The following is a 54223-nucleotide window of genomic DNA, read 5'->3' as shown; positions in this document are numbered from 1 at the left end:
GGGAGGACCCCGAGCGCCGCGGAGGCGGCCGCGAGCCAGATCGCAGCGGTCCGACCGGGGACCCGACGGAGACCGACCGCGACGGCCACCGCGACGAGGGCGAGCGGGAAGGTGCACAGCGTCGCCCGCGCCGGCCACGCCCACGGTGCCCAGGCTCGTTCGCTCTCGTACGGCGCATCGATCGACGCCACGAGCCCGACGATGACGACGACGGTCTCGATGCCGGGCGGCACCGCGATGAGGACGTCGCGCAGCACACGCCACCGGTCCGGCCGATGGACTCGTGGTTCCTCCCCCATGTCGCGAGGCTACCGGGCGCGGGTGCCCGTGCGTCCCCGGGCGTCCGCACGGGCTGTCCGCTGCGGACGGGTCGACTCCTGACCAGTCGCGGTGGTTCCCGTCCCTAGGGTGGGGGGATGCCCACGCTGAACCGCATGCCCGTCCTGCTCGCCACCGGCTCGATCGCCATCCCGGTCGCGGAGGCCCTGGTCGCCCTGCCGTTCGAGGTGCTGCAACGCATCGAGGCCGCGCCGATCGACCCCGAGCTCGCCGACACCGCGGCGTTCTCCGAGGCGTACGGCTTCCCGGTCGCGGGCGGCGCGAACTGCATCGTCGTCGCGGGCAAGCGGGGTGACACCGTGACGTACGCGGCCTGCGTCGTGCTCGCCTCCACGAAGCTCGACGTGAACCGCACCGTGAAGGGGTTGCTCGGCGCCCGGAAGGTCAGCTTCGCGCCGATGGAGGACGCCGTGGAGCGCACCGGCATGGAGTACGGCGGGATCACCCCGATCGGGCTGCCCGCCGACTGGTCCGTGTACGTCGACGCACGGGTGCTCGAGGCGCCCGAGGTCGTCATCGGTGCGGGCGTGCGCGGGGCGAAGCTGTTCCTGCCCGGTGCGGTGCTCGCCGCGTTGCCCCGGGTCGAGGTCGTCGAGGGGCTCGCGGTCGAACCCGCCGCCGACGCCGACGCGGCCGATGCCGATGCCGATGCCGATGCCGATGCAGGCACCGGTACGGGCTCCGAGCAGGTCGGCTGACGGCTCGCGGTCAGTCCTGCGGTCGGACCAGGCAGAACGGGTGCCCGGCCGGGTCGAGGTAGACGCGGAACGTGTCCGTCCCCTCGCCGGTCGCGGCCGCTCCGATTGCCAGCACGGCTCGCTCGCCCGCGTCGAGGTCGTCGACCTTGACGTCGAGGTGGGCCTGCTGCGGCACGTCCTGCCCGGGCCACACCGGCGCTCGGTAGTCGTCGACCCGTTGGAAGGCGAGCAGGGGGCGGTGCCCGGCGAACGGCAGGGTGACCTCCACCCACTCGTCGTCCGGAGTGAGCGTCTCGGTCTCCTCGACGACGCCCCCGAGGAGCTCGGCGTAGAAGCGGGCGAGGGCCGCGGGGTCCGGGCAGTCGAGGACGACGACGTCGAGTGAGCCGATCATGGCGGTCACCGTAGTCCTCGTGGGCAGGAGCCGTCCTCCGGTCAGCGTGAGGCCGCGGTGAGGGCCTTCGTGATCCGCTGCAGGGAGACGGTCTCGGCGGTGCCGAGCTCCTGCGCGAAGAGGCTGAGGCGGAACTCCTCGAGCATCCACCGGGCGTGCACGAGCTCCGGGTGCGACCCCACGACCGGTGGGAACGCGCCCCCGGCCTCGACGTAGCGATCGGTCGCGCCGGTGACCTCGCGCATCCACCCGGCGTCCCGGCCGGGGTTCTGCAGGAGCTTGGTCACCCGGGCCTCGATGCCCTGCAGGTACACGCGGATGCGCCGCAGCCGGTCGAGTCCGGCGACCGAGACGAACCCGGCGGACACCAAGCGTTCCATCTGCTGGCGCATGTCCGACAGGGCCGGCAGCAGCGCCATGTTCGTCGCCTGCTTCAGCGCCCGCTCGGCGTTCCGCTGCGCCGTCAGGACGGCCGCGACCTCGGACACGGCGGTGAACATCGTGTCGACGACCGTCGCGGAGACCGCATCCCGGACCTGCTCGAACGCTGCCCGGGTGAAGACGAGACCGTCCGGGTGGGTCCGGCGGATCCCGGCGTCGACCACGGCGGCCAGGACGTCGTCGAACAGCGCCGACGTGGACGGGTAGGGACTCGCGGCGAGGGCGAGCTTCTCCTGCGCGGTGAGGTGCTGCTGGATGTAGGAGACGGGGGACGGCACAGCGAGCATGACGAGTCGCCGCACCCCCGCGGGCATCTGGACGGCGCGGTCTCCCGGCGTCGCGAGGAGCTGCACGCCGACGGTTGCCTTCGGCCCGCTGCCCTCCTCGACGAGTGCCGGGTAGGCGCGGATGACCCCACCGGCCTGCTTCGTGTCGAGCACCTCGGGCAGGTCCTCGTCCGGCCAAGCGGTCAGGCCGGACCGTTCGATGCGGCGGCCCGAGCCGGCGTCCGCGACCCGGGACGAGCCTCCCGGCCGGCCCTGCCGCTGCGTGGCGGCGGCGACGCTCTGCTGCGTGCGGTCCTTGAGCTTGGTCTGCAGGGCGGCGAGGTCCTTGCCGGCCTCGACCCGGCGTCCGCGTTCGTCGACGACCGCGTACGTCGGCAACAGGTGCGCGGGCACCCGCGACATGTCGAAGTCGGACTCGGAGACGGGCACGTGCACGAGCCGCTGGATCGTCTTCGCCAGGGTCGCGCGGAAGCTCTCGGTCGGCGTCGTCGGGGCGTCGTCCGGCAGCTCGGCGACGATCTTCTCCGCCCAGTCCGCGGCCGGGACGACGTTCTTGCGGATCTGCTTCGGCAGCGCCTTGATGAGCGCGGTGACGAGTTCCTTCCGGAGCCCGCGGACCTGCCAGTCGAAGCCCTCTTCCCGCATGCGCGGCAGGACGGCGAGCGGCACCTGGACGCTCACGCCGTCGTCTTCGGCGCCGGGCTCGAAGCGGTAGCGGACGGCGAGGCGCTGGTCGCCGCTCCGCCACTGGGTCGGGTACTCGGCGTCGTCTTCAGCGGCGGATGCGGCGGACTCGTCGAGGAGGTCCTCGCGGCGCATCGTGAGGAGGTCGGGCTGGTCGCGGCGCGTCCTGCGCCACCAGCCTTCGAAGTCGCGGGTCGTGGCGACCTCGGCGGGGATGCGGGCGTCGTAGAACTCGACGACCGTCTCGTCGTCGAGCAGGATGTCCCGCCGTCGGGTCCGCTCCTCGAGCTGTTCGAGTTCACGCCGGAGCTTCCGGTTCGCGCGGTCGAACGCCTGCTGCGAATCCCATTCACCCTCGACCAGGGCGTGCCGGATGAACAGCTCCCGCGAGTGCACCGGGTCGATCCGGTTGTACTGCACCCGGCGTCGCTGGACGATCGGCACACCGAACAGCGTGACGCGCTCGAACGCCACGACCGCGCCCTGCTTCTTCTCCCAGTGCGGTTCGCCGTAGGTGCGCTTGAGCAGGTCACCCGCCAGGGGCTCCACCCACGCTGGGTCGATGCGTGCGACGGTCCGGGCGAACAGACGGCTGGTCTCGACGAGTTCGGCGGCCATCACCGCGTCCGGCTGCTTCTTCGCGAGCACGCTGCCCGGGAACACCACGAAGCGGGTGTTCCGCGAACCGAGGTAGTCGCGCTTCTCACGGTCGCGCAGGCCGATCTGGCTGAGGAGCCCGGCGAGCAACGCGCGGTGGACCGAGTCGGGGTCGTCCTTGCGCTCCTTGCCGACGTGGATCCCGACCTGCTTCGCCGCCCGCGAGAGCTGGCGGTACAGGTCCTGCCACTCGCGGATGCGGAGGTGGTTGAGGAACTCCGCCTTGCACATCCGGCGGAACGCGCTCGAGGACAGTTCCTCCTGCTTCTCCTCCAGGTGGTTCCAGAGGCCGAGCAGGGTCAGGAAGTCGCTGGTGGGGTCGGCGAAGCGCGCGTGCAGCTGGTCGGCCTGCGCGCGCTTCTCGAGTGGACGCTCACGCGGGTCCTGGATGCTCAGGGCCGAGACGATGGCGATGACCTCCCGGCCGACGCCCTGCCGGCTCGCCTCGAGCACCATCCGACCCAGGCGGGGGTCGATCGGCAGCCGCGTCAGCTGCTTGCCCGTCTTCGTGATGGCGCCGGCCGTGTCGACGGCGCGGAATTCGCGCAGCAGGTCGAGGCCGTCCTTCACGCCGCGCGAGTCCGGCGGCTGCAGGAACGGGAACGACTCGATGTCACCGAAGCCGAGGGAGATCATCTGCAGGATGACGGCGGCCAGGTTCGTCCTGAGGATCTCCGGGTCGGTGTACTCGGGACGACGGTCGAAGTCGTCCTCCGAGTACAGGCGGATCGCGATGCCCGCGCTCGTGCGGCCGGCTCGACCGGAGCGCTGGTTCGCGGACGCCTGCGAGATCGCCTCGATCGGCAGTCGCTGCACCTTGGCGCGGGGGGAGTACCGCGAGATGCGGGCCGTCCCGGTGTCGATGACGTACTTGATGCCGGGGACCGTCAGGGACGTCTCGGCGACGTTCGTCGCGAGCACCACCCGACGGCGGACGCCCGGCGTCGTCGAGCGCTGGAACACCCGGTGCTGGTCGGCTGCGGACAACCGCCCGTACAGCGGCAGGACCTCGGTTCCCGGGTAGTGCTTGCCCTCGATGGCGTCCTGGGCGTCGCGGATCTCGTTCTCGCCGGACAGGAACACGAGGACGTCGCCCGGGTCCTCGCGGGCGAGTTCGTCCAGCGCGTCCGTGATGCCCTGCAGCGGGTCCCGGTCATCGCCAGCCGTCGGGCTCCCGGTGCGGCCCGCGGCGCCGCCCTTCGACGTCGCCGGTCGGGTGCCGGCAGGACGCTCGTCGAACTCGTCCTCGTCCTCGTCGTCGCCAGCGGCGTCCTCGTCGGCGACGAGCGGCCGGTAGCGGATCTCCACCGGGTAGGTGCGCCCGGACACCTCGACGATCGGGGCGCCGCCGAAGTGCTGTGAGAACGACTCCGGGTCGATCGTGGCACTCGTGATGATGAGCTTGAGGTCGGGCCGGCGGGGGAGGAGTCGCTTGAGGTACCCGAGCAGGAAGTCGATGGTGAGGGACCGCTCGTGCGCCTCGTCGATGATGATCGTGTCGTACCGCTCGAGGTCCCGGTCGAAGTGGATCTCGTTCAGCAGGATGCCGTCGGTCATCAGCTTGATGCGGGTGTTCGCGCTCACCTTGTCGGTGAAGCGCACCTGGTACCCGACCAGGCCGCCCAGCTCACCGCCGAGCTCGTCGGCCACTCGCTCGGCGATCGTGCGCGCGGCGATGCGGCGGGGCTGCGTGTGGCCGATGTTCTCGCGTCCGAGTTCCAGGCAGATCTTCGGCAGCTGCGTCGTCTTGCCCGAACCCGTCGCCCCGGCCACGATGACGACCTGGTTGTCGCGGATCGCAGCGGCGATGTCGTCGCGCCGCTGCGAGACGGGCAGTTCCGGCGGGTACGTGATGACGGGGGGATTCGACATGAGCATTCCAGGATACCGCCCGGGCGGGTACACCATCAGACGAGTTGCGCCGCGAGCTCGTCGGCGGTGCGTGCCGGCAGGGCGCAGACGCGGTCGTGGCAGACGTAGGTCACGCCGTCCGCGGTGTCCCGTCCCTCCATGAGCGTGAACCCGGCTTCCGCCCACTCGGCCGCCTGCGCGCGCGTCAGCACCGCGGTGATCGTCCCGGGCCGACGTGTGGACCGGAGGGCGCGCAGCATCGCTGTCACCTCGGGCACCGACCGGTCGTCGGCGACGAGGACGACCTCGCGCGAGGGACGCTGCAGGGCGAGCGCGAGTCCGAGGGCGTCGGCGTGCCCGAGCGGGCGATCCACTCCGGTCCGCGCGCGGTCGGCGATGAGCCGTGCCGCAGCGGTCCGCCGATCGTCGTCCCCGGTCAGGGCGGCGAGGACCGCAGCCGCGCTCGCGAGCGCGACGGTCCCCGACCGGAGCGCGGTCTGCGGCTGCTCGCCGGTCGCCGTCCCGGCCGCGGCGAGGACCGGGTCGACCTCGAGTGCACCGGACAGGCCGTCGTCGACGAGCGTCCGGGCGATCGTCGCGTAGCGCAGCTCGCCCGTCGCGAGCGCGAGTTCGAGGAGCCCCTCGGCGAACAGCCCGAGGTCCTCCAGGGTCGGCGCCGCCGCCGACGTACCGGCACCCGAGCTCGAGCGGACGGTGACGTGCCCGTCCCGGAGGTGTGCGGCGATGACCGCGTCCGCCGCGGCACGAGCGAGGTCGATCATCTCGTCGTCCCCGCTTCGCGCTCCGGCTGACACCAATCCTCGGACCGCCAGGCCGTTCCACCCGGTCAGGACCTGGTCGTCGAGCGGTGGTGGCTCGAGCCGGGTGCGTTCGTCGAGGGGCAGGCGGTACCACTCGCCCTCCACCCGTCGACCGTCGATCGTCGACTCGCTGTCCTGGGCGGCGACGAACGCGCCGTCCGGCCGCCGGAGCGTGTCGCGCAGGAAGTCGGCGATGCCGCGGGCACGAGCGGGGTCGGCGACGGCGAGCAGCCCGGCGTTGTCGTAGAGCATCCGCTCGTAGTGCGGGACGGACCAGTCGCGGCGCGTGGCGTACCGGAAGACACCGCCGTCCGCGTCGGTCAGCTCCGACCCGGCGATGGCGCCCAGCGCGCGGCGGAGGAGACCGCCGGCCGGCTCGACCCCGTCGGCGGCGGCATCGCGGAGGAACTCCAACAGCGGCGCGTTCGGGAACTTCGGTGCACCCCCGAAGCCGCCGTACTCGGCGTCCTCCGCCCGCTCGAGGTCGGTCACGACCCCGCGGATCGCGTCGACGGACGGGAGGCCCGAGCCGGCTCCGTCGGTGTGCCCCGCCTGCGCGGAGGCCGCGTCCGCTTCCGCACCCTGCCGGATCGCCCGCGCGATGGCCGACGCGTTCGCGTCCACCTCCTGCCGACGGTCCCGCCATGCGTCGAGCACCGCGGCCGTGACCTGACGGAACGACGGGTGCTGCCCGACCGGCTGCGGCGGGTAGTAGGTGCCGGCGTAGAAGACCTGCGCATCCGGCGTCATGAAGACCGTCAGCGGCCAGCCCAGCTGCTCGGTGAAGGCGCTCGCGGCGGCCATCGCGCTCGCGTCGACGTCCGGGCGTTCCTCACGGTCGACCTTGACCGCGACGAAGTCCCGCCGCAGCAGCTCGCCGACCTCCGGGTCGGAGAAGCTCTCCCGGGCCATGACGTGGCACCAGTGGCAGGTGGCGTACCCGATCGAGACCAGGACGGGGACGCCCCGCTCGCGCGCCTCGGCGAACGCCTCGGCTCCCCACTCCCGCCAGTCCACCGGGTTGGTGGCGTGCTGGCGGAGGTACGGGCTGACCGCGGATCCGAGCCGGTTGTCGTTCATGCACCCAGCGTGCCCCGCCCGGCCTGTGTGGGCGGGCCTCCAGGCCGTCCCGTGGAGGGCGAGCCGCTCAGCCGAGCCCCAACGACAGCAGCGCGAGCGCCGCGTCCTCCGGCCCGTAGTCGAACATCCGGTCCCAGAACGGGTCGTCGGCCCACGGGACGTCGCCGTCCGCGGGGGTCCGGTGAGCGGTCTCGACGAGCCAGTCGACCTCCGACCGGACCGCCTCCGCGAACCGCGGCGGGACCCATCCGAGCGCCCGGGCCGCGGTCGTGTCGAGCACGGACGGGGACGGGGTGGACCACGGCGTGAGTCCGACGAACGCCGGTGCGTCCTCGCCGAGCAGGACCTCGTCGAACGTGTGCCCGAGGTGTCCGGCGACCGTGCGGACGATCTCGAGCGCGGTCGGGGCGGTCTCGTCCGCGACGTTGAGGATCCGGCGGTCCGGGGCCTCCGCGACCAGCCGGACGAGCGAGCCGATGCCGGACGCGGCCGTCGTGTGGTCGACGCTGCGCCCCTGGTCGGCGAGCAGGATCCGCTCCCGTCCGTCGAGGACCCGCCGCACCACGAACCACTCGCGGGGTCGTCCGATCCCGATGCCGTACACCCTGGACGGGCGGAGGACGGTGACCGGTGCGCCGTGGTCGAGCAGCACCTGCTCGGCCGCGACCTTCGCCGCGGCGTACCCGTCGCGGGAGGTCGGGTCGCCGTCGCCCGGCGCGATCGTCGGCTGGAGTTCCGTGACCGCGCCGCCGAACACGGGCTTGTCGACCGAGTTGGCGTGCCGCCCCTGTTCGTCGACGTAGACGGCCTTCGACGACACGAACACGGTCGAGCCGACGTCGTCCAGGAACGGCGCGAGCTGCAGGGCGTCGTCCCGGGTCACGCCGACGGTGTCGACGAGCAGGTCCGCCCCCGGCCGCAGCAGGTCCCGCAGCAGCGCGGTGTCCCGTCGGTCGCCGGGGCGGGCCAGCGCACCGGCGGCGACGAGGTCGTCGGCGACGGGACCGCCGTGCCGCGAGACGATCTCGACGGCCCAGTCGTCCCCACCCCGACCCGAGAGGTCGAGGAGTTCGCGGGCGACCTGGGACCCGATGCCGCCGGTCCCGCCGAGGACCACCGCGCGTCTGCTGCTCATGGCGCCAACGCTAGCCCCCGGGCCACGTCGGCTCGGCGGTGTCGACCGCTCCGGTCAGGAGGCGATCGGCTCCCGCCACCACTCGGCCAGCGACCCGTCGTACACGCGGACCTTCTCGTGCCCGAGCATCGTCAGGGCCAGGGCGTCCACGCACGACGCGCTCCCGACCCCGCAGTACGTCACGACCTCGTCCGCCGTCAGGACCGGTGCGAGCGCCTGTTCGAGTTCCGACCGACGGAGGAACGCGTTCGACTCGCCGAGGAGGTCCCGCACACGGATGGTCGTGGTGCCCGGGACGAGGGGCGGGTGGTCGTCACCGAGGTCCTCGGGGTCCGCGGCGAGGACGAGGGCCGCCGGCTCCGACCCGTCCACGGCGCGGAGCACGCGCGACCGGTCGGCCCACAGCGGGAGTTCCTCGCCCGCGACGAAGGCGTCGTCGTCCGCGGCACGCCGTGGGGTCCGCGAGAGTGCGCCGACGCGGACCGGCCGGCCCTCGTCGCGCCACTTCGCGAACCCGCCGTCGAGCACGGCGACCGTCCGGAAGCCGAAGGAGCGGAAGATCCACCAGAGCCGTGCTGACCACTCGCCGATGCCGTCGTCGTAGACCACGACCGTGGAGGCGCGGCTCACGCCGAGCGCGCGGGCTGCCTCCTCGAACCGCTCGGCTCCGGGACGGGTGAAGGGGAGTCCCGTGTCGGGCGAGGAGAACTCGTCGACGAGGTCGGCGTAGACGGCACCCGGTACGTGGCCGTGGCGCTCGTGGGCGTCGCGCGCCGAGTGCCACGACATGTCCAGGCCGCGGCCGTCCGTGTGCACCGACGCGTCGAGCACGAGCAGGTCGTCCGCACCGAGGTGGTCGGCGAGCCACTGCGTCGAGACGAGCGGCGAGGTCAGGACGGGGGCCATGCCCACACGGTAAACCAGACCCCTGACCCGCGACAGGGTGTGAGCAACGGGGCGACTTGTGCCGCGCGATCCGGCACGGACGGGACGACGCAGCACGGGACGGACACGGCACCGCGCGGTCGCGCGGTGCCGTGTCCGTCCCGTGGTGTCGTGCGACGCAGCGGCTCCGTCGCTCAGTGCGCAGCCGTCGGGATGCTGCCGGTCGTACCGGCCCCGGCCCGCTCGAGACGGGCGACACGGACGGACTGGCGGTTGATGAGCAGTCCGCTGGCGATCGCCACGACCACGAGCACCCCGGCCGAGATCGCGAAGGCGGCGTGGTAGCCGTCGAGCGTGGCCTGCGCCTGCTGGAGCGCCGTCGGAGCCGCGGTCAGCCCGGACAGGCTGCTCTCCACCACGTTCGCGAAGATCGTCGACAGCAGCGCGGTGCCGATCGAGCCACCGATCTGCTGCATGGTGTTCACCGTGGCCGACGCGACGCCGGCGTCCGACCGGGCGACCCCGGTCGTGGCGGTGTTCATGGCCGACGAGAAGATCGTCCCCATCCCGAGGCCGATGACGACGAGTGCCGGCAGGACGGTGCCCGCGTAGGAGCTGTCGAGGTCGGTGCGGAGGAGCAGCAGGAGCCCCGTCGCGGCGACGAGTGCCCCGGCGAAGATGAGCACCTTCGGGCCGACGCGGGGGAGCAGGCGACCGCCGATCTGCGTGGCGGAGATCATGATCGACAGCGGCATCGGCAGGAACGCCAGGCCGGTCTGCAGTGCCGAGAACCCGAGGGTCTGCTCGAGGTAGTAGGTCAGGAACAGGAAGACGCCGAACATGCCGATCGCGACGAGGCCGATCGCGACGAACGAACCACCGCGGTCGCGGTCGAGCACGACACGGAGCGGCAGCAGCGGGTGCGCGACCCGGGTCTCGATGACGACGAACGCGGCGATGAGCAGCACGCCGCCGACCAGCATGCCGATCGTGAGCGGGGCGTCCCAGCCGTTCGTCTCGGCGTTCGAGAAGCCGTAGACGACCCCGACGAGACCGGCGGTGATGGTGATGACGCCGGCGACGTCGATGCGCGGACGCTCGACCTTCGGCGGCTTCGCCATGAAGACGAGTGCGCCGATCACGCCGAGGACCGCGAAGACCACGTTGACGTAGAGGCACCAGCGCCACGACGCGTACTCGGTCAGGACGCCACCGAGCAGCAGGCCGATGGCGGCGCCGGACCCGGCGATCGACCCGAAGATGCCGAACGCGCGCCCGCGCTCCTTCGGGTCGCGGAAGGTGGTGGTCAGCATGCCGAGGGCGGACGGGGCGAGCAGCGCACCGAAGACGCCCTGCAGCGCGCGAGCGGCGACGAGCAGCCCGAACGAGTCCGCGAGCCCGCCGAGCACGGAGGCGACGGCGAACCCGACCAGGCCGATGATGAACGTGTTCTTCCGGCCGAACAGGTCGCCGAGACGACCACCGAGCAGGAGCAGTGAGCCGAACGCGAGCGAGTACGCCGTGACGATCCACTGGCGCTGGTCGGTGGCGAACCCGAGGTCCTCCTGCGCGGAGGGCAGGGCGATGTTCACGATGGTGGCGTCGAGGACGACCATGAGCTGGGCGAGCGCGATGACCGCCAGGGCGATCCAGCGGTGGTCGGTGCGGGCCGGGGTGGTGCCCGCGGTCGTCGGCGTCGCTCCTGTGGGAGCGGGCGCGGTCTGTTCTGCCGTCATGACAGCCTCCTTCTCGAAGGATGGAAGGGGAGGGGCGCGCGCCGTCGGGCGTCCCGGAGGAGGGTGAAGCGGATGCGCGGCATCCGCTTGTGGTCACTGTACATCGAAACGGAGCAACCGCATCCGCTTGTTCCCAGAGAGGTCGGTTACATTCGTTGTGTGAGCACCACCGGACCCGCAGCCGATCTCGATCGGCCTCTCGACCTCGACCGGCCCCTCCGTGCCGACGCGGCGCGGAACCGCGAACTGATCCTGCAGACGGCACGGAAGTGCTTCGCGGAGCGCGGCCTTTCGGTGACCCTGAACGACATCGCCCACGAGGCCGGGGTCGGGGTCGGCACCGTCTACCGACGTTTCGCCGACAAGGACTCCCTGATCGCGGCCCTGCTCAGCGCCAAGTTCGAGGCGCTGAACGCCGCGGCCGCGGCCGCTGCCGAGGAGACCGACCCCCGTGAGTCGCTCCGCCTGTACCTGATGGGCGTGTTCGCCTTCCGCGCCCGCGACCGAGCGCTCGCCGACGCGATCGTCCGCGCGGGCAAGGCCCGACCGTCGGTCATGCAGGAGCGGGACCGTCTCGAGCGGCAGGTCGCCGAGATCATCCGTCGTGCCCGCGAGGCCGGGGTCGTCCGGCCGGGCTTCGACGCCCGTGACCTGCCCATCCTCACGACGATGGTCGGTGCCGTGGCCGACGCGACCCGGAACCACGACCCGGACGCCTGGAAGCGCTACGCCCAGGTCCTCGTCGACGGCGTGCTGCCGCAGGCCCGGCAGGAACCGATGGTCGGCGTGCCGCTCGACCGCGACGCCCTCGAGCGGTCGATGCAGCCGCAGTCCTGACGGCGGCGTCCCACGTGCCTCCGCGGGCACGCGGATGCGACCGCGCGCCGCTGCGACGGCGCGTGCCTGCGACGGCGCGTGCCTGCGACGGCGTGATCGGCCGAGCGCTACAACCAGCTCGGCAGCCAGTAGTGCGAGCGGATGAAGTCCCACGGGACCTGCATCGCCGTCCACATCGGGTACCAGTACACCGACGCGAGGACCACGACCAGCAGGTACACGCCGAGCCCGAGCAGCGCCCGCGTCCGCCGTCGCCGCGGATCGTCCCGTGACCCGATCAGGTGCGCGATCGCCGCGGCCAGCGCCGTCACGAGGAACGGCTCGAAGGCGATCGTGTAGAACTGGAACACCGTCCGGTCCAGGTACATGAGCCAGGGCAGGTACCCCGCGCCGATGTTGATCAGGACGAGCCCGTACTCCCAGCGCCGACGCGTGACGAAGAGCACGAGCAGCACCACGGCGGCGATCACCGAGGCGTACCAGATGAAGGGGTTCGCGATCCCGGTCACGGCAGCGCCGCACCGGTCGAACCCGCAGCCGTCCTGGCCCGCGTTCGTGCCCTGGTAGTACATCGACGTGGGGCGTTGCATGACGAGCCACAGCAGCGGGTTCGCCTGGTACGAGTGCGGCGTGTGCAGGCCGATGTTGAAGGCGTAGATCTCGGACTGGTAGTGCCACCAGTTCTGCAGGCTGTCGGGCACCCACGCGAGCACGCCCGTCCAGCGCTGTCCGCCGCCGCCGATCCAGTCGCGGTCCCAGCCGCCCTTCGTCAGGAACCACCCGGACCACGAGGCCAGGTAGGTCACCGCGGCGACCGGCACGGTGAGCAGGAACGTGACCGGTGCCTGCTGCAGCGCCGCACTGGACGACCAGAACACCACGCCTGCCCGGCGTCGCAGCATCATGTCGCTGAGGACCGAGTACACCGCGAAGAACGCCAGGAAGTACATCCCGGTCCACTTCGTCGACGACGCCAGCCCGAGCGCGACGCCCATCGCGAGCAGCCACGGTCGCCACCACAGCACCGGGCCCCAGAGCGTGGCCCGTCCGGCCGCTGCCCGCCGGTCGGTCCACCGGTCGAGCTGGCGGGCGGACCAGCGCCGGTCGAGCAGGAGGGCGCCGAAGGCGAGGACGACGAAGAAGGTGACGATGCCGTCGAGCAGCGAGACCCGGGACATCACGATCGCCTGCCCGTCTACCGCCAGGAAGCCGCCGGCGAGCGTCCCGACGAGCGTCGAGCGGAACAAGGACCGCGCGATGACGGCGATGAGGAACACGGTCGCGATGCCGAGCACGGCGACCGTGAACCGCCACCCGAACGCGTTGTCCGGCCCGAACACCAGCATGCCGAGGCCGATGAGGTACTTGCCGAGCGGCGGGTGCGCGATGAACTCGGCGGCGCGGGAGTAGATGTCGGTCTGCCCGCTCGCGAACCGGTCGTCGGTGGTCGGCGCGCCCTCGTCGCTCGGGTTCGCCGGCCAGGTGCCCTCGTATCCGAGGTGCACGAGCGACCAGCTGTCCTTGACGTAGTACGTCTCGTCGAACACCAGGGAGTGCGGTCGCCCGAGGTCGACCAGGCGGAGCACCGCGGCCAGCACCGTCACCGCGATCGGGCCGCCCCAGCGCCAGGCGGCGACCCGCCAGCCGACGGACAGCGTGCGCGCCCACCAGTCGTCGAGCCGCGAGCCACGGGGGACGTCCGGCACGGTCTGCAGCGGGTCGGCCAGGTCCGTGGTCACGCGCAGCATCCTACGGAGGCCGCGCACGCGTCGGCTGCGCTGTCCACAGGTCGCAGGCGTGGCGACGACAATGGGGACGTGATCGTCCTCGCAGCAACCCCCATCGGCAACCTCGGTGACGCCTCCCGTCGACTCGTGGAGACGCTGTCGAACGCCTCCGTGGTCGCCGCCGAGGACACCCGGACCGCGATCCATCTCATGCGTGCCCTGGGCATCGAGAACCGACCGCGGCTCATCGCGCTGCACGAGCACAACGAACGGGAGCGCGCGGCCGAGGTCGTCGAGCTCGCACGCGAGGACGACGTCGTGGTGCTCACCGACGCGGGCATGCCGGCGATCAGCGACCCCGGGTTCCCGCTGGTCGAGGCCGCCGCGGCCGCCGGCGTCACCGTCACGGCCGTCCCCGGCCCGAGCGCCGTGCTCACCGCCCTCGCCCTCTCCGGGCTGCCGACCGACCGCTTCACGTTCGAGGGGTTCCCGACCCGGAAGGGCGGGGAGCGGCGTCGTGTCTTCGCGGCGCTCGCCGGGGAGCAGCGGACGATGGTCTTCTTCGAGTCCCCGCACCGGATCGCCGACACGCTCGGGGACATGGCCGCCGGCTTCGGTGTCGACCGGCGCGCCGCGGTCTGTCGTGAGCTCACGAAACTGCACGAGGAGGTCCGTCGCGGCACCCTCGCCGAGCTGACCGAGTGGGCGGCCGACGGGGTCCGCGGTGAGATCTGCGTCGTCGTCGCCGGGGCCACCGGGTCGGGGGAGGACGCCACGATCGAGGACGGTGTCCGCCTCGTGCTCGAGCGCGTGGCCGCGGGAGCGCGGATGAAGGAAGCCGCCGCCGCGGTCGCCGACGCGACCGGGCTGTCGAAGCGGGACCTCTACGAAGGCGCGCTCGCCGCGCGCTGAACCGACCGGGGCGGAGCCGGACGGGAGGCCCGTGGCGACGTCGCGACGAGCCTCCCGTCCGGTCATCCACAGGCGGCCGGGAGGCGCGTCACGCGGTTTCGAGTCGCCTCTAGGATGGTCCGCATGGCCGACGGCAGCTCGTTCTCGATCACCACGCCGATCTTCTACGTCAACGACGTGCCCCACATCGGGCACGCGTACACGGAGGTCGCCGCGGACGTCCTCGCGCGCTGGCACCGGCAGCGCGGCGACGACACCTGGCTGCTGACCGGCACCGACGAGCACGGGCAGAAGATCCTGCGGACCGCCTCGGCGAACGACGTCACACCGAAGGAGTGGGCCGACCGCCTCGTCACCGACGCGTGGAAGCCGCTGCTCGACACGGTGGACGTCGCCAACGACGACTTCATCCGGACGACGGACGAGCGGCACGAGCGGGGCGTGACGGCGTTCCTGCAGAAGCTGTACGACGACGGCTACATATACGCGGGCGAGTTCGAGGGCTTCTACTGCGTGGGGTGTGAGGAGTACAAGCAGCCGAGCGACCTCGTGCCCGGGACCGGTCCGTACGAGGGCCAGCAGGTCTGCGCGATCCACTCGATCCCGGTGGAGGTCCTGGCCGAGCGGAACTACTTCTTCCGCATGTCCGACTTCGAGCAGCGCCTGCTCGACCTCTACGAGTCGAACCCGCAGTTCATCCAGCCGGAGAGCGTCCGCAACGAGATCGTGTCGTTCGTCAAGCAGGGCCTGCGCGACCTGTCCATCTCGCGGTCGAGCTTCGACTGGGGCATCCAGATCCCCTGGGACTCGGACCACGTCCTCTACGTCTGGTTCGACGCGCTCCTCAACTACGTCACCGCACTCGGCTACGGCACGGAGGACGACGAGGCCTTCCAGCGTCTCTGGCCGAGCGTGCACATCGTGGGCAAGGACATCGCACGGTTCCACGCTGTCATCTGGCCCGCGATGCTCATGGCGGCCGGACTGCCGGTGCCGGAGCGCGTGTTCGGCCACGGGTGGCTGCTCGTCGGCGGCGAGAAGATGTCGAAGTCGAAGCTGACCGGCATCGCCCCGAGCGAGATCACCGACACGTTCGGGTCCGACGCGTTCCGCTACTACTTCCTGCGTGCCATCACCTTCGGGCAGGACGGCAACTTCAGCTGGGAGGACATCTCGGCGCGGTACCAGGCGGAGCTCGCGAACGGGTTCGGCAACCTGGCGTCCCGCATCGTCGCGATGCTGAACCGCTACTTCGACGGTGCCGTCCCCGAGCGCGGGGAGCTGACCGAGTCCGACGCTGCGATCGACGCCCTCGCGCAGGCCGTCACCGAGCGTGCCGACGCCGCGATCGAGGCCTTCGCGCCGCACGACGCGATCAGCACCGTCTGGGAGCTCGTGGACGCCCTCAACGGCTACATCACCGAGCAGGAGCCGTGGGCCCTCGCCAAGGACGAGGCGCAGCGTGCGCGGCTCGCGACCGTGCTCGTCACGGCGCTCCGCGGACTCGGGACCGTCACGGTCCTGGTGTCGCCGGTCATGCCGAAGGCCACCGAGAAGCTCTGGGCGTCGATCGGTGCCGGCGGGTCGATCGCCGAGCAGCGCGTCGACCGTGCCTGGGAGTGGCAGGGCTCCGAGACGGTGACGCCCCTCGCCGCCGGGCTGTTCCCGCGCATCGAGCAGCCGGAGCAGGGCGCCGCGTGACGGACGCGCACGTCCGCGCACGCGGTGGCGACGGTGGCCGGCAGAAGCGGGACCTGACGTACCCGCCGTTGCCGCAGGCCTTGGCGGTCCCGGTGTACGACAACCACACCCACATGGAGATCGCCGACGGCGTCGGTGACGGTGGGGACGGTCCGCTCGAGTACGGCGAGCACCTCGACCGCGCCGCGAACGTCGGTGTCCGCGGCGTGGTGCAGGTCGGGACCGACCTGGCCACCTCGCAGTGGTCCGCGTCGATCGCAGCCCGTGAGCCGCGCGTCCTCGCGGCGGTGGCCCTGCACCCGAACGAAGCGCCGGTGCTCGACGAGCAGGGGCTGTTGGACGAGCACCTGGCCGGCATCGAAGCGCTCGCGGGGCTGCCGCGCGTCCGGGCGATCGGCGAGACCGGACTCGACTTCTTCCGGACCGGGGACGACGGCCGAGCCGCCCAGGTCCGCTCGTTCGAGGAGCACATCCGGATCGCGAAGGAGTACGACCTCGCGCTGACGATCCACGACCGGGACGCCCACGACGCCGTGGTCGAGGTCCTCGAGCGCGTCGGCGCTCCGGAGCGGACGGTGTTCCACTGCTTCTCCGGCGGCACCGAACTCGCGCGGCTCTGCGCCGAACGCGGCTGGTACATGTCCTTCGCCGGGACGGTCACGTTCAAGAACGCGCAGAACCTGCGGGACGCCCTGCACGTGGCGCCGCGGCACCTCATCATGGTCGAGACCGACGCCCCGTTCCTCACACCGACGCCGTTCCGCGGCCGGCCGAACGCGCCGTACCTCATCCCGCTCACCGTGCGGTCGATGGCGGAGACCCTCGGCACCGACCCGTCGACGCTCGCCGAGCAGATCTCGTCCAACACCGAGCTCGTGTACGGCTCGTGGGGCGACGAGCCGACCACGGTGGGGGAGTAGTCATGGGTGCCCTCCTCGGTCCGGCGGAGATCCGCGACCTCGCGGCGACGCTCGACGTCACCCCCACCAAGAAGCTCGGCCAGAACTTCGTGCACGACGCCAACACCGTGCGACGCATCGTCTCGGTCGCGGGGGTGACGCCGGACTCCCGCGTGCTCGAGGTCGGTCCCGGGCTCGGTTCCCTGACGCTCGGGCTGACCGAGACCGGCGCTCCCGTGACCGCCGTCGAGATCGACGCCCGGCTCGCCGCGCACCTGCCGACCACCGTCGCCGCGATGCAGCCCGACGCCCGCCTCACGGTCGTCCACCAGGACGCACTGCAGGTGGCCGCCGCGGACCTGCCCGTGGCGCCGACGCACCTCGTCGCGAACCTGCCGTACAACGTCTCCGTGCCGGTGCTCCTGCACCTCCTCGCCACCTTCCCGTCCCTCGTCCGGTCGCTCGTCATGGTGCAGGCCGAGGTCGGCTACCGGCTCGCGGCGGACCCGGGCAGCAAGGTCTACGGGTCCCCGAGCGTCAAGGCCGCCTGGTACGGCTCGTGGCGGATCGCGGGGCAGGTCAGCCGCCAGGTGTTCTGGCCCGTGCCGAACGTGGACAGCGTGCTCGTCGGTTTCGACCGGCACGAACCGCCGGGGGACGAGCAGCTGCGGTCGCGGGTCTTCACCCTCGTCGACGCGGCGTTCCAGCAGCGGCGGAAGATGCTGCGGCAGGCACTGTCCGGCGTCCTCGGCGGCAGCGCCCGTGCGTCGGAGGTCCTCGAGGCGGCGGGCATCGCTCCGACCGCCCGCGGCGAGGAGCTCGGGGTGGACGACTTCGTGCGGCTCGGCCGGACCGTCCTCGCGGCCGCCGGCGGCGCCGCGTCCTGACCCCGCCACACATGGGCGGCCGTCCGGCGAAGGATCCGGTCCGCGCTGGGTACGCTCGCTCCATGACCGACGACGTCGTCCGCTCGCACGCACGGGGGATCCCCGCCGAGCGCGTGGTCGCGGCCACCGGTGCCGCGCCGGACGACTGGTACGACCGCCTCGACCGAGCCGACGGGCGCACCATCGGCCACACGGCCATCGCCGCCTGGCTCGTCGGTCAGGGCGTCGACCCCTGGTGGGCGCAGAGCGTCGCCGTCGGCTACGAGCAGTCCCGCGGCCTCCGTGTCCCCGGGCAGCGCTCCGACGGCACCTTCGCCGTCTCGGCCTCGCGGCAGGTCGACGGCGACCGGGAGGCGGTGCTCGACCGCGCGGTCGTCGTCGCGTCCGCCGCGTTCGGGCACGGGCCGACCTCGGAGCGCCGGGGTGGGAAGCGTCCCTCGGCCCGGTGGACGTCCGCCGACCGGGAGTCGGTGCTGCTCACGACGGAGGACGGCCCCCGCCCGGGCACCGTCCGGCTGTCCGCGACGCGTGAGCGTCTCACCGGGCCGGAGCGGATGCCCGAGGCGAAGGCCGGACTGCGGGACCTGCTCGCCGCGGTCTGAGCCGCAGGGCGGGCTCAGTGCTCGCGGCCCGCCATCATCTCGAGGATCTGCTGGTGGGTGCCGTCGCGTTCGGCCCACCGGAGCGGCTGGACGTTCTGCACGAGGACCTCCGACGTCCCGCCGGCCTCGACGATCGTCATCACCTCGTCGACGAAGGCGTCGAGGGGCATGCCACCGAAGTCCGCTCCGCCCATCAGGTCGGTCTGCACGGCCGGCGGAGCGAGTTCGAGCACCTCGACCGTGGTGCCGGCGAGCTGCTGTCGGAGTGCCTGCGTGTACGAGTGCACGCCGGCCTTGGTGGCGCTGTAGGTCGGGGTCGCGGTGAGCGGCACGAACGCGAGCCCCGACGACACCGTCATGACGGTGGCGGCCGGGCGGGTGAGCAGGTGCGGCAGGAACGCGTCGATCAGGCGGATCGTCCCGACCAGGTTCGTCTGGATCGTCTCGAGGGCGTCCTCGATGTGTCCGGGGTCGCGGAGGTCCTCGTTCCGCATGATGCCCGACATCGTCACGAGGGTGTCGAGTCCGGGGTGTGCGGCGAGGACCTGGTCGGCGGCCGCCCGGATCGAATCGGCATCGGCGACGTCGATCTGGACCGTGCCGAGGCCGTGCTCCTCGGCGAGGGAGTCGAGCAGGGCATGTCGGCGCCCGCCGATGACGACGGTGCTGCCCGCGGCCTGCAGGCGGAGCGCGAGCGCCAGGCCGATGCCCGAGGTCGCGCCGGGGATGAAGACGGTGCTGTTGGTGGTGTCCATGACGACCACGATGCCCGCGCTGTGTCGACGCATCCAGAGCCCGCACATCGGGGGACCGCCGGTCCCTGGTTCCCGGCCGCGCCGAGCAGCAGACTGGACGCATGGACCGTGCCGCCCTCGCCGACTTCCTGCGCCGCCGACGCGAGCTCCTGCGCCCGGAGGACGTCGGGCTCGGTGCCGGCGCTCGTCGACGCACCCCGGGCCTCCGTCGTGAGGAGGTCGCCGCGCTGGTCGGCATGTCGGTCGACTACTACACGCGCCTGGAGCAGCAGCGCGGACCGCAGCCGTCCGAGCAGATGGTGGCCGCGATCGCCCGTGCCCTCCGCTGCTCCCTCGACGAGCGAGACCACCTGTTCCACCTCGCGGGGCAGAACGCGCCGGTGCGCATGCACCGCGCCGACCACGTGGACCCGGCGATCCTCCGGGTGCTCGACCGGCTGACGGACACGCCGGCGATCGTCGTCAGCCACCTGGGGGAGACCCTCGTCGAGAACCGGCTCGCCGTGGCGCTCCTCGGCACGTCGGTCGGCCTGTCGGGCAACGACCGGTACCAGGCATGGCGGTGGTTCGTCACCGGCACCGAGCTCGACCGGTACGCACCGGAGCAGCACGAACGACTGGGGCGGGTCGTGGTGGCGTCACTGCGGGCGGCGGTCGGTCTCGCCGGACCCGGCGATCGTCGGGCGACCGAACTCGTCGCCGAACTCGAGCGGCGCAGTCCCGAGTTCGCCCGGCTGTGGGCGCTGCACGAGGTCGCCCTCCGCTGGTCGGACAACAAGACGATCATGCAGGCCGAGCTCGGTCGCATCACCGTCGACTGCCAGGTGCTGCACACGGACGACCAGGCACAGGCGCTCCTGCTCTTCACGGCACCGCCGGGGAGCGAGGACGCCCAGAAGCTCGAACTGCTCGGTGTCCTCGGCCAGCAGACCTTCGCCGGCTGACGGCCGGATCGACCTGTTCCGTCGATCTCGACAGGGCCTATGCTGAATGATATTGTGACATGGCAGGACGTCGTCAGACCTCCCGCACCCAGCCGACGCCCCGCCCTCGAGCGGGGCGTCGTGCGTCCGGGGGGCACCAGACGGCCTCCTCGACAGTGATCGACCGCACTGCCCGTACGATCCGGGCTGTGGCCCGCGCTGCGCGGTGGTCACGTTCCGGCACGGTCCTGTCCCGGTTCAGGAAGTACGTCGCGAAGTCGGCTGCTTGGAGCAGCCGGCTCTCGTGTGACGGGCCGAAGTAGAGCGTGTCGGCGATCCTGGTGAGCGGACCCGCTGTCCATCCGGAGGACGCGCCCGTCTTGACGTCCCGCAGGCTGCGCCGGGCGCCGTCGGCGGCGTGGTGGTCGTCGGCGAGCACGAGTCCGAGTTGCTCACTCGGGTCAGCTCCTTCCAGGTGCTCATCGACCGCTTCGAGCACGTGTGCGAGCGTCAGAAGGTGTACCGGACGGGCGTCCGCGACGGGATGAGCGCGGTGTGCACGGAGGTCGATGCCCCGGAACACGAAACTGGCCGTCGACCGGGCGAGCACAGTCGCCGTCGACATGCAGGCCCGCACTCGCACTTGCGGCGGGACGCACCCCCAACCGCTCTTGCCGTGGAACATCTCGACGGCGTGGAACTCGGTCTCCGGGTCGAACCCCGGCACTGACCGCGCGACGTCCGTCGCCGCCGCGTCCAACCCGTCCTCGATCGTCCGGAGCGCTGCCGCGTCGACGATGAGCGCGCCGAAGAAGTAGTAGCGGTCATCACGAGCGGATTCGTCGATGAAGATGAGACGCATCAAGCCAGGATACTGATGTACCAGTGCAGCGATGCGCCGCAGCCGCAACACCACGTCACACACCTGGCAGCCCCCACACGTGCGTGCCTAGGGTGGGGCGGTGAGCACTCCGCGCGTGACCGTCATCCACGAGAACCCCGAGTGGTTCCCGCCGCTCGCCGCTGCCTTCGAGGCCGAGGGCGTCCCGGTGCGGGAGCTCCTGCTGACCGAGGGGCAGATCGACCTCGGCGCCGAACCGGAGCCCGGTGTGTACTGGAGCCGCATGTCGGCGAGCTCGCACACACGCGGGCACGAGCACAGCAAGGAGTACACCCGCGCGGTGCTCGGCTGGCTCGAACGAGCGGGTCGCCAGGTCGTCGGTGGCAGCCACGTGCTCGAGCTCGAGGTCTCGAAGGTCGCCCAGCACGGGCTCCTGCAGCGGGCCGGGTTCGACGTGCCCCGCACCACCGCGGTGTTCGGTACGGCGACGCTCAAGCAGGCGGCCGCGGACTTCACGGGCGGCCAGGACGGCCCGTTCATCACGAAGCACAACCAGGGCGGCAAGGGCCTCGGCGTCCGGCGCTTCGACTCGCTCGCCGAGTTCGACGCCTACGTCGACAGCCCGGAGTTCGAGGAGCCGGTGGACGGCATCACGCTGCTGCAGGAGTACCTGACCGCCCGTGAGCCGTTCATCACCCGCGTCGAGTTCGTGGGCGGCGAGTTCGTCTACGCCGTCCGCGTCGACACGAGTGCGGGCAGCTTCGAGCTCTGCCCCGCCGACGCATGCGAGGTCCCGCAGGCCAAGTGGGACCAGCAGAGGGCCGGCGCGGTGTGCGAGGTCCCCGGCACGGAGACCGCAGGAGCGCCCCCGGCGTTCAGCGTCCGGACCGAGGTGACCGCGGAGCACCCGCTCGTGCAGCAGCTCCGCACGTTCCTCGCCGACCAGCGGATCACGATCGCCGGCGTCGAGTTCATGGAGACGACCGACGGTCGGACGGTCGTCTACGACATCAACACGAACACGAACTACAACCCCGCCGTCGAGGAGGCCGCACCGGCCTCGGGCCCGCGGTCGATCGCCCGCTACCTCGGCGGGCTGCTCGACGGGGAGTACGCCACGGCCGCCGCACCGGCGGCGCACGCCTGACCGGCGACACGACACCGCCGCACCACACGGCACCGCCTGACCCACCCACCGGTCTGGAGGCCCGGCTCGCCACCGGAACCGAGCCTCCAGACCGTCATCTCCACCAGCAAGGAACCCCCGTGCGATTCGGATACTGGACCCCGCTCTTCGGCGGCTGGCTGCGCAACGTCGACGACGAGCAGATGCCGGTCACGTTCGACTACGTGAAGCTCCTGGCGCAGCGCGCCGAGCGGATCGGGTTCGACCTGACGCTCGTGCCGGAGCTCAACCTCAACGACATCAAGGGCGTCGCAGCGCCGAGCCTGGAGGCGTGGGCGCTCGCGGCGGCGATCGCGGCGACGACCGAGCGCCTCGAGATCATGGCGGCGATGCGGCCCGGATACCACCTGCCCGCGGTGACGGCGAAGCAGGCGGCGACGATCGACGACATCTCCGGCGGCCGGTTCACCTTCAACGTCGTGAGCGCCTGGTGGGCGGAAGAGGCCCGTCAGTACGGCGGCATCTTCTCCGAGCACGACGACCGCTACAAGCGCACGGCGGAGTTCGTCGAGATCATGAAGGGGTTGTGGCGGGAGACCCCGTACAGCTTCTCCGGCGAGTACTACGAGATCGAGAACGCCCACCTCGAGCCGAAGCCCCGCGTCACCCCGCGCATCTACGCCGGCGGTGAGAGCGAGGCCGGCAAGGCGAGCATCACGCACTACGCCGACGCCTACGTCACCCACGGCGGCACCGTCGAGGAGCTCCGCACGAAGATCGCCGAGATGCGCCGGCGCCGCGAGGACGCCGGGCTCCCGCCGTTCGAGGCGTTCGGCATGGCCGCGTACGCGATCGTGCGCGACACCGAGGAGGAAGCGCAGGCCGAGCTCGCGCGCATCACCGACGTGCAGCACGGCAAGGCGTACGAGTCGTACCAGGACTTCATCTCGAAGTCGCAGCTCGAGCACGTGCCGTCGCTCGAGGACTACTCGGTGTCGAACCGGGGCCTGCGCCCGCAGTTCGTCGGGACGCCGGAGCAGGTCGCCGCACGGATCCGCGAGTACGAGGAGGCGGGTGTGGACACCCTGCTCCTGCAGTTCTCGCCGCAGCTCGAGGAGATGGAGCGCTTCGGCGAGCAGGTCATCCCGCTCGTGCGCGCGTCCGTCCCCGTGGAGACGGTGTCCTGATGGCCGCCGAGGACGACTGGGCGTTCGAGACCCGGCAGATCCGCGCCGGGTTCAAGGCCGACCCGGGCTTCGGCGGGAACGTGCCGCCGATCGCGCAGACCGCCGCCTTCGTCTACCCGTCGGGGGAGGACGCCGCCGACCGGTTCCTGCTCAACGCACCCGGGCACACGTACTCCCGCGTGAACAACCCGTCGGCCGCGGCGCTGGAACGGCGGATCGCCGACCTGGAGGGCGGGGTCGCCGCGCTCGCGCTCGCGTCCGGGCAGGCGGCCACGTCGCTCGCCGTGCTCGGGCTCGCCCGTGCCGGGGACCACATCGTGTCGAGCGCGTCGCTCTACGGCGCGACGTACACGCTCTTCGCGTCGACGCTCCGTGACCTCGGCATCGCGTTCACGTTCGTGCAGGACCCGACGGACCTGGACGAGTGGGCCGCGGCCGTCCGACCCGAGACGCGCGCGTTCTTCGGCGAGTCCATCCCGAACCCGCGCGGGGACGTCCTCGACTTCGCCGGGGTGGCGGGTGTCGCGCACGAGGCCGGCGTCCCGCTCATCGTCGACAACACCATCGCGACGCCGTACCTGGTCCGGCCGATCGAGCACGGCGCGGACATCGTCGTGCACTCCGCGACGAAGTACCTCGCCGGGCACGGCAGCGCCATCGCCGGACTCATCGTCGACAGCGGCAACTTCGACTGGGCCGCACACCCGGACGAGTACCCGCAGCTGACGACGACCGAGCACTCGGGCTTCTCGGGTACGAACTTCGCGGAGAAGTTCGGGCGCCGCGCGTTCATCCAGCGCACCCGCTCGAAGCTCTCCGCCGACCTCGGCCCGGCGATCGCCCCGTTCAACGCCTTCCTGGTGCTGCAGGGCATCCAGACGCTGTCGCTCCGCATGGACCGGCACATGTCGAACGCCGCGACGGTCGCGTCCTGGCTCGATGCGCACGACCAGGTCGAGCACGTGCACTACGCCGGCCTGCCGAGCTCCCCGTGGCACCACCTGCAGCAGCGGTACGTGCCGAAGGGGCCGTCGAGCGTCCTCGCGTTCGACCTTGCCGGCGGGGTCGAGGCCGGGCGGCGCTTCGTGTCCGCGCTCGAGCTCTTCGACCACGTGTCGAACATCGGTGACGTCCGTTCCCTCGTCGTGCACCCGGCGTCGACGACCCACGTGCAGATGACCCCGTCCGAGCGGGCCGCGGCGGGCGTCGGCGAGGGGCTCATCCGGCTGTCCATCGGCCTCGAACACGTCGACGACGTCATCGCGGACCTGGAGCGCGGCTTCGCCGCTGCGGCGTGAGCCGTCGGACGGCGGGTGGACCGGCGGGACGGGGATAGGTTGGTCGCATGACGTCGATGCCTGCTCCCGGTCGGGTGCGGACGCGCGCGCCGGGCAAGATCAACGTCCACCTGTCGGTCGGCGCCCTGCAGGACGACGGGTACCACGACGTCGCCACCGCGTACCAGGCGGTGTCCCTGTACGAGGACGTCACCGCCGAGCGTGCCGACGACTTCTCCGTCCGCTTCACCGGGCCGATCGACTCGTCCTCGGTGCCGACGGACGACACCAACCTGGCGCTCCGGGCCGCACGGCTCGTCGCCCGGACCGCCGGACACCGCGGCGGTGTGCGTCTGACGATCGACAAGCAGGTGCCCGTCGCCGGTGGGATGGGCGGCGGCTCGGCTGACGCCGCCGCGACCCTGTTGGCGGTCGACACGCTCTGGGGCACCGGACTCGGACGCGACGAACTGCTGCGGCTGGCCGCCGAACTCGGGGCCGACGTCCCCTTCGCCTTCGCCGGCGGGACCGCCGTCGGGACGGGTCGTGGCGACGAGCTCAGCCCGGCGCTGGCGAAGGGCGAGTTCCACTGGGTGCTCGCACTGAGCGACACCGGGCTCTCCACGCCGTCGGTGTACCGCGCGCTCGACGAGCACCGGGAGCGCTACCGGGCCGACATCTCCCCGGCCCCGCGGACGCCCGTCGTCGAGGCGCACGTGCTCCAGGCGCTCCGGGCGGGCGACGCCGAACTCCTCGCCGAGAACCTGCACAACGACCTGCAGGCCCCGGCCATGCGCCTGCAGCCGGGCCTGGCCGACACGCTCGAGCTCGGGGAGCGCTCCGGCGCCCTGGCCGGTCTCGTGTCCGGCAGTGGTCCCACCGTGGCCTTCCTGGTGCCCGACCGTGACGCCGCGCTCGAGGTCCAGGTCGCACTGAGCGCCTCGGGGCGCGTGGCACTCCGCGCGACCGGTCCCGTGCACGGCGCCCGCGTCCTGCACTGACCCGCTGCCCGCACGGGCAGCGACGCGGGGTCAGGAGCGGACGAACTCCGACATGATGACCTTGCCGGTCTGCCAGTTGTGCGCGACGTGGAAGCCCTGCTCCTCGAGCACCGCCTTGAGCTCGGGCCGGATGGTGCGGGAGGTGCCGCCGACGTACCAGACGGTGTCGATGTCGCCGAGACGGGACGGGACGGTCGTCGCGAGGTCGCCGTTCGTGTTCCAGAGGACGCCCTCGTCGGCCCCGTCGGTCGCGACGGCCAGGTCGGTCAGCCCGGAGAACGCGTCCGGGTAGGACACCCGGATGACCTCGGCGGTCGTCGTCGGGTGGCGGTAGACGCTGCCGAACACGACGCCCTCGTTGGCGCTCGGGCGGGCGGCGCGCTCCGCGCTGATGATCGCGGCGGCATGCGCCCAGGTGGACGCCTGCTTCGCCTCGGGGCCCTTGACGGACACGGCCGTGGGGACCGACAGGACCACGAGCACCGCGACGGCGGCGGCGAGCAGCGCCTTCGGCCGGACCGCGGTGAGCGCGACGGCGACGAGGAGCGCGACGAACGGCAGGCTGAGGGTCGCGTACTTCGGCGAGTACAGGCGCTCACCGAGTGCCGTCGCGACGAGGAGCACGGAGGTGGGGACGACGACGAGCGGCAGCGCCACCCGCACGGTCTGCGCCCGGAACAGGGCGCGTGCGGACGGCACCCGGCGGTGCACCTGCACGAGGGCGAGCCCGACGCCGACGACCATGAGGGACCAGATGACGGCCGCGTACGGGTCGGACGCGCCGAACCAGGCGGTCGACCACACCTGCCCGAGGGTGTCGCGGCTGATGTCCTTGATCCAGCCGACCTGCTTCGCCTGCGAGGACACGACGACCACGAACGGCGCGACCACGGCGGCGGCGATGCCGGCGGCGACGGCCCAGCGGACGAGCACCCGACCGGTGACGAGCGGCGGCCCGGGCGTGCGGCCGTCCCGGGTGACCACGGCCGTTCGCAGCGCGTGCCGTTCGGCCACGAGGGTCCAGGCGAGCGCGACGGCGTGGGCGAGGACCGCGAGCGCCAGGTAGACGTTGCAGAGCACCGCGACGACGGCGAGCACCCCGTAGGCGACCCACCACCCGGTGGCCCGGGGCGCGCGTGACCGGGTGCGGCGGAGGGCCGTGACGCCCACGAGTGTCAGGCAGACCGACAGCGTCGTGATGGTGGCGTAGGGACGCCCCTCGGTCCCCGCCCACTGCACGCGGGGGAGGAGCAGGAAGACGATGCCCGCCGTGATCCCGAGCCGTCGTCCGCCGAGGCGCCGACCGAGGGCGACGACGAGTCCCGCGGCGACCCCGATCGCGAGCGCACTCGGCAGGCGCAACGTGAACGGGGTGTACCCGACGAGCCAGAACCAGACGTGCATCAGGGCGTAGTACAGACCGTGCACGGCGTCGACGGTGTGGAGCTCCGCGAAGAGCTGCGCCCAGGACCGCTGGGCACTGGTGACGGTCGCCGCCTCGTCGTACCAGACGGACGGGACCCACGAGGCTGCCGCGGCGACGACGACGCCCACCGCGCCGATCGTGAGTTCCGGCACCCGGACCGCTGCCGTCGCGGCGGCGGAGACGGCCCCGCGGACGCCGGCACGCACCGGTACCCGGCGGACCGCGTGCGGGACGCCGATGCTGCCGGTACGGGGGGAACTCACGCCCAGCACGGTACCGAGCGCCGCTGGACGGGAACCCGGTGTCGGGCCCTGCGAGACGGTGAGTGTCCACAAGTCGTGCCGGGTCGTCCCCGGTCTAGGGTCGTCGTCATGACGCAGCTCCGCATCCGTGACGCCGCGACCTACCTGGGCATCAGCGACGACACCGTGCGGCGGCTCGTCGAGGGCGGCACGTTCACGAGGGCGACCGACCCCGCGGGCAGGGCCGTGGTCGACGGACGGGAACTCGCCGAGTACGCCTCGTCGCGCGGCGACCAGCTCGCCGATCCGTCGGGCGTCCGGAGCTCCGCACGCAACCGGTTCGTCGGCATCGTGACGGGCCTGGTCGTCGACACGGTGATGGCCCAGGTCGAGCTGCAGTGCGGACCGCACCGGGTGGTGTCGCTGATGAGTGCCGAGGCGGTCCGGGAGCTCGGGCTCGAGGTCGGGTCCGTCGCGGTCGCCTCGGTCAAGGCCACGATGGTGACGGTCGAGGCCGCGAGCCCGGAGACGGACGCGTGAGCACGACACCGGACACGAGCACGGACACGGAGATGGACACAGACACGCCCGTCAGCACCGGGCGGCGACGTCTCGGGTCACGCACGGCGGCGCTCACCGGTGCAGGGCCGGACGTCCTGGAGCGTCTCGGCCGGGCCCGGGTGCTCGTCGTCGGTGCCGGCGGCCTCGGTGCACCGGTGATCGCCCTCCTGGCCGGCAGCGGGCTCGGTCGCCTGACGATCGTGGACGACGACGTCGTGGACGGGTCGAACCTGTCCCGGCAGACCCTGTTCACCGGCGATGACGTCGGTTCCGCCAAGGCCGAGGTCGCGGCCGCCCGGGCGCGCGCGGTGGACCCCGAGCTCGCGGTCGTCGCGGTCGTGGGACGGTTCCGGCCCGAGCACGTCGCCGGGCACGACGTCGTGGTGGACGCCGCGGACGCCGTCGACGTCACCCGTGCGGTGTCCGACGCCTGCGCGCCGCTCGGGATCCCGTTCGTCTGGGGCACGGTGCTGTCCTGGGACGGCCAGGTCTCGGTGTTCCGGGACGCCGGTCCGGACGGTGTCGACTTCCACGACCTGCACCCCGAGGTCCTGCCGGACGAGGGGTCATGCGCGGTCGACGGGGTCCTCCCGGCACTCTGCGGCGCGGTCGGGTCGGTGATGGCCGCGCAGGTGACGGCCCTCGTCGCGGGTCTCGGCGAGCCCCTGCTCGGGCGGCTCCTCACCGTCGACGCCCGCCGGTGGCGGTGGACCGAGAGTCCCGTCCGACGTGGGCCGGCGTCGCGACGGCCCACGGGCCTCCCGGCCGGGACGGCGGACGCGGACGGCGTGACCCGGCCCGCGCGGATCGCCCCGTCCGCACTCGCCGCCCGTCTCGCCGACCCCGCCGACCGGGTGACGGTCGTCGACGTGCGCACACCGGCCGAGTGGGCGACGGGCGTCATCGCCGGGTCCGTGCACCCGGATGCGGTCCCGTCCGACACGGAGGTCGTCGTGACCTGCGCCCGTGGGCCCCGCGCGGATGCGTGGGCACGGGCCGCCGGGAGGCCCGTGACCGTCCTCGACGGGGGCGTCGACGCATGGCGTCGGGAAGGGCTCCCGCTCGCATCCGAGTGAGGCGTCGACCGCTGGTGCGGATAGGATCGGCCGTGGACGCCGCACCTGCGGCAGTGTGGAGGGCCGATGCGACGCGCGACCGCACTCGCAGCCGTCCTCGTGCTGGCGCTGACGACCGCCGGGTGCGCGAGCGGTCCCACCGCCGACCGCGCGGGCGGCGGCGTGGAACGGACTCCCTCGAGGACGGTCACGGTGTTCGCCGCGGCATCGCTGCAACGGACCTTCACGACCCTGGGGCGCGGGTTCGAGCGCGCGCACTCCGGCACGACGGTGACGTTCTCGTTCGCCGGCTCGAGCGACCTCGTCTCGCAGATCCGCAACGGTGCCCCCGCCGACGTCCTCGCCTCCGCCGACCAGGCGAGCACCGAGGCGCTCGGGTCCGACCTGCTGGACGGTCCGCCGCGCGCCTTCGCGACGAACACGCTCGAGATCGCCGTGGCGCCGGGCAACCCGCTGCACGTGTCCGACCTCGCGGACCTGACGGCGTCGGACGTGCAGCTCGTCACGTGCGCCGCGCCGGTGCCGTGCGGTGCTGCGACCGCGGCCGTCGAGCGTGCGAGCGGGGTCGAGCTGCACCCGGTCAGCGAGGAGCAGTCCGTCACCGACGTCCTCGGCAAGGTCACGTCCGGTCAGGCGGACGCGGGCATCGTCTACCGCACCGACGTCCAGGGCACGGGCGGGGACGTGGCGGGCGTCCCGTTCGCCGCTGCTGCGGACGTCGTGAACACCTACCCGATCAGCGTGCTCCGGGACGCGGCAGACCCGACGACCGCTCGGGCGTTCACGGCGTACGTGCTGTCGCCCGCCGGCCAGCGGGTGCTCGCCGCCGCCGGGTTCGGGGAGCCCTGACCGTCGTGCGCCGTGCCACCGCCACCCGTGCCACCGCCGACCACGGTGCCGCTGGCCGCTCCGGCAGCGTCCGCCGTGCACCGGTCCCGTGGTGGCTGCCGGTGCCGGCCGTGCTCGGCGGCCTGTTCGTCGTCGTGCCGGTGCTCGCGATGGTCGGCCGCGTCGAGTGGGGGTCCTTCGTGGCGCTCGTCACGTCACCCACGTCCCGGACGGCCCTGGTCCTGAGCCTCGGGACCGCGGCTGCGGCGACCGGGGTCTCGTTCGTGCTCGGCTACCCGCTCGCGGTGCTCTTCGCCCGGTCCCGGTCGCGGTGGATCGGCGTGGCGCGGGCGGTCGTGCTGCTGCCCCTCGTGCTGCCGCCGGTCGTCGGTGGGCTCGCGCTCCTGGCCGCGTTCGGGCGGATGGGCGTGGTCGGCGCGTTCCTCGACGAGCACGGACTGCGGATCGCGTTCACCACGGTGGCGGTCGTCATGGCGCAGACGTTCGTCGCCATGCCGTTCCTGGTGTCCGCGATCGAGGGTGCCCTGCGCGTCGAGGGGGACCGCTACGAGCGCGTCGCGGCCACGCTCGGCGCCGGCCCGACCCGGACGTTCCTGACCGTCACGACGCCGCGGGTGCTGCCGGGGATCCTGTCCGGCCTGGTGCTCTGCGCCGCCCGGGCGCTCGGTGAGTTCGGTGCGACGCTGACCTTCGCGGGCAGCCTGCAGGGGGTGACCCGGACCCTCCCGCTCGAGGTGTACCTGCAGCGCGAGGTCGACCCGGACGCCGCGGTCGCCCTCGCCCTCGTGCTCGTGGTCGTCGCGGTGCTCGTCATCGGCCTGGCGTCCGTCCGGAGCCGCGCGGTGACGCCGTGACCGCCGCCGCAGCCCGGACCGGCCTCGTCGCGCACGTGGTCCGCCACGACCGGGACGTCGACGTCGCCCTGTCCGCCGGACCCGCCGAGTGCGTGGCCCTCGTCGGCGCGAACGGTTCCGGCAAGTCGACCGTCCTCGACGCGGTCGCCGGCCTCCTGCCGCTCGACGGCGGTGCGGTCCGCTCCGACGACCGGGTCCTCGCCGGTGCCGGGCGGGGCCTCCCGGCACACCGTCGCCGCATCGGACTCGTCGCCCAGCGGCCCGACCTGTTCCCGCACCTCTCCGTCCTCGCGAACGTCGCCTTCGGACCGCGGGCGGCGGGCCGGTCCGGCCGGGAGGCCCGCGCGGCAGCCCGGCACGCCCTGGCCGCCGTCGGGGTGGCCGACCTGGCAGACCGGGCGCCCCGGACGCTGTCCGGCGGGCAGGCGCAGCGCGTCGCGATCGCCAGGGCGCTGGCCGCCGACCCCGCCGTCGTGCTGCTCGACGAACCGACCTCGGCACTCGACGTCGGCGCGCGCGAGGACGTCCGCGCCGCCCTCCGCACGGCCGTGTCCGGTCGGCCGAGCGTCCTCGTGACGCACGACCCGGTCGAGGTGATGGCCCTCGCGGACCGGGTCGTCGTCCTGCAGGACGGGCGGGTCGTCGAGTCCGGCACCCCGGCCGAGGTGCTCGCGCGTCCGCGGAGCGGCTTCGCGGCGGCGTTCTCGGGTCTGGTGGTGGTGCACGGGACCGCGACGGCGGACGGGCTCGTACTCGACCGTGGCTCCGGTGGCGGGGGCCCGCTGGCGTCGGCCGCGCACCACGTGCCTGCCGGTCGACCCGTGGCGGCGGCCTACCACCCGACGGCGGCGGTCGTGACACGGGACACCGGCGCCGGCCCCGGTCTGCCGAGGGTCGTCCGTGCCCTCGAACCTCGGAACGGCTTGGTGCGGTTCCGCACCGACGACCTGTCCGCCGACCTGACCCTGGCCGCGGTCGCGGCGCTCGGGGCGACGGTCGGATCGACGGTGCGGGTGCACGTCCCGCCCGCCGAGGTCACCGTCTGGGAGTCCTGAGCGCGGAGTCCGGCGCCCGTGCGCTGAGCTCCGTGTGCTGAGCGCTGAGCTTCGAGCGCTCAGTTTGGGCGCTGGTCAGCCGCCGGCGAACGGCGGCATGACGTCCACGAGTGCGACCCCGTCGAGCGACGTCGACCGGTCGCGGGTGGTGACCCCGTCGACCAGGTACGAGCACCGCTCCTGCAGCGCGGCCCAGCGCTCGGGGTCGGCAGCCTCGACCTGACGGAGGGCGTCGTCGAGCGAGTCCGCCGTGACGGTCGTGTCGTCGATGCCGACCGCGGCACGGGCGGCGGCGAAGAAGCGCAGTGTGGTCATGTCCTCATCCTCCGATCGCGCTCATGCCCCGGGTCGGGTGCACGAGGCCGTCGGTGTCGTCGCCGTGGTCGCGGGGCTTCGCCCACATCGCCCGCCGCCAGCGGTCCAGGACGTCGGCGTCGTCGGCGCCCGCGCGCAGGGGGCCGAGCAGGTCGGTCTCGTCGTCGGAGAACAGGCAGCTGCGGACGTGACCGTCGGCGGTGAGCCGGGTACGCGTGCAGTCGCCGCAGAACGACTCGGTGATGCTCGCGATGACCCCGACCGTCCCGAGGTCGGCGCCGGTGGCCCGGGACCGCACCCGGTACCGCTCGGCCGGAGCGCCGTTCCGCGGGGCGTCGTCGGGGGTCAGGACGTGGTCGGCGCTGAGCAGGTCGCGGATCTGTGCGGCCGTGATCATCGTCGTGGCGTCCCAGGCGTGCCCGGGGTCGAGCGGCATCTGCTCGATGAACCGCAGCTCGTGGCCGCGCTCCAGGCACCACGCGAGCAGCTCGGACGCCAGGTGGTCGTTCACCCCGCGCAGCAGGACCGCGTTGATCTTCACCCCGAGGCCGGCGTCGGCCGCGGCGGCGATCCCCTCGAGGACGCGGTCGAGGAACGGGCGGCGGGTGACCTCGGCGAAGACGTCCGGGTCCACGGTGTCGAGCGAGACGTTCAGCCGGTGCAGTCCGGCCGCTCGCAGCGCTGCAGCGCGACCCGCGAGTCCGATCGCGTTCGTGGTGAGGGACAGCTCGAGGTCGGGGTGGGCCGCCGCGCACCGGGCGATGACGTCGACGAGGTCCTTGCGGAGGAGCGGTTCACCGCCGGTGAAGCGGACCTTGCGGATGCCGAGCTCCCGCGCCCCGAGGCCGACGAGCCGGGCGATCTCGTCAGCGGACATGAGCGCGGCATCGGGCGCGAAGGGCAGACCCTCGGCCGGCATGCAGTAGGTGCAGCGGAGGTTGCAGCGCTCGGTCAGGGACACCCGCAGGTCGACGGCGTACCGGCCGAACCGGTCCACCAGGCCGGGGTCGCCGTCGGGCCGGGGCGGGAGGCCCGGATGCTGTGCGACCAGGGGGTGCACCGCGGTGTCCGTCGCTCCCGGGCGCACACGGCTCAGCAGACCCGTCGAGGGGAGCATCTGGGCCGGCATGTCGTCAGGATACGTCGCGGGGACCGCGGCTCGCGTCTCCGGCGGGCAGCGGGGCTCCCGGACTCCGGCCGAGCAGGCGGTCCCGCCACCGGAGCCAGTCCTCGCGGCGCGTGCGGACGAGGGTGACGACGAGCACGACCGCGATCGCGGCGAGCAGCCACCACCGGTAGGCGACGACCGACGGCCACACCCCGCGCAGCGCGATGGCGAGCGTCAGGGACAGCCACTCCCACCGGCCGGAGAGCACCACGAACGGGATGAGCAGCAGCGCGTACCACGGGTAGCGCGGCGTCACCGCGAGGAAGGTCACGCCGATCATGAACACCTGCCCGGACCACGGGTTCGCGGGGTCCGACAGCCGCCAGGCGATGACCGCCGCGACGAGGACGATCAGGCCCACGGCGATCGTCGCCGCGTCGCCGGGCAGGACCTCCGCCACCAGGGCGAAGCGCGAGCCGTCCTCGTAGCCCTCCTCCGACAGGTAGCCCGGCAGGTACCCGAGCACCTTCGGCCCGGTCGAGAGCACGTACGGCACGTAGAGCAGCCCGAACACGGCGATGCCGACCGGGATCGCCCACCAGCTCCGCCACCGGCCGAGCAGTGCGGGGTAGACGATCGCCGGGATGAGCTTCGTCGCCGTCGCGGCACCGAGCGCGATGCCGCCCCAGATCGGCCGACCGAAGGCCACGAGCACGGCACCCGCGGTGGCCAGTGCGGCCCCCACGACGTCGACGTGCGAGTTCGTCACGGCCTCGGCGGCGACGAGCGGTGACCAGGCCCACAGCGCGGCCCACCACGTCGGTCGGCCGGTCCGACGGAGGACGACGAGCAGGCCGACCGTGACGCCGAGCGAGACGAGCAGTCCGGCGACCTGGAACGGCATGTACTGCGCCGTGGCCGGCACGAAGACCCGGACCAGGGCGAACCAGAGCTCGGCCATCGGCGGGTAGATCGTCGGGACGTCCGGACGGTTGATCGCCGTGCAGTGCCCGAGCGCGCCGTCCCCGAGTCCGCGGTACCGCGGCTCGAGCGGCTTGCACGTGCCGTCGACCTTGTCCGGGAACAACCACTCCGGGCGGAGACCTGCCAAGGCCTCGGACTGCGGCGTGTGCGCGTAGGGGGACACGCCCGCGTGCTGCACGATGCCGTCCCAGGCGTAGCGTGCGGAGTCGGTGCTCGTGTTCGGCGGGCCGACGAGGGCCGCGATGCCGACCACGACCGCCCCACCGAGCACGATCCGCGTCACGAGGTGCGGCGGCACGAACCTGAGCGCCAGCACGGAAGCCGCGAAGACCGTCCAAGCGATGAGCGTCCAGGTGACGAATGGAGAGCGATGACCCTCCCGGAGGAACCCCAGATGCGTGACACCCACGGCGATCACGGTGCCGAGCGCGAGCACGCCCACGACGGCGAGCAGCGTGGCGACGAGCCCGGTCGAGGGTCGGCGGCCGGGGCGCAGTCGTTCGCTCATGGTCCGTCGAGGCTAGCGGGCGTCCAGCGCCTCCTCCTGGACGCACGGAGCGTGATGGCTTCGCCGAACCGCACCGCGCGCTCGGCGGTCGTCACCGGTCGGCTGCTCGGGATCGCGTTCCTCGTCTGCTTCGCCACCGGGGTCTACAGCCACCTGCTGCAGGAACCGCCCGGGTGGATGCGCTTCCCGACCCGGCCGGTGCAGCTCTACCAGGTCACGCAGGGCCTGCACGTCACCGCCGGCATCGCCGCGATCCCGCTGCTGCTCGCCAAGCTCAACGTCGTCATGCCGGCGCTGCTCCAGACACCGCCCGTGCGTGGTGTCCTGCACGGGCTCGAGCGGCTGTCGATCGCGGTGTTCGTGGCGGCCGCGCTCATCCAGGTCGTGACCGGACTGCTCAACACCTTCCAGTGGTACCCGTGGCCGTTCCCGTTCCGGCAGGTCCACAACGCCCTCGCGTACGTCCTCATCGGCTCGCTCGTGCTGCACATCGGCACGAAGCTGCGCATCATCACGCGGTACTGGCGCTCACCGGACGCGTTCGACGAGCACGGTCGGTTCGTCGTGGACGAGACGGTGGGCAGCGACCTGCCCGACCCGACCCTGCAGGCCCGTCCCGGCCTGGAGGCCCGCCCTCCCGCCGCCGCGACGTCCCGCGGGTTCGTCGGTCGCCTCCACCGCTGGATCGACGGCGCTCCGCCGGTCGCGGACCGTGCGGCACCGGACCCGGCCGCCGACGCCGACGCCGAAGGCGGGCGCCAGCGTCTCGCCCGCCGCGGGTTCATCGCGGGTGTCACGGCGGCCACGGCCGGCGTCGTCGTCTTCACGGCCGGCCAGTCGTCGGTGCTCGCCGAGCCGTTCAACGTCTTCGCTCCCCGTCAGCGGCACATCGGGCAGAACGGGCTGCCGGTGAACCGGACGGCTCGCGCCGCCGGGGTCCTCGCCACGGCGACCGCCGCCGACTGGGCCCTCACCGTCGCCGGCCCGGCGGTCAGCCGCACGTTCTCACGCGCCGAACTCGTCGCCCTGGGTCAGGCCGAGGCGCGGCTCCCGATCTCGTGCGTCGAGGGCTGGAGCCAGATGGCGAGCTGGAAGGGCGTCCGGATGCGCGACCTGCTCGCGGCGGTGCAGTCCGACCCGGACGTACGCGTGCGGGTGACGAGTCTGGAGCAGCACGGCGGATACCGGGTGATGGAGATGGGGCCGGAGTACACCGCCGACCCGACCACCCTGGTGGCCCTCGAGCTCAACGGTGCGACGCTCGACCTGGAGCACGGGTTCCCGGCGCGGATCATCGCCCCCGGACGACCCGGCGTCCTGCAGACGAAGTGGATCGAACGGATCGAGGTCATCGCATGAGCGCGGTCCCCACCGCCGAGCGTCCCGACCGGCGGATCCGGGTGGCGCGGACCGTCCTCGTGGTCGTCGGCGTGCTCGTCATCGCCTTCGGGGCGTGGGTCCTGCTGACCTCGGTCCGGACGGACCGGATCGGCGGCCTGCTCGTGTGGCTGCTCGCCGCGGTCGTGCTCCACGACGCCGTGCTGTCGCCGTTCGTGCTCGCCGTCGGCGCGGGGCTCCGTCGGGCAGGGCGCACGCTCCGCATGTGGGTGCTCGTGGTCGTGCAGGCCGCGGTCGTCCTCGGCAGCGTGCTCGCGCTCGTCGCCGTGTCCGAGATCGTCGCGAAGTCGCAGGGCACAAAGAACCCCACGGTCCTGCCGTTCGACTACACCGCGCGGCTGCTCGTCGTCGAGGGGGTGCTCGCCGCCGTCGTCGTGGTCGTGCTCGTGGTCGGCGTGGTCACCGCTCGGCGTCGTCCGGACGATGCTGTGGTTGCAGCGACAACCTCTCCGTAGGATGAGCGGCATGACCGACGACACGCCCTGGCTCTCCCGTGAGCAGCTGCGTGCCTGGATGGGGTTCGTCGCCGTCATGGAACTCCTGCCCGCAGCGCTCGACCAGCAGCTCCAGCGCGACGCCGACCTGACGCTCTTCGACTACATGGTCATCGCGATGCTGTCCGAGCGGGACTCCCGCACCCTGCGGATGTCGGTCCTCGCGTCGGCCACGAACGCGTCCCTCCCGCGCCTGTCGCACGTCGTGTCGCGCCTCGAGAAGCGTGGGCTCGTCGCCCGGTGCCCGTCCTCCGAGGACCGCCGCGCCACCGACGTCCGGCTCACCGACGCCGGCTTCGACCACATCGTCGCCGCCGCGCCGGACCACGTCCGCACCGCCCGTCGTCTGGTGATCGACGCGCTCACCGACGAGCAGGTCGCCGAGCTCGACACGATCTCCCGCGTGCTCCTCGCCCGGGTCGACCCCGAGGGCCGGTTCGCCGCGGTCAGCAACATGCCCGGTGGGGACGGAGCCGGTGCGGAAGGCGCGTCCTGCGACGAGGTGGTCGCCGCCACCGAGATGTGCGAGGCGCGGATGACCGGCACCGCCGACGACTCCCTGCCGAGCACCGTCGACGGCATCGGGTACCGCGCGGCCACCGCCGACGACGTGCCCCTGCTCCGCCGGGCTACCCTCGACGCGATGAACTGGTCGGGGGAGCGGTTCGCCGACGCCGACCTCGACCGGCCCGAGTTCGCCCACTACTCCGCCGCGTTCGACCCCGAGCGGCCCGGCGCCGCCGACCTCGGGGTCGTCGCGACCGACGACGACGGGCCGGTCGGCGTCGCGTGGGCGGTGCACCTGCCCGCCGAGGACCCCGGGTACGGGTTCGTCGCCGAGGACGTCCCCGAGCTCACCCTCGCCCTCGACGCCCGGGCGCGCGGCCGCGGGATCGGCGCGGCGCTGCTCACCCGGCTCGTCGCCGCGGCGCGCGACGCCGGGTGGCCCGGGATGAGCCTGAGCGTCGAGGACGGCAACACCGGCGCGCGCATCCTCTACGAACGAGCGGGGTTCCGGACCGTCGGACGGAACGGCGACTCGGACACCATGCAGCTCGTCCTCTGAGCGGCGGACGGGGCACCGCACGCCGATAGGCTCGCCGGTATGAGCCCGGCCGCCGACTCCCCGTCCGAGACCTACAGCTACCTCGGACCGGCGGGGACCTTCACCGAGGCGGCGCTCAAGCTCGTCGAGGCCGCCGCCGGGAAGCCCTGGCGGAGCGTCAACAACGTCGGCGAGGCGCTCGACGACGTCATGACCGGCCGCTCGGTCGGCGCCGTGATCGCGATCGAGAACAGCGTCGACGGCGGCGTGAGCGCCACGCAGGACGCCCTCGCCCGGATCCCCGGCGTGCGGATCGTGGGGGAGTACCTCGTCCCGGTCGACTTCGTGCTCGTCGCCCGTCCCGGCACGTCCCTGTCGGACGTCCGCACCGTGAACGCGCACCCGGTCGCCTACGCCCAGACGCACCACTGGCTCGAGGCGAACCTGCCGGGCCACGGGCACATCCCGGCGTCCTCGAACGTCGCCGCGGCGGCCGCGCTCCTCGACGACCACCCGACCGCGGACGCCGCCGTCGCCCCGCCCGGCATCACCGACCACTACGACCTCGTCGTGCTCGCCGACTCGATCGGCGACAACGCGAGCGCCGTCACGCGGTTCGTGCTCGTCTCGAAGACCCTGGCGATCCCGCCGCGCACCGGGTCCGACAAGACGAGCGTCATCGTCGAACTGCCCGCGGACCACCCCGGTGCCCTCGTCGACATGCTCGAGCAGTTCGCCACCCGGGGCATCAACATGGGGTTGCTGTCCTCGCGTCCGATCGGCGACGAGCTCGGCCGCTACCGGTTCGTCATCGACCTGGACGGCCACGTCCACGACGAACGCGTCGCGGACGCCCTGCTCGGTCTCCGCCGGTTCAGCCCGCGCGTGACCTTCCTCGGCTCGTACCCGCGTGCGGACGGCCTCCGGTCCGAGGTCTCACCCCGCTACTCCGACCAGGCCTTCGTCGAGGCGCGCGACTGGCTGCGCGCGATCGTGAGCGGGGAGCCGGACGCGGGCTGAGCCTCCCGTCCGACACCCTCGCGCGCGGTCAGCGGCGGCGGGTCGCCCGCGTCTGGTCCTCGGGTCCGGCCACGCGGACCGTCAGACCGCCCGCGTCGATCTTCGCCCGGAAGGCGCGGACCTCGCCCACCGGGTCGCCGTCGATCTCGAACTCCTCGGCACGCTCGAGCCGCGCGGTGAACTCCTCGCCGCGCAGGTAGCGCAGCGGACGCTCGTCGCGGGTCTTCGTGACGATGGTCTTGCCGATCTCGGTCTTGCCGAGCGCGGAGCGACGGAAGCGGCGGAGGATCGCGTTCTCCCAGAACACGCGGGCCCCGATCCGGACCCAGCCGAAGAATCCGTGCGGACGCATCACGACGACGTCGAAGTAGCCGTCGTCGATCTCGGCGTCCGGCAGCAGGGTCGCACCGGCCTGCAGCATGCCGCAGTTGCCGACGATGAGGGAGTGGGCGCGGACCGACCGGGTGCTCTGGCCGTCCAGGCGGTAACGGAACTCGATGGCGTCGGAGTCCCGCAGCGACCGGACGAGCGAGTCGACGTACGCGAGCCAGCCGACCTTCTTCTTCAGGTCGTCGTTCGTGTTCACGAGCATCCGTGCGTCGAGCCCGAGGCCGGCCATCACGAGGAAGCCGAACTGCTCACGCGAGCCGTCGGGGCGCTCGACGTGCACCGTGCCCATGTCGATCTCGCGGTCCTCGCCGTGGAAGATCGTGTGCGCGCTGGCACCGAGGTCGTCGATCGGCGCGGGGATGTTGCGGGCGAGCAGGTTGCCCGTGCCGCTCGGCAGCAGGGCGAGCGCGGCGTCGGACCCGTGCACGACCTCGGCGACGGCGCGGACCGTCCCGTCACCACCGGCAGCGGCGATGACGTCCGCACCGGCCTCGAGTGCCTGGCGGGCCATGCCGCCGCCCGGGTCCTCCTCGCTCGTGGCGTACCACTTGGTCTCCGACCAGCCGGCCTCGCGCTGGTACCGGTTCACGGTGCGCTTCAGGGTCGGCAGGTGGACCTTGACGGGGTTGTAGATGACTGCGGCGGTGCGCTGGTCCGTGGCAGGGGCGTCCTCCGGCACGGCGGTGGCTTCCGAGGGCGTCGACATGCGGTCAACGCTACCGGGCACCGGCTGCGCGGTCCGGAACGTGACCACGTCCGGGACGGGAGCGCGGGTCGATCCGGTGCCGGGCCTCCCGTCCGGTGCGTCCACCGATCTGCCACCGGCTCCCCGGTAAGATGGGGCGGTGATCGACCCCCAGCTGTTGCGCGACGAACCGGACCTCATCAAGGCCTCGCAGGCGGCGCGCGGCGCCTCCGTCGACGTCGTCGACCAGGCCGTCGCCGCGGACGCAGCGCGACGCAGCGCCATCACCGCGTTCGAGGCGCTCCGCGCCGAACAGAACGCGTTCGGCAAGACCGTCGCGAAGGCCCCGAAGGACGAGAAGGCCGCGCTCGTGCAGCAGGCGCAGGCGCTCGCCGCGAAGGTCAAGGAGGCGCAGGCCACCGTCACCGCCGCCGAGGACACCTTCAACTCCGTCGTCCGCGCCATCCCCAACGTGGTGCTGCCGGACGTGCCCGCCGGTGGCGAGGACGACTTCGTCACCCTGCGCACCGTCGGCACGAAGCCGTCGTTCGCCTTCGAGCCGAAGGACCACGCCGACCTCGGTGAGTCCCTCGGCATCATCGACATCGCCCGCGGCGTCAAGGTCTCCGGCTCGCGGTTCTACTTCCTCAAGGGGATGGGCGCCCGCCTCGAGATCGCGCTCATGTCGCTCGGCCTCGACCGCGCCGTGCAGCACGGCTTCGAGCCCCTGATCACGCCCACCCTCGTGCGCCCCGAGACGATGGCCGGCACCGGCTTCCTCGGTGAGCACGCTGCCGAGGTCTACCGACTCGAGGCCGACGACCTGTACCTGACCGGCACGAGCGAGGTCGCCCTCGCCGGGTACCACGCGGACGAGATCCTGCAGTTCCCGTCCGAGGACGACCCGGCCCTCCGCTACGCCGGTTGGTCGACCTGCTACCGGCGCGAAGCCGGGTCGGCGGGCAAGGACAACCGCGGCATCCTCCGGGTGCACCAGTTCAACAAGCTCGAGATGTTCGCCTACGTCCACCCGGACCAGGCCGACGCCGAGCACCAGCGGCTCATGTCGTACCAGGAGTCGATGCTGCAGGACCTCGGGCTGCACTACCGCGTGATCGAGACCGCCGCGGGTGACCTCGGCACGAGTGCCGCGCGGAAGTACGACCTCGAGGCATGGGTGCCGACGCAGGGCACCTTCCGCGAGCTGACCTCGACGTCGAACTGCACGACGTTCCAGGCCCGCCGCCTCGACATCCGGTACCGCACCGAGAGCGGCAAGACCGCGCCGGTCGCGACCCTCAACGGCACGCTGGCCACCACCCGCTGGCTCGTCGCGATCCTCGAGACGCACCAGCAGGAGGACGGCTCGGTCGTCATCCCCGAGGTCCTCCGGCCCTACCTGGGCGGCGTCGAGGTGATCGAGCCCCGATGAGCTCCTCACGCGGCTTCGTGGACGGGTCCGACGCGGCATCGGGCCGGGACGCCGCTGCGCCCGCGCGGGTGAAGCGCTGGCTCGTCGCGCTCGACATCGACGGCACGACCATGCGCGAGGACGGGGTCATCACCGACACCGTCATCCGGGCCGTCCGCGACGCCGAGACCGCCGGGCACGAGGTCATGCTCTCCACCGGCCGCAGCGAGGGCATGACCGTCCCGCTGCTCGAGCAGCTCGGCATCGAGCCGCGGTACCTCGTCTGTGCGAACGGCGCTCTCACGCTCGAGCGCACCCCCGACGGCGCGTACGAGCGCGTCCACGTCGAGACCTTCGACCCGACCGAGGTCCTGCAGACCATCCGCGGGGCCCTGCAGAACGGTGCGTACGGCGTCGAGGACGAGACCGGCCACTACCTGCTGTCCGGCGACTTCCCCGACGACACCATGACCGGGTCCGGCGACCACGTCGACTTCGAGCAGCTGCTCGGGGTCCGCGCCACCCGCGTCGTCGTCATCTCCCCGGAGCACGGGCTCGAGGAGTTCCTGCAGATCGTCGACCGGATGGGCCTGCACAAGGTCTCGTACACCGTCGGCTGGACGGCCTGGCTCGACATCGCGCCGGAGGGTGTCACGAAGGCGACCGCGATGGAGCGGGTCCGCGAGTGGCTCGACATCCCGCGCTCCCGTGTCTTCGCGGCCGGTGACGGACGCAACGACATCGACATGCTGCGGTGGGCCTCCACCTCGGGCCGTGGTGTCGTGATGGGGCAGGCGCCGGACGACGTCGTCGACGCCGGCAGCGAGATCACCGGTGGCGTCACGGACGACGGGCTCGCGGCGGCGCTCGACACCCTGCCCCGCTGAGGCGCGCGCGGGCGCTCCGCCGCCGGACGGGAGGCCCGGTAGACTGCTCGGGACGCGGTCACGTCTCGCCACGTGGTCGCGTCACGGAGGGTTGTCCGAGTGGCCGATGGAGCCTGTCTTGAAAACAGGTGGGCAGAGATGTCTCGTGGGTTCGAATCCCACACCCTCCGCCATCACCGAGGTCCGTTGATCCGCATCTACATGCGGATCTAGCGGGCCTCGTCTTCGTTCTGGGCGGCCTCTGCCCACATCTTGCCCACAACCGTCTGCGCAAGCCCGTCATCGAGGCGGCCCGCAACGATGTCCAGGTCGTCTTCGAAGAGGTCGGCGTAGACGTCGAGCGTCATCGCTGCAGAGGCGTGGCCGAGCATCCGCTGCACGGCCTTCACGTTCGCGCCGGCGCTGACCGCCAAGCTCGCTGCTGTGTGCCGAAGCCCGTGCGGTGTTGTCGAAGGGATCCCCGCCTTCCTCACCGCCGCCGGGAACCATCCGTGGTCGTTGTGCCAGCGCCGCTCGTGCGTGCCGTTCTTCGTCGCGAACACGAGGTCGTCGTCACTCTTCCCCGCGCAGCGCTCTCGGAGCGCCGCCGCCAGCAGGGCAGGGAAGGGCACGGACCGCCGCTTGTGGGTCTTCGGCGTCCCGACCGTGATGACGTTCGCGATCTCGACCGCGTTCACCGTCACGTTGAGGCGACGGCGCGCGAAGTCGACGTCCTTCACCCTGAGCCCGACGGCCTCTCCCCACCGCAAGCCGGTGTACGCCAGCACCAGGACGAGTGTCGACCGATCGCCGGCCGCGAGCGCGAGGTCAGACACCTGCTCATGCGTCAGGTAGACGTGCTCCTTCCGCTTCTTCCTCGGCAGGTTCACGTCCCGCGCTGGGTTGCTCAAGATCCGCCGATCCTTCACCGCCGTGTCCAAGATGCTCGCGAGCACCCCGTAGTTCCGGATCACCGTCGTCGCGCTCGCCGCGTTCATCGACGTCACCCAGGTCTGCACGGCGCTGTGCTTGACGTCGGACACTCGCTTCTGGCCCCAGATGGGCTCGACGTGCAGACGCCAAGCAATCTCGAGCGGGCGGAACGACGACGGCTTGAGGTGTGTCTGGTTCGCGAGCCAGATGGGCCCGAGCGCGCCGATCGTCTCGCGGGCATCCTCCGGTCTCACGAAGTCGCCGCGGGCCTTCGACACCTCGACTGAGGCGAGGAAGAGCTCGGCGTCGCGCTTGGTCTTGAACCCGCGCTTGTCGGTCTGCGTTCGATCAGGCGTACGGTAGCGGACCCGGTACCGACGGCCGGCCTTCGTCGTGTACGGCTCAACGGACCCCATCAGTTCAGCAGCCCCTCCTCGCGCGCCCGGGCCGCAAGACGAGTCGCCGTGCTCTGGGAGACCCCGAGCGTCTCAGCGACGGCTTTCAAAGGGCGCTCGCCGAATGCGCGAGCCAGGGCGTACACCTCCGCAGCGATCCGAAGCCGCTCTGCGTCGCCCCCATGACGGCGCTTGGCCGGATCCGAGGGCAGAATGCGCCTTGGGACGGGGGAGCCGTCCGAATAGCGGACATCGCGCATCACGACCGCTCGGAACACCTCATGCAGGCGCACGCGCCGCAGTCCAAGTGCGGTGATCGGCTCGTTCGAGTAGTTGCGCCGCACCTCAAGCTTGTCGATCTCGTACGCCAGCTTCTCTTCGCTCCAGGTTGCCGTCACGGCGATGTCATAGGGCGACGGCTCAGTGCCGAAAAGCCCGGCTCGTGCGATGTCGAGCACCTCCACTCCTTCGCTGAACCCCGAGATGGTCCGTGGGAAGAGCAGTCCTGGTTGAACTGCGACGAACTCGTCGTGAGCGGGTGTTGACATGACTGCATCATAGTCATACCTTGTTGCTAAGCCAGCGGCGACAGCACTGGCTCAGAATCTCGAACGAGGAGGCTCCATGGACGTATTGCTCACTCCGCAGGCGGTCAGTGAGATCGCCGGAGTCAGCGTGTCGGCGCTCGCACAGATGAGGTACCGCGGCACGGGGCCCGTCTACCGACAGCTCAGTGCCCGAACAATCCGGTACCGCGAGGCAGACGTGCAGACGTGGATCGACGCGGCAGCACGGACGCAGACGGGCGAACTTCAGGAGGTCGGCTAGATGACCTCAATCACACGAAAGGCCCCGCCGGTGCAGGAACACCGAGGCGGGGCCGAATCCAAATCCCGGCACTGCTACCAGAACGGACAGGACCAGTGAACACCAGCCCCGCAGTAGAGCACAACCCCCGACCGTCGACCGCAGCGCGCAGGGCAGAGCTCATCGCTGCAGTGCTCCACCCGATCACTGTGCGGGACGCCACCGTCACGAAGGTGCGGCCGGAGATCCGCGACGGCGTCGTGACTCGCACGATCGGGGAGATCCAGATCTACCCCGAGTCCCGACGCATCGAGATCGTGCTCGGTATCGGGGTCATGGACCACGAGCGCAGAGCCGCGGCCGCGAACGCGGTGATCCTTCCGCAGCAGCTGCTGCGAGATGACCCGGCCCTCTGGAACGAGATCCGCAAGCGCGGCACCGGTGAGCGCATGCTCCGCGTCGCCCTGTGGCTACCCGCACCTGACCCGCTCGTCCACCTCGAGCTGGAACAGACCATCACCATCGACACGCGCAGCGAGGTCACGGTCTGATGGACGACGCCTCCTACAGCCAGTGCCGGCAGCGCGGTTGCATCAGCTACGGCCTGTGGCACAGCGCAACCGATACCGCCCACCGCTTCCGCACCGTGCACACAGCGCTCGCCGCAGTGACCGTCGAAAGGCGGCGCGAGGACGAGCCCTGGGCAGTGTGGATGACGCCGCACGGCAAGCCGCCGGTTGGTCCCCTGCTCGCCCCACCCGTGGCGACGCCCGACAGCGTCCACGAAGAACACATGGAGCTTCGTGCCGCGGTGCTGTACGCGCTCCGGACCGCGGAGAGGTTCAACGGGTAGGCGGGTGAGCTTCAACGCGATCAAGTGGGCTGTCGCGCAGGAGACGACCGCTCCCCAGAAGTCGGTGCTCATGATCCTCGCGTTCCACTTCAACGACGAGGAGCACTGCGCCTGGCCGTCGCACAACCTCATTGCCCAGGAGACCAACCTCAGCCGAGCCACAGTCGTGCGGTCCATCACATCTCTGCAGAGAGATCTCGCCCTCATCGAGATCGAGTCAAGAGAGGACGCAGCGGGCAGGCAGACGTCGAACCGCTACTACCTGCCGGACTACGACGCGCAGTCGAGACGAGCGCCGCCGCGACTGGAAGCGGTGGCGTGAGGGTGCTCACCCTGAGCACCTCCCCGTCTCACCCTGAGCACCGCCGTGCTCACACCGACCAAATGGGGTGGTCACCCTGAGCACCCCGGGGTGCTCACCCTGAGCACCAAACAGCAAGAAGAACCACAAGAGAACCGCAACAAGAACCGCAAGTGAAGGCGAAGCGGTCGGCTACAGCGTTTGGGCGCAGGCCGGCCGCCCCCCTCAGCACCGAGCAACCCCATCCAGTGAAGGAGACGTCGCCATGCAGAAGGAGCACCCCGCCGTCACCCCGTACGACGTGCGCCTGCAGCGCTACCGCCGGCACGCCCGCCGGTGGGAACAGCGAGCGAAGGCGAAGGAACGCAAGCTCGCCGACGCCCGCCGCACCATCAGCTCCCTCGTCGACCAGCTCGACGGAATCGCTGACCAGCTCGACAACCTCACCACCCGACTCAACCGACAGGAACCCTGATGCCCCAGCCCGCAGACGATGCCCAGATCCAGCAGTGGCTGGACGACGCCGCCGACAACCCCGACGAGTACACCCCCGAGCAGATCGCGAACCTCGCACGCGGCCGCGACAAGAGCGACGCCTGAGGAGGCACGCACATGGACACCCGCAGCCGCGCCCGCGAAGACGAGAAGAGCATCGTCCTCACCGACTGGATCGAGAGCCTCGACACCCTCGGAATCAACACCGAGAAGGTGCTGAAGGAAGAGCACGCCTCCCTCAAGCACCAGCAGACGATCCACGCCCACTACACACGCTTCCGCAGCGACCACAGCAGGGGAGTCAACGCATCAGCGTCACGCCTCGCAGACGCCCCCAACGACTACGACACGTTCGCGTCCACCCTCGCCACCGCCGCGGCCGCGACTGATCAGTCCGTCCTCGACCGCGCGCAGCAGATCGCAGCGCTCGCCGGAGAGTTCGCGTCGCAGAAGGCGTTCTCCCACTTCCGACGGCGGGGAGAGGGGCTCTACGACATCATCCGGGGGGTGTTCGAGGAGACCCGGGACAGCATCATCCGGGACGGGGGCAACCTGCCGGATGGAGTCGTAGACCTCGACAGTGCCGCTCGCGCCGGCGTCGAGTCGGAGTGGCTGCGGCTCGAGGCGCTCACCGAACGGTGGAGCGACATCCTGCACCTGATCGAGTCCTGGTACATCAACGGGGCGCTCCCCGCAGATGACCGCGACCTCGAGCGCTACAACGTCTGGATGTTCGTGTTCGAGAACTACAGCGAGGCGGTCAACACGTACGGCGCTGGCATCCTCAGCACCATCCGCCAGGTCATCAACGGCGACGCGAAGCTGCTCACCATCGACCAGGTCGACGCACTCGGATCGAACACGGTCAAGAAGCGCGACCCGAACGAACAGCGAGCGGCGAACCACCGACAGCAGCAGGCCGACGACGAAGCCAACGCCATCCTCCGCGCTGAGTGGGAAGCCAACGGCGTCAGCGAACGGCTCGGCAAGCGCGCACTCAAGCGCGGCAGCAACGCCTGACCGCCGGGCACCACGCCGACCGACCCCGGGCGGGGCCACCACCCCCCCCCCGCCCCGGGGCCTGGTCCGGTCGTAGAGGTGCTGTGGCTGAGGCCGGCTGCATTGCACATCATCAGAATTCCGGGACGCCGAGGAGGCGCATATGGCCCGAAAGAAGGCCCAGGAGCTGGCCGGCGACGAGCTACGCCAGAAGTACGACGCAGCCCTTGGCGACGACACCGAGTGGGACGAGAAGGACATCGTCATCCTCGAGCTCGCGCAGCGACAGGCGAACGACATTCAGGCGCTCGAGGAAGTCCTTGCGGCCGACGGCATGACGGTGCGTGGGTCGGCCGGCCAGGTCCGCTTGCACCCCGCGGTCGCCGAGCTGCGAATGCAGCGGCTCGCCCTCACTCGGATGCTCGCTCAGATCCCGCTACCCGACGAGTTCGGGCAGCCCAAGAAGAACCCCGTCAAGCAGCGCGCGTCTCGCCGCCGCTGGGACCGCGTGCAGGCGCGGAGAGAGGGCGACTGATGCCCAGGAAGAAGAACGCCGCCGGAACGGCCCGTCTCGGCGTCAGGGACGCGCTACGAGCCAAGTGGCAGCACCGCGCCGACCGCTGGGGCTTGATGCCCGGATGCCCGTACCCGCGGCTCCTCGCCATGCTCGACGCCGGCGAGACCGTCTTGGTCACCTACGTCGATCTTCACGGCACCGGAGCGGACGCCGTGAAGGGCTACCGGTACCTCCTGCACGCGGACGGCACCCTCACGCAAGACCACCACATCGATCAGTCGGCCACCGCGCCGGCGCGCTGAAAGGTAACCCATGATCCTCATCACCACAGACACCGGCGAGGAGATCACCATCGATCGTCCGGTTGGCCGCGAGGTCAACCCCGACGTCTGGGCGATGCCCACCGGCGAACTGCGGTCGCTGGGCCGGTACGCGATCGGCTGGCGCATGGACGCCGTCTACTACGACGACGACAGTGGTATCCGCGCGGTCGGCGCTTACAGGCCGGAGAACGTCAAGGGTTCCCCGTTCCACCCGGCCTGGGCGACCTGCGCCCCCGAAGCTGGCTGCCGCCTGGGGTTGGCCGACATGATGAGCAACCCGCTCCGCATGGTTGGCTCGCACAGCCACCCGCACCCGGAATGCACGTGTGGGCACCGGCTGATGGAGACCATCGGGCAGGTCTCGGAGCTCTTGCAGATGCGGGGCGCTGAGTACCTTGATCAAGCTCGTGTCTACCCCAAGCCAGTGCAGACGGCGCTCTGCATCTCGTCTGTCGTCGGGCTCGGCCTCGCCTGTGCAGGGAGCGACAACGACCCCGAGGGGACCATTCGCACCCAGTGGCTGGCCTTGGACGAGCACCTGCTCCTCGGTCAGCAGGACGCCCACGTCGCGGACATGTTCAATGGCATGGATATCCGCGTCGTGCCCGACCTCGCCGCACTGCACGACGCCTGACAGCTAGGACCCCCTCGGGCTCCTTCGGGAAGCTCGAGGGGGTCTTTCGTCGCGGCTAGAAGAGCTGGACCGGTAGAGGTCGCTTGAGCGTCAGCAACTCCTCGCGTATGCCGATGCGTGGGTCTTCCCAGACCACCAGCACACGCGCGAACTTCGGCATGCTGTGGCGGTCGGGCCACAGCACTGGGAGCCCGTCGCCCGGTCCCACGAGGCGGAACCCGTCGTCGTCGGTCTCCTCCGCCACGATCCCCAGAAACCGCTCTCCCTCCGCCTCCCTCAGCATCGCGCGAACAGCCCCGCCCGTACGGTTCACGATCGCCCAGGACTCGGCACTACGTTTCGACGGCTTCCAGGTTTCCCGGTCCCGCGCGACGTCTTCAGCGAGAACTGCCATCCGCTCGTGCGCACCTGCTGATCGAGTAGCTGCGCCGGCAGAAGCCTCCGCAGCATCGAGCGCCCGACGCTCATGGGCTTCCGCGTCGTCACGGGCGGCCCGAGCATCAGTACGGGCTCGACGCGCTTCGGTCGCCTGCCAGACAGCGACTGCTGCGGCGACGACAGCCACAACTACGCCGATCCATGACGTCCACAGCTCCTGCGCATGCACCGCATTAGGATATCGAGAGGACTTGGCGTCCCTTGAGAGTTCGAGGGGGTCTTGAGCCGTCATGCGTACTGGCTGGGACGCCACGCCCGGCATAACCGCAGCGACCTCGAGGTTGGAGGTTTCGTGCATGCCTTCTCACGCATCCCATGCGTATGGTTGTGCACAGCGTGTGGATAACCGAAATATCGACAGTAGCGAGAGGGGGATCTGATGGCGAACGTGCATGACGTCGCGGCGTACATTCTGGACAAGCAGGGCGCGATGAGCGCGATGAAGCTTCAGAAGCTGGCGTATTACTCCCAGGCGTGGCATCTGGTGTGGTCAGAGCGCCCTCTCTTCAGCTCGGAGATTGAGGCGTGGGCGAACGGGCCAGTGATCTATGACCTGTATGACCGCCACCGTGGACAGTTCACCGTGCGCGAGTGGGACGGCGATCCGGGCGCTCTTGACGCAGATGAGGCGTCCTCAGTCGATGCCGTAATCGAGGCATACGGGTCGCGTACCGCGCAGCAACTGAGCGAGCTGACGCACCGAGAGCGTCCCTGGAGAGATGCGCGCGCGGGTCTGCCGGAGCGCAGCCGCAGCAACGCTCCAATCTCGCAGGCGTCGATGCATGAGTACTACCACGGCCTCTCGCACTAACCGTGTCTCGGGGGAACAAGCAAGTTCCGAAGGAACGCACAGCTCCAGCAGGGGGCTGGGGCAACGGCCGCAAGAAGCCAGTCGGTGACGAAGTTGCGCCGACCGAGAAGCGGCCGGTGTTGGACGTCACGAACGACGACGTCATGAGCCGCCGACTGGTCTGGCGCTTCAACGAGGTGGACAAGGCAGGACCGTGGCCACCAGCCCACATCGGGCCCGACGAGTTCGGCGACCTGCTCGAGAAGATGGCGTACTTCGAATCCATGACCATCGGGGAGATCTTCAAGCCCGGGAGCGAGCACGGGAAGTCGTACGACGTGGAGCAGCTCCCCGCATCACCTCGGCGGAGGTTAGTCCAGATCGAGAAGGACGACGAAGACGCTGTCTCTCGTCTGCGGTTGAGCGGGCGTCGTCGGCTCTACGGCTTCCTTCGGGAGCACGTTTTTCACGTGCTGTGGTGGGACCCGACGCACGACGTCTACCCTTCGAAGAAGAAGCGTACGTAGGGGCCGGAACACCCTCACCGTGGCCTGACAGAGTCTCGCCACACCCATGCGCACTCCGCGGCTTGGCCATGACCCCACTCGATGAGGACGCAGCGGTCGGTCCAGGCGATGACGTGTGCCTCGAGCTCGAGCATGCGGTCTGCGAAGGTCACCCACGCGAGCACCGGGTCCGGCTCGGGCAGGTCGAAGACGGGTCCACCGTAGGCCGCCTCCGGAAGTGATAGCGCGGGCCCCGTCGACCACCTGTCGCCTCGTCTGCGGGCCATCAGCGGGCGTTCGGGTCGAGACGCCTGCGGAACACGTAGTCGCGGTCGACGAGGACCTCCTGCAGCCGCCCCTGCCACGACGTCTGCACCAGCACCGCCACCTCGGATGAGGCGATCGCGAAGCACTTGAGATGCAGCACGTTGGGGATGTTCGTGAAGCGGATGTCGGCCCACACCGGCTGCGGAGGGTTGATCGCGACCAGGGTGCCGGCGAGCTCCCAGTCGAACCCGACCGGCTGATGCAGGGTGACGTCCTGATGCTCCGGAGGAGACCACTGATGCTCGGCCATGCGACGAGGATGCCGACGACGTCCGACAGCGGGGCACGTGATCGCCGTACGATGCAGCCGTGCGCGAGGAACACAAGGACGCCGTCCAGGACGCAGCAGTCGAACTAGCGGGGGTAGCGCTTAGCTTCGTACCCGTCGCCGGGTCGCTGCTAGCAGGGGCACTCGGCATAGCGGCCGGGTCCGCAGCTCAGCGACGTACAGATCGCATCCTGAAGGAAGTCGTCCTCGACCTGCAGCGTCTCCAAGCCGAGCGGCAACTGCCGACCGCCGACGTGATGCAGTCGGACGCGTTCCTCGCAGCGGCCGAGCGAACAGTCCGCCGCCTCATCGAGGCTGAAGGTGAGGAGAAGCGGAAACTGCTCCGCAACGCGCTCCTGAACGTCAGCTCCGGGCAGCCCGTCGACGTCGAGTTCGAACGCTGGCTGGACCGCCTAGATGCAGACGACATTCGAGTGGCCGCTGCGGTCGAGGATCTCATGCGCGATCGGGGGCAACTTCTCGAAGCCGCTCCGTCGCAGGTGTCTCGTTGGTTCGAACAGACCGGAGGGACCGAGCCGACCCGCATTCGGGATCGCATACGCGGTCTCGTGAACGAGGGCGTCCTACAAGTAACCAGCGACGGCGCGGTCGAAGACGTCGAGGTTGGGGGAAGAGCCGGTTCGAGGACGGAGCACCGAGTGCGGTCGACTTACTTCCACGACATCACGGACCGGGGCATCGAGTTTCTCGCGTACGTCAGAGATCCCCTCGCCTGACCGACCTCCACGAGTCGCACCCGCTCACGTGGCGACACCTAACGTCGACCCATGCCGCCAGAAGTCGCCCTCACCACGATCCAACTCGCAGAGGTGCTCGCCGTGACTCCTGAGACCGTCCGGCGCTACGTCGCTGCTGGGGTGATCCCGTGCATCACGATCGGCCGCACTCGTCGGTTCTTCCTGAGCGAGGTCCGGGCGGCACTGAGTGCCCCGCGGGACAGCTGGGCACCCCCGAGCCGCAGGAAGCTGCCGCGGCTGTGACAGCGCCCAGCGGTGACTGCTGAGGCTCCTAGGGTCGCCCGGCCCGAAGCCAACTGGCGTACTGGGAAGCAGCCTCCCGGTCGATGAGGTACTTGCTCCCGCTCGGTTGCGTAGCCGCCAGGTGTCCGTTCCGGATGTCGTTGCGTACGTACTGAGCAGACATGCCCGTCACGGCCGCGATGTCGGTGACGCTGTACAGCAGCTTTCGCTCCTCGACGGCCGGCCGGGCCAGCGACGCAGCGTACACACGCTCGACCTCCTCGCGCACGATTCGCCGGACGATGCCCTCGATGCCACCATCAGGGACGCTCATCGAGGTCCCGCAGGAACGAGCTCGGGTGCCGTCCGGTGAGCACCGCGATGTGCACGAGCTCGGTGAAGGTGATGTGCCGTTCCCCGCGCAACTTCCGGTAGAGGCTCGATGCCGACATGTGAGCCCGCAGGGCTGCTTCCTCCACGGTCATCCCGGCCTCGTGAAGGGCGGCTCGCATCCTCTTCGCCACCAGGCGAGTTGAGTCATCTACTTCCATGTCGTGCAGCCTGGCCTCCTACGCTTCGCCGTATGGGTCAGTTCTGACGGTCAGCACTCAGGGTCGCGGGTTGCCCACATTTTGCCCACACCCGTCCGTGATCGTGGGGAGCGGTTGTTATCGAGAAGACGGGCTCGTGACTCTGATTCAGCGGGATCCGCACCGTGGCCCCGCCACGACGGTACTGTGGGTCGGGTTCGAATCCCACACCCTCCGCACCGTTCCCCGTCCGTCAGCCCTGACAGGTCCTCCGGGGGCCCCGGGACCGTCCGCAGCGTCGACCTAGCGTCGAGGCATGGACATCACCACTCGCTCAGTCGTCATCGTCGGTGCCACCTCCGGCATCGGCCTCGAACTCGCCCGGCGCTTCCGGGACGCCGGCAGCTCGGTCGTCATCGGCGGCCGCCGGACCGACCTGCTCGACCAGCTCCGTGCCGAGGGCTTCGGTACCGTGGCGGTCGACGTCACCGACACGGCGTCGGTCGCAGCCGCACGCAACTCCGTGCTCGACCTCCTGCCCGATCTGGACACCGTCGTCACGATGTCCGGCATCGGGCTCCCCGAGGACCTCCGCGACCCGGCACACTTCGCCGACGCCGAGCGGACGATCGACGTCAACGTGCTCGGCACCATCCGGGTCGTGGACGCCTTCACCCCGCACCTGCTCGCGCAGGGGAGCGGCACGATCGTCACCGTGAGCTCGGGCATCGGCTTCCTGCCCTTCCCGCTCATGGCGTCATACGGTGCCTCGAAGGCGGCCGTCCACGCCTACAGCGAGGCGCTCCGTGCACAGCTCGCCGGGACGGGTGTCGACGTCGCCGAGCTCGTGCCGCCGGCGGTCGCCACGAGCATGGGGACCAGCAACCCGAACGCGCTCGACCTCGGGGCGTTCGGCGCCGAGGTGATGACGCTCCTGGCACAGGACCCGACGCCGCACGAGGTCCTGGTGCAGGGTGTCCTCATGCACCGGTGGGCGGAACGCGACGGCACCTACGACGACCTCGTCGCGCAGCGGTCGCGCGCGCTCGCGACGCTGCCCGGCCGGACCGGGACGGCCGCATGACCGCAGGCGGAGGCCCGGACGACGCCCCGACGAACCTGCTCGGCGCGTACCTGCAGGCACGACGTGGGCTCGTGACACCCGAGCAGGCCGGCATCCCGGGCGGCGGGCTCCGCCGCGTGCCGGGCCTCCGCCGCGAGGAAGTCGCCATGCTCGCGGGTGTCAGCACCGACTACTACCTGCGACTCGAGCGGGGTCGGGACACCCACCCGTCGCCGCAGGTCCTCGACGCACTCGCCCGCGTGCTCCGGCTCGACGACGTCGAACAGGCGCACCTCCGGCACCTCGCCGAGCCCGTCCGCCGGAGTCGACCCCGCCGGAGCGCCGAGCGGGTCCCCGCACGGCTGCACGCACTCCTCGCAGCGCTCGACGTCCCCGCGTTCATCGAGGGGCGCGCGTTCGACGTCCTGGCGGCGAACGACCTCGCGACCGCGTTCTCGCCCCGACTCCGGGTCGGTGCGAACCGACTGCGGTCGCTGCTGCTCGACCCCGAGGAGCGGGCGTTCCACCGCGACTGGGACCGTGCGGTCGCGCAGTTCGTCGGGGCGTTCCGGCGCTCGGTCGCGGACGACGTGCAGGACCAGCGGGTCGTCGAACTCGTGGGCGAGCTGTCGCTCGCGAGCGGACGCTTCCGGCAGCTCTGGGCGCGTCAGGACGTCCGGGCACTCGAGGGCGGGGCGGTCACGGTCGACCACCCGGTCGTCGGCGAGCTGCACCTGCACCGGGACAAGCTGCCGGTCGAGGGCCTCGTCCTCGTGCTCTACTACGCGGACCCGGGGAGCGAGAGCGCCGAGCGGCTCGGGCTGCTCGCGGCGCTGACGCAGGAGGCACCGCCGCAGTCAGTGGTGTGAGGAGTCTTCGCTTCCGGGGTAACGTTGTCGCAGGCGTGCACTGGTCGTTCTGTCCACGCCCAGCACCAGGGACCACGGGGGAACGAAGACCATGACGATGCCGACCTCCGTGCCCGGACGCGGGACCGACCGCCGGACCGCGATCCTCGACGCGGCGGCCGTCGAGTTCGACCGCGAGGGATTCGGGGCCGCGAGCATCGCCGGGATCGCCAAGGCAGCCGGGGT

61 protein-coding genes and 1 tRNA gene (2 of these 62 only partly in view) are annotated in these 54223 nt (G+C 71.4%); 41 read left to right on the top strand and 21 right to left on the bottom strand.

The window, feature by feature from the left end:
• Positions 1-299, bottom strand: partial view of a hypothetical protein gene (locus tag DEJ32_RS10680; RefSeq protein ID WP_146234137.1) — the 5' portion only. The gene continues 40 nt to the left of window position 1, outside the view; the window shows 299 of its 339 coding nt (coding positions 1-299); it begins with the start codon at positions 297-299; the stop codon falls past the left edge of the window.
• 117 nt (positions 300-416) lie between these two features.
• Between DEJ32_RS10680 and DEJ32_RS10675 the strand changes: the two genes are divergently transcribed.
• Positions 417-1037 (top strand): YbaK/EbsC family protein, encoded by a 621-nt coding sequence (locus tag DEJ32_RS10675; protein WP_110901272.1) that lies wholly within the window; start codon positions 417-419, stop codon positions 1035-1037.
• A gap of 10 nt (positions 1038-1047) precedes the next feature.
• On the opposite strand, the gene DEJ32_RS10670 is transcribed toward DEJ32_RS10675, so the two are convergent.
• From DEJ32_RS10670 to DEJ32_RS10645, 6 genes are all read right to left on the bottom strand, one after another.
• On the bottom strand, positions 1048-1431 hold the full coding sequence (locus tag DEJ32_RS10670; protein ID WP_110901271.1) for a VOC family protein: 384 nt from the start codon (positions 1429-1431) through the stop codon (positions 1048-1050).
• A 41-nt stretch (positions 1432-1472) separates the two neighbouring features.
• A complete protein-coding gene (hrpA, locus tag DEJ32_RS10665; RefSeq protein ID WP_110901290.1) occupies positions 1473-5372 on the bottom strand; it encodes an ATP-dependent RNA helicase HrpA in 3900 nt (1299 codons plus the stop codon).
• Positions 5373-5407: 35 nt separating this feature from the next.
• Positions 5408-7252: a thioredoxin domain-containing protein gene (locus tag DEJ32_RS10660; RefSeq protein WP_110901270.1), complete on the bottom strand. Its 1845-nt coding sequence runs from the start codon at positions 7250-7252 to the stop codon at positions 5408-5410.
• A 67-nt stretch (positions 7253-7319) separates the two neighbouring features.
• Positions 7320-8387 carry an NAD(P)-dependent oxidoreductase gene (locus DEJ32_RS10655; RefSeq protein WP_110901269.1) on the bottom strand — a complete coding sequence of 356 codons (1068 nt, stop codon included), beginning with the start codon at positions 8385-8387 and terminating at the stop codon, positions 7320-7322.
• A gap of 54 nt (positions 8388-8441) precedes the next feature.
• Positions 8442-9293 carry a sulfurtransferase gene (locus DEJ32_RS10650; RefSeq protein ID WP_110901268.1) on the bottom strand — a complete coding sequence of 284 codons (852 nt, stop codon included), beginning with the start codon at positions 9291-9293 and terminating at the stop codon, positions 8442-8444.
• A 173-nt stretch (positions 9294-9466) separates the two neighbouring features.
• Positions 9467-11008, bottom strand: a complete 1542-nt coding sequence (locus DEJ32_RS10645; RefSeq protein WP_110901267.1) for an MFS transporter — start codon at positions 11006-11008, stop codon at positions 9467-9469.
• A gap of 159 nt (positions 11009-11167) precedes the next feature.
• Between DEJ32_RS10645 and DEJ32_RS10640 the strand changes: the two genes are divergently transcribed.
• Positions 11168-11845, top strand: coding sequence for a TetR/AcrR family transcriptional regulator (locus DEJ32_RS10640; protein ID WP_181420652.1), 678 nt, complete (start codon positions 11168-11170; stop codon positions 11843-11845).
• A 107-nt stretch (positions 11846-11952) separates the two neighbouring features.
• Here DEJ32_RS10640 and DEJ32_RS10635 read toward each other — a convergent pair whose 3' ends face one another.
• Complete coding sequence (locus DEJ32_RS10635) at positions 11953-13584, bottom strand: phospholipid carrier-dependent glycosyltransferase (protein ID WP_181420651.1); 1632 nt, start codon at positions 13582-13584, stop codon at positions 11953-11955.
• 78 nt (positions 13585-13662) lie between these two features.
• On the opposite strand from DEJ32_RS10635, the gene rsmI reads away from it, so the two are divergent.
• From rsmI to DEJ32_RS10610, 5 genes are all read left to right on the top strand, one after another.
• The gene (gene rsmI, locus DEJ32_RS10630) at positions 13663-14484 is read left to right on the top strand and encodes a 16S rRNA (cytidine(1402)-2'-O)-methyltransferase (RefSeq protein WP_110901264.1); all 822 of its coding nucleotides are present in this window, start codon (positions 13663-13665) and stop codon (positions 14482-14484) included.
• 123 nt (positions 14485-14607) lie between these two features.
• Positions 14608-16185 carry a methionine--tRNA ligase gene (gene metG / locus DEJ32_RS10625; RefSeq protein WP_110901289.1) on the top strand — a complete coding sequence of 526 codons (1578 nt, stop codon included), beginning with the start codon at positions 14608-14610 and terminating at the stop codon, positions 16183-16185.
• Entirely contained in the window at positions 16182-17105 is a 924-nt protein-coding gene (locus DEJ32_RS10620) for a TatD family hydrolase (RefSeq protein WP_110901263.1), read from the top strand. Before metG ends, DEJ32_RS10620 begins: the two co-directional genes overlap by 4 nt.
• A gap of 2 nt (positions 17106-17107) precedes the next feature.
• Complete coding sequence (rsmA, locus tag DEJ32_RS10615) at positions 17108-17971, top strand: 16S rRNA (adenine(1518)-N(6)/adenine(1519)-N(6))-dimethyltransferase RsmA (protein ID WP_110901262.1); 864 nt, start codon at positions 17108-17110, stop codon at positions 17969-17971.
• Between the two features lie 62 nt (positions 17972-18033).
• Positions 18034-18573 carry a hypothetical protein gene (locus tag DEJ32_RS10610; RefSeq protein ID WP_110901261.1) on the top strand — a complete coding sequence of 180 codons (540 nt, stop codon included), beginning with the start codon at positions 18034-18036 and terminating at the stop codon, positions 18571-18573.
• A 14-nt stretch (positions 18574-18587) separates the two neighbouring features.
• On the opposite strand, the gene DEJ32_RS10605 is transcribed toward DEJ32_RS10610, so the two are convergent.
• Positions 18588-19328 (bottom strand): SDR family oxidoreductase, encoded by a 741-nt coding sequence (locus DEJ32_RS10605; protein WP_110901288.1) that lies wholly within the window; start codon positions 19326-19328, stop codon positions 18588-18590.
• Positions 19329-19429: 101 nt separating this feature from the next.
• Between DEJ32_RS10605 and DEJ32_RS10600 the strand changes: the two genes are divergently transcribed.
• The gene (locus tag DEJ32_RS10600) at positions 19430-20272 is read left to right on the top strand and encodes a helix-turn-helix transcriptional regulator (protein WP_110825974.1); all 843 of its coding nucleotides are present in this window, start codon (positions 19430-19432) and stop codon (positions 20270-20272) included.
• Positions 20273-20345: 73 nt separating this feature from the next.
• Here the strand turns inward: DEJ32_RS10600 and DEJ32_RS10595 are convergent, their stop codons facing one another.
• On the bottom strand, positions 20346-21113 hold the full coding sequence (locus DEJ32_RS10595; RefSeq protein WP_110901260.1) for a DUF3800 domain-containing protein: 768 nt from the start codon (positions 21111-21113) through the stop codon (positions 20346-20348).
• 100 nt (positions 21114-21213) lie between these two features.
• On the opposite strand from DEJ32_RS10595, the gene DEJ32_RS10590 reads away from it, so the two are divergent.
• The 4 genes from DEJ32_RS10590 (at position 21214) to DEJ32_RS10575 (ending at position 25683) form a co-directional block, all read left to right on the top strand.
• The gene (locus tag DEJ32_RS10590) at positions 21214-22239 is read left to right on the top strand and encodes a RimK family alpha-L-glutamate ligase (RefSeq protein WP_110901259.1); all 1026 of its coding nucleotides are present in this window, start codon (positions 21214-21216) and stop codon (positions 22237-22239) included.
• 119 nt (positions 22240-22358) lie between these two features.
• Complete coding sequence (locus DEJ32_RS10585; protein WP_110891232.1) at positions 22359-23405, top strand: LLM class flavin-dependent oxidoreductase; 1047 nt, start codon at positions 22359-22361, stop codon at positions 23403-23405.
• Positions 23405-24703, top strand: a complete 1299-nt coding sequence (locus DEJ32_RS10580; RefSeq protein ID WP_110901258.1) for an O-acetylhomoserine aminocarboxypropyltransferase/cysteine synthase family protein — start codon at positions 23405-23407, stop codon at positions 24701-24703. The genes DEJ32_RS10585 and DEJ32_RS10580 overlap by 1 nt, the downstream gene beginning before the upstream one ends.
• Positions 24704-24750: 47 nt before the next feature.
• Positions 24751-25683, top strand: coding sequence for a 4-(cytidine 5'-diphospho)-2-C-methyl-D-erythritol kinase (locus tag DEJ32_RS10575; RefSeq protein ID WP_110825979.1), 933 nt, complete (start codon positions 24751-24753; stop codon positions 25681-25683).
• A gap of 30 nt (positions 25684-25713) precedes the next feature.
• On the opposite strand, the gene DEJ32_RS10570 is transcribed toward DEJ32_RS10575, so the two are convergent.
• Positions 25714-27372: a glycosyltransferase family 39 protein gene (locus DEJ32_RS10570; RefSeq protein ID WP_110901257.1), complete on the bottom strand. Its 1659-nt coding sequence runs from the start codon at positions 27370-27372 to the stop codon at positions 25714-25716.
• Positions 27373-27480: 108 nt separating this feature from the next.
• Between DEJ32_RS10570 and DEJ32_RS10565 the strand changes: the two genes are divergently transcribed.
• From DEJ32_RS10565 to DEJ32_RS10545, 5 genes are all read left to right on the top strand, one after another.
• Positions 27481-27891, top strand: coding sequence for a molybdopterin-binding protein (locus DEJ32_RS10565; protein ID WP_110825981.1), 411 nt, complete (start codon positions 27481-27483; stop codon positions 27889-27891).
• A 32-nt stretch (positions 27892-27923) separates the two neighbouring features.
• A complete protein-coding gene (locus DEJ32_RS10560) occupies positions 27924-28988 on the top strand; it encodes a ThiF family adenylyltransferase (protein WP_146234136.1) in 1065 nt (354 codons plus the stop codon).
• A 66-nt stretch (positions 28989-29054) separates the two neighbouring features.
• Positions 29055-29837 carry a molybdate ABC transporter substrate-binding protein gene (gene modA, locus DEJ32_RS10555; protein WP_110901255.1) on the top strand — a complete coding sequence of 261 codons (783 nt, stop codon included), beginning with the start codon at positions 29055-29057 and terminating at the stop codon, positions 29835-29837.
• Between the two features lie 95 nt (positions 29838-29932).
• Complete coding sequence (locus DEJ32_RS10550) at positions 29933-30691, top strand: ABC transporter permease (RefSeq protein ID WP_258369011.1); 759 nt, start codon at positions 29933-29935, stop codon at positions 30689-30691.
• Positions 30688-31746 (top strand): ABC transporter ATP-binding protein, encoded by a 1059-nt coding sequence (locus DEJ32_RS10545; protein ID WP_110901253.1) that lies wholly within the window; start codon positions 30688-30690, stop codon positions 31744-31746. The genes DEJ32_RS10550 and DEJ32_RS10545 overlap by 4 nt, the downstream gene beginning before the upstream one ends.
• A gap of 75 nt (positions 31747-31821) precedes the next feature.
• On the opposite strand, the gene DEJ32_RS10540 is transcribed toward DEJ32_RS10545, so the two are convergent.
• The 3 genes from DEJ32_RS10540 to DEJ32_RS10530 are packed head-to-tail and all read right to left on the bottom strand — an operon-like array spanning position 31822 to position 34661.
• A complete protein-coding gene (locus tag DEJ32_RS10540) occupies positions 31822-32061 on the bottom strand; it encodes a MoaD/ThiS family protein (protein WP_110891058.1) in 240 nt (79 codons plus the stop codon).
• A gap of 4 nt (positions 32062-32065) precedes the next feature.
• A complete protein-coding gene (gene moaA, locus DEJ32_RS10535) occupies positions 32066-33190 on the bottom strand; it encodes a GTP 3',8-cyclase MoaA (protein WP_258369003.1) in 1125 nt (374 codons plus the stop codon).
• 4 nt (positions 33191-33194) lie between these two features.
• Positions 33195-34661, bottom strand: coding sequence for a glycosyltransferase family 87 protein (locus tag DEJ32_RS10530; RefSeq protein ID WP_110825986.1), 1467 nt, complete (start codon positions 34659-34661; stop codon positions 33195-33197).
• A 54-nt stretch (positions 34662-34715) separates the two neighbouring features.
• On the opposite strand from DEJ32_RS10530, the gene DEJ32_RS10525 reads away from it, so the two are divergent.
• From DEJ32_RS10525 to pheA, 4 genes are read left to right on the top strand one after another with little or no spacing between them, the layout of a single operon-like run.
• Entirely contained in the window at positions 34716-36020 is a 1305-nt protein-coding gene (locus DEJ32_RS10525; protein ID WP_110901252.1) for a molybdopterin-dependent oxidoreductase, read from the top strand.
• Positions 36017-36514: a hypothetical protein gene (locus DEJ32_RS10520; protein ID WP_110901251.1), complete on the top strand. Its 498-nt coding sequence runs from the start codon at positions 36017-36019 to the stop codon at positions 36512-36514. The genes DEJ32_RS10525 and DEJ32_RS10520 overlap by 4 nt, the downstream gene beginning before the upstream one ends.
• A 10-nt stretch (positions 36515-36524) precedes the next feature.
• Positions 36525-37619 carry a bifunctional helix-turn-helix transcriptional regulator/GNAT family N-acetyltransferase gene (locus DEJ32_RS16620; RefSeq protein WP_309146431.1) on the top strand — a complete coding sequence of 365 codons (1095 nt, stop codon included), beginning with the start codon at positions 36525-36527 and terminating at the stop codon, positions 37617-37619.
• A gap of 39 nt (positions 37620-37658) precedes the next feature.
• Entirely contained in the window at positions 37659-38618 is a 960-nt protein-coding gene (pheA, locus tag DEJ32_RS10505) for a prephenate dehydratase (protein ID WP_110901250.1), read from the top strand.
• A 28-nt stretch (positions 38619-38646) separates the two neighbouring features.
• Here pheA and DEJ32_RS10500 read toward each other — a convergent pair whose 3' ends face one another.
• The gene (locus DEJ32_RS10500) at positions 38647-39714 is read right to left on the bottom strand and encodes a diacylglycerol kinase family protein (protein ID WP_110826056.1); all 1068 of its coding nucleotides are present in this window, start codon (positions 39712-39714) and stop codon (positions 38647-38649) included.
• Positions 39715-39853: 139 nt separating this feature from the next.
• On the opposite strand from DEJ32_RS10500, the gene serS reads away from it, so the two are divergent.
• The 3 genes from serS to DEJ32_RS10485 all read left to right on the top strand — a co-directional run bounded on the left by serS (position 39854) and on the right by DEJ32_RS10485 (position 42164).
• Complete coding sequence (gene serS / locus DEJ32_RS10495; protein ID WP_110825990.1) at positions 39854-41125, top strand: serine--tRNA ligase; 1272 nt, start codon at positions 39854-39856, stop codon at positions 41123-41125.
• On the top strand, positions 41122-41991 hold the full coding sequence (locus tag DEJ32_RS10490) for an HAD family hydrolase (protein WP_110901249.1): 870 nt from the start codon (positions 41122-41124) through the stop codon (positions 41989-41991). Before serS ends, DEJ32_RS10490 begins: the two co-directional genes overlap by 4 nt.
• 85 nt (positions 41992-42076) lie before the next feature.
• Positions 42077-42164 (top strand) — tRNA-Ser (locus DEJ32_RS10485).
• Between the two features lie 36 nt (positions 42165-42200).
• Here DEJ32_RS10485 and DEJ32_RS10480 read toward each other — a convergent pair.
• A complete protein-coding gene (locus DEJ32_RS10480; protein ID WP_110901248.1) occupies positions 42201-43319 on the bottom strand; it encodes a tyrosine-type recombinase/integrase in 1119 nt (372 codons plus the stop codon).
• Positions 43319-43756 carry a hypothetical protein gene (locus DEJ32_RS10475; protein WP_110901247.1) on the bottom strand — a complete coding sequence of 146 codons (438 nt, stop codon included), beginning with the start codon at positions 43754-43756 and terminating at the stop codon, positions 43319-43321. The genes DEJ32_RS10480 and DEJ32_RS10475 overlap by 1 nt, the downstream gene beginning before the upstream one ends.
• A gap of 166 nt (positions 43757-43922) precedes the next feature.
• On the opposite strand from DEJ32_RS10475, the gene DEJ32_RS10470 reads away from it, so the two are divergent.
• The 10 genes from DEJ32_RS10470 (at position 43923) to DEJ32_RS10430 (ending at position 48227) form a co-directional block, all read left to right on the top strand.
• Entirely contained in the window at positions 43923-44126 is a 204-nt protein-coding gene (locus tag DEJ32_RS10470; RefSeq protein WP_110901246.1) for an AlpA family transcriptional regulator, read from the top strand.
• 95 nt (positions 44127-44221) lie between these two features.
• Complete coding sequence (locus DEJ32_RS10465) at positions 44222-44656, top strand: hypothetical protein (RefSeq protein ID WP_181420650.1); 435 nt, start codon at positions 44222-44224, stop codon at positions 44654-44656.
• Positions 44656-44958: a hypothetical protein gene (locus DEJ32_RS10460; protein WP_110901244.1), complete on the top strand. Its 303-nt coding sequence runs from the start codon at positions 44656-44658 to the stop codon at positions 44956-44958. Before DEJ32_RS10465 ends, DEJ32_RS10460 begins: the two co-directional genes overlap by 1 nt.
• A 4-nt stretch (positions 44959-44962) precedes the next feature.
• On the top strand, positions 44963-45280 hold the full coding sequence (locus DEJ32_RS10455; RefSeq protein WP_110901243.1) for a helix-turn-helix domain-containing protein: 318 nt from the start codon (positions 44963-44965) through the stop codon (positions 45278-45280).
• Positions 45281-45524: 244 nt separating this feature from the next.
• A complete protein-coding gene (locus DEJ32_RS10450) occupies positions 45525-45734 on the top strand; it encodes a hypothetical protein (protein WP_110901242.1) in 210 nt (69 codons plus the stop codon).
• Complete coding sequence (locus tag DEJ32_RS16510; RefSeq protein ID WP_258369000.1) at positions 45734-45859, top strand: hypothetical protein; 126 nt, start codon at positions 45734-45736, stop codon at positions 45857-45859. Before DEJ32_RS10450 ends, DEJ32_RS16510 begins: the two co-directional genes overlap by 1 nt.
• Before the next feature lie 12 nt (positions 45860-45871).
• The gene (locus DEJ32_RS10445; RefSeq protein WP_110901241.1) at positions 45872-46774 is read left to right on the top strand and encodes a hypothetical protein; all 903 of its coding nucleotides are present in this window, start codon (positions 45872-45874) and stop codon (positions 46772-46774) included.
• 142 nt (positions 46775-46916) lie between these two features.
• Complete coding sequence (locus DEJ32_RS10440; protein ID WP_110901240.1) at positions 46917-47288, top strand: hypothetical protein; 372 nt, start codon at positions 46917-46919, stop codon at positions 47286-47288.
• Positions 47288-47572 carry a hypothetical protein gene (locus DEJ32_RS10435; RefSeq protein WP_110901239.1) on the top strand — a complete coding sequence of 95 codons (285 nt, stop codon included), beginning with the start codon at positions 47288-47290 and terminating at the stop codon, positions 47570-47572. The genes DEJ32_RS10440 and DEJ32_RS10435 overlap by 1 nt, the downstream gene beginning before the upstream one ends.
• 10 nt (positions 47573-47582) lie before the next feature.
• Positions 47583-48227: a hypothetical protein gene (locus tag DEJ32_RS10430; protein ID WP_110901238.1), complete on the top strand. Its 645-nt coding sequence runs from the start codon at positions 47583-47585 to the stop codon at positions 48225-48227.
• A gap of 55 nt (positions 48228-48282) precedes the next feature.
• On the opposite strand, the gene DEJ32_RS16025 is transcribed toward DEJ32_RS10430, so the two are convergent.
• Complete coding sequence (locus DEJ32_RS16025; RefSeq protein ID WP_146234135.1) at positions 48283-48897, bottom strand: hypothetical protein; 615 nt, start codon at positions 48895-48897, stop codon at positions 48283-48285.
• Between the two features lie 147 nt (positions 48898-49044).
• On the opposite strand from DEJ32_RS16025, the gene DEJ32_RS10420 reads away from it, so the two are divergent.
• Both DEJ32_RS10420 and DEJ32_RS10415 read left to right on the top strand, forming a co-directional pair.
• On the top strand, positions 49045-49476 hold the full coding sequence (locus tag DEJ32_RS10420) for a Panacea domain-containing protein (protein WP_110901236.1): 432 nt from the start codon (positions 49045-49047) through the stop codon (positions 49474-49476).
• A 116-nt stretch (positions 49477-49592) separates the two neighbouring features.
• The gene (locus DEJ32_RS10415) at positions 49593-49982 is read left to right on the top strand and encodes a hypothetical protein (RefSeq protein ID WP_110901235.1); all 390 of its coding nucleotides are present in this window, start codon (positions 49593-49595) and stop codon (positions 49980-49982) included.
• Between the two features lie 265 nt (positions 49983-50247).
• Here the strand turns inward: DEJ32_RS10415 and DEJ32_RS10405 are convergent, their stop codons facing one another.
• Entirely contained in the window at positions 50248-50538 is a 291-nt protein-coding gene (locus tag DEJ32_RS10405; protein ID WP_110901233.1) for a hypothetical protein, read from the bottom strand.
• A gap of 59 nt (positions 50539-50597) precedes the next feature.
• Between DEJ32_RS10405 and DEJ32_RS10400 the strand changes: the two genes are divergently transcribed.
• Together DEJ32_RS10400 and DEJ32_RS10395 are read left to right on the top strand one after the other, a co-directional pair.
• Positions 50598-51293, top strand: coding sequence for a hypothetical protein (locus tag DEJ32_RS10400; RefSeq protein ID WP_110901232.1), 696 nt, complete (start codon positions 50598-50600; stop codon positions 51291-51293).
• A 51-nt stretch (positions 51294-51344) separates the two neighbouring features.
• On the top strand, positions 51345-51557 hold the full coding sequence (locus tag DEJ32_RS10395) for a helix-turn-helix domain-containing protein (protein ID WP_110901231.1): 213 nt from the start codon (positions 51345-51347) through the stop codon (positions 51555-51557).
• A gap of 28 nt (positions 51558-51585) precedes the next feature.
• Here the strand turns inward: DEJ32_RS10395 and DEJ32_RS10390 are convergent, their stop codons facing one another.
• Positions 51586-51870: an excisionase family DNA-binding protein gene (locus tag DEJ32_RS10390; protein WP_110901230.1), complete on the bottom strand. Its 285-nt coding sequence runs from the start codon at positions 51868-51870 to the stop codon at positions 51586-51588.
• Positions 51857-52048 (bottom strand): helix-turn-helix domain-containing protein, encoded by a 192-nt coding sequence (locus DEJ32_RS10385; RefSeq protein WP_258368996.1) that lies wholly within the window; start codon positions 52046-52048, stop codon positions 51857-51859. The genes DEJ32_RS10390 and DEJ32_RS10385 overlap by 14 nt, the downstream gene beginning before the upstream one ends.
• A gap of 334 nt (positions 52049-52382) precedes the next feature.
• Between DEJ32_RS10385 and DEJ32_RS10380 the strand changes: the two genes are divergently transcribed.
• The 3 genes from DEJ32_RS10380 to DEJ32_RS10370 form a co-directional block, all read left to right on the top strand.
• Complete coding sequence (locus DEJ32_RS10380; protein WP_110901228.1) at positions 52383-53150, top strand: SDR family oxidoreductase; 768 nt, start codon at positions 52383-52385, stop codon at positions 53148-53150.
• A complete protein-coding gene (locus DEJ32_RS10375) occupies positions 53147-53998 on the top strand; it encodes a helix-turn-helix transcriptional regulator (RefSeq protein WP_110901227.1) in 852 nt (283 codons plus the stop codon). The genes DEJ32_RS10380 and DEJ32_RS10375 overlap by 4 nt, the downstream gene beginning before the upstream one ends.
• A gap of 91 nt (positions 53999-54089) precedes the next feature.
• Positions 54090-54223: the 5' end (the start) of a ScbR family autoregulator-binding transcription factor gene (locus DEJ32_RS10370; RefSeq protein ID WP_110901226.1), read on the top strand. Its footprint extends 514 nt past the window's final position; 134 of the gene's 648 nt are visible here — the first part of the coding sequence; it begins with the start codon at positions 54090-54092; its stop codon lies beyond the right edge, outside the window.

Source organism: Curtobacterium sp. MCPF17_046, assembly GCF_003224295.1.
In the GTDB taxonomy this organism is placed as follows: Bacteria; Actinomycetota; Actinomycetes; order Actinomycetales; family Microbacteriaceae; genus Curtobacterium.
This window is presented reverse-complemented; position numbering and strand designations above follow the sequence as displayed.

Bases quoted from the DNA above. Each gene is read 5' to 3' on its own strand.
- DEJ32_RS10420 (WP_110901236.1), top strand. From the start codon at position 49,045: ATGGCGAACGTGCATGACGTCGCGGCGTACATTCTGGACAAGCAGGGC.
- DEJ32_RS10675 (WP_110901272.1), top strand. From the start codon at position 417: ATGCCCACGCTGAACCGCATGCCCGTCCTGCTCGCCACCGGCTCGATC.
- DEJ32_RS10670 (WP_110901271.1), bottom strand. From the start codon at position 1,431: ATGATCGGCTCACTCGACGTCGTCGTCCTCGACTGCCCGGACCCCGCG.
- DEJ32_RS10390 (WP_110901230.1), bottom strand. From the start codon at position 51,870: ATGAGCGTCCCTGATGGTGGCATCGAGGGCATCGTCCGGCGAATCGTG.
- DEJ32_RS10375 (WP_110901227.1), top strand. From the start codon at position 53,147: ATGACCGCAGGCGGAGGCCCGGACGACGCCCCGACGAACCTGCTCGGC.
- DEJ32_RS10575 (WP_110825979.1), top strand. From the start codon at position 24,751: ATGACGTCGATGCCTGCTCCCGGTCGGGTGCGGACGCGCGCGCCGGGC.
- DEJ32_RS10540 (WP_110891058.1), bottom strand. From the start codon at position 32,061: ATGACCACACTGCGCTTCTTCGCCGCCGCCCGTGCCGCGGTCGGCATC.
- DEJ32_RS10435 (WP_110901239.1), top strand. From the start codon at position 47,288: ATGCCCAGGAAGAAGAACGCCGCCGGAACGGCCCGTCTCGGCGTCAGG.
- modA (WP_110901255.1), top strand. From the start codon at position 29,055: ATGCGACGCGCGACCGCACTCGCAGCCGTCCTCGTGCTGGCGCTGACG.
- DEJ32_RS10490 (WP_110901249.1), top strand. From the start codon at position 41,122: ATGAGCTCCTCACGCGGCTTCGTGGACGGGTCCGACGCGGCATCGGGC.
- DEJ32_RS16025 (WP_146234135.1), bottom strand. From the start codon at position 48,897: ATGACGGCTCAAGACCCCCTCGAACTCTCAAGGGACGCCAAGTCCTCT.
- DEJ32_RS10445 (WP_110901241.1), top strand. From the start codon at position 45,872: ATGGACACCCGCAGCCGCGCCCGCGAAGACGAGAAGAGCATCGTCCTC.
- DEJ32_RS10450 (WP_110901242.1), top strand. From the start codon at position 45,525: ATGCAGAAGGAGCACCCCGCCGTCACCCCGTACGACGTGCGCCTGCAG.
- DEJ32_RS10650 (WP_110901268.1), bottom strand. From the start codon at position 9,293: ATGGCCCCCGTCCTGACCTCGCCGCTCGTCTCGACGCAGTGGCTCGCC.
- DEJ32_RS16510 (WP_258369000.1), top strand. From the start codon at position 45,734: ATGCCCCAGCCCGCAGACGATGCCCAGATCCAGCAGTGGCTGGACGAC.
- DEJ32_RS10470 (WP_110901246.1), top strand. From the start codon at position 43,923: ATGGACGTATTGCTCACTCCGCAGGCGGTCAGTGAGATCGCCGGAGTC.
- DEJ32_RS10460 (WP_110901244.1), top strand. From the start codon at position 44,656: ATGGACGACGCCTCCTACAGCCAGTGCCGGCAGCGCGGTTGCATCAGC.
- DEJ32_RS10405 (WP_110901233.1), bottom strand. From the start codon at position 50,538: ATGGCCGAGCATCAGTGGTCTCCTCCGGAGCATCAGGACGTCACCCTG.
- DEJ32_RS10595 (WP_110901260.1), bottom strand. From the start codon at position 21,113: ATGCGTCTCATCTTCATCGACGAATCCGCTCGTGATGACCGCTACTAC.
- DEJ32_RS10385 (WP_258368996.1), bottom strand. From the start codon at position 52,048: ATGCGAGCCGCCCTTCACGAGGCCGGGATGACCGTGGAGGAAGCAGCC.
- DEJ32_RS10440 (WP_110901240.1), top strand. From the start codon at position 46,917: ATGGCCCGAAAGAAGGCCCAGGAGCTGGCCGGCGACGAGCTACGCCAG.
- DEJ32_RS10660 (WP_110901270.1), bottom strand. From the start codon at position 7,252: ATGAACGACAACCGGCTCGGATCCGCGGTCAGCCCGTACCTCCGCCAG.
- DEJ32_RS10525 (WP_110901252.1), top strand. From the start codon at position 34,716: ATGGCTTCGCCGAACCGCACCGCGCGCTCGGCGGTCGTCACCGGTCGG.
- DEJ32_RS10655 (WP_110901269.1), bottom strand. From the start codon at position 8,387: ATGAGCAGCAGACGCGCGGTGGTCCTCGGCGGGACCGGCGGCATCGGG.
- DEJ32_RS10430 (WP_110901238.1), top strand. From the start codon at position 47,583: ATGATCCTCATCACCACAGACACCGGCGAGGAGATCACCATCGATCGT.
- DEJ32_RS10605 (WP_110901288.1), bottom strand. From the start codon at position 19,328: ATGGACACCACCAACAGCACCGTCTTCATCCCCGGCGCGACCTCGGGC.
- DEJ32_RS10530 (WP_110825986.1), bottom strand. From the start codon at position 34,661: ATGAGCGAACGACTGCGCCCCGGCCGCCGACCCTCGACCGGGCTCGTC.
- DEJ32_RS10380 (WP_110901228.1), top strand. From the start codon at position 52,383: ATGGACATCACCACTCGCTCAGTCGTCATCGTCGGTGCCACCTCCGGC.
- DEJ32_RS10565 (WP_110825981.1), top strand. From the start codon at position 27,481: ATGACGCAGCTCCGCATCCGTGACGCCGCGACCTACCTGGGCATCAGC.
- DEJ32_RS10600 (WP_110825974.1), top strand. From the start codon at position 19,430: ATGGACCGTGCCGCCCTCGCCGACTTCCTGCGCCGCCGACGCGAGCTC.
- DEJ32_RS10480 (WP_110901248.1), bottom strand. From the start codon at position 43,319: ATGGGGTCCGTTGAGCCGTACACGACGAAGGCCGGCCGTCGGTACCGG.
- pheA (WP_110901250.1), top strand. From the start codon at position 37,659: ATGAGCCCGGCCGCCGACTCCCCGTCCGAGACCTACAGCTACCTCGGA.
- DEJ32_RS10645 (WP_110901267.1), bottom strand. From the start codon at position 11,008: ATGACGGCAGAACAGACCGCGCCCGCTCCCACAGGAGCGACGCCGACG.
- moaA (WP_258369003.1), bottom strand. From the start codon at position 33,190: ATGCCGGCCCAGATGCTCCCCTCGACGGGTCTGCTGAGCCGTGTGCGC.
- DEJ32_RS10395 (WP_110901231.1), top strand. From the start codon at position 51,345: ATGCCGCCAGAAGTCGCCCTCACCACGATCCAACTCGCAGAGGTGCTC.
- metG (WP_110901289.1), top strand. From the start codon at position 14,608: ATGGCCGACGGCAGCTCGTTCTCGATCACCACGCCGATCTTCTACGTC.
- DEJ32_RS10580 (WP_110901258.1), top strand. From the start codon at position 23,405: ATGGCCGCCGAGGACGACTGGGCGTTCGAGACCCGGCAGATCCGCGCC.
- DEJ32_RS10500 (WP_110826056.1), bottom strand. From the start codon at position 39,714: ATGTCGACGCCCTCGGAAGCCACCGCCGTGCCGGAGGACGCCCCTGCC.
- hrpA (WP_110901290.1), bottom strand. From the start codon at position 5,372: ATGTCGAATCCCCCCGTCATCACGTACCCGCCGGAACTGCCCGTCTCG.
- DEJ32_RS10520 (WP_110901251.1), top strand. From the start codon at position 36,017: ATGAGCGCGGTCCCCACCGCCGAGCGTCCCGACCGGCGGATCCGGGTG.
- DEJ32_RS16620 (WP_309146431.1), top strand. From the start codon at position 36,525: ATGACCGACGACACGCCCTGGCTCTCCCGTGAGCAGCTGCGTGCCTGG.
- DEJ32_RS10560 (WP_146234136.1), top strand. From the start codon at position 27,924: ATGGACACAGACACGCCCGTCAGCACCGGGCGGCGACGTCTCGGGTCA.
- DEJ32_RS10610 (WP_110901261.1), top strand. From the start codon at position 18,034: ATGACCGACGACGTCGTCCGCTCGCACGCACGGGGGATCCCCGCCGAG.
- rsmA (WP_110901262.1), top strand. From the start codon at position 17,108: ATGGGTGCCCTCCTCGGTCCGGCGGAGATCCGCGACCTCGCGGCGACG.